Origin of the sequence: Amycolatopsis albidoflavus (assembly GCF_039525725.1) — a bacterium.
Lineage (GTDB): Bacteria > Actinomycetota > Actinomycetes > Mycobacteriales > Pseudonocardiaceae > Amycolatopsis > Amycolatopsis albidoflava.
Genome location: NZ_BAAAHV010000011.1, coordinates 715,023 through 770,484, shown reverse-complemented (window position 1 = coordinate 770,484; position 55,462 = coordinate 715,023). Strand labels below are relative to the sequence as shown.

At 70.2% G+C, this 55,462-nt stretch carries 55 protein-coding genes and 1 pseudogene (2 of these 56 only partly in view); 17 read left to right on the top strand and 39 right to left on the bottom strand.

Features of this window, described 5'->3' with window-relative positions:
- On the top strand, positions 1-838 hold the 3' portion of the coding sequence (locus ABD156_RS18050) for a GDSL-type esterase/lipase family protein (protein WP_344274251.1). It extends 239 nt beyond the left edge of the window; the window shows 838 of its 1,077 coding nt (coding positions 240-1,077); its start codon lies off the left edge, out of view; its stop codon occupies positions 836-838.
- Positions 839-1,322: 484 nt separating this feature from the next.
- Here the strand turns inward: ABD156_RS18050 and ABD156_RS18045 are convergent, their stop codons facing one another.
- The 4 genes from ABD156_RS18045 to ABD156_RS18030 form a co-directional block, all read right to left on the bottom strand.
- The gene (locus ABD156_RS18045; protein WP_344274248.1) at positions 1,323-1,622 is read right to left on the bottom strand and encodes a hypothetical protein; all 300 of its coding nucleotides are present in this window, start codon (positions 1,620-1,622) and stop codon (positions 1,323-1,325) included.
- Positions 1,609-1,836: a hypothetical protein gene (locus ABD156_RS18040; protein WP_101439894.1), complete on the bottom strand. Its 228-nt coding sequence runs from the start codon at positions 1,834-1,836 to the stop codon at positions 1,609-1,611. Before ABD156_RS18040 ends, ABD156_RS18045 begins: the two co-directional genes overlap by 14 nt.
- A gap of 37 nt (positions 1,837-1,873) precedes the next feature.
- Positions 1,874-2,326 (bottom strand): Lrp/AsnC family transcriptional regulator, encoded by a 453-nt coding sequence (locus tag ABD156_RS18035; RefSeq protein ID WP_033287500.1) that lies wholly within the window; start codon positions 2,324-2,326, stop codon positions 1,874-1,876.
- Positions 2,327-2,399: 73 nt separating this feature from the next.
- Positions 2,400-3,542, bottom strand: a complete 1,143-nt coding sequence (locus tag ABD156_RS18030; protein ID WP_344274236.1) for a M24 family metallopeptidase — start codon at positions 3,540-3,542, stop codon at positions 2,400-2,402.
- A 231-nt stretch (positions 3,543-3,773) separates the two neighbouring features.
- Here ABD156_RS18030 and ABD156_RS18025 point away from each other — a divergent pair, with 231 nt between their 5' ends.
- Complete coding sequence (locus ABD156_RS18025; protein ID WP_344274234.1) at positions 3,774-4,718, top strand: 5'-3' exonuclease; 945 nt, start codon at positions 3,774-3,776, stop codon at positions 4,716-4,718.
- Positions 4,719-4,767: 49 nt separating this feature from the next.
- Here ABD156_RS18025 and ABD156_RS18020 read toward each other — a convergent pair whose 3' ends face one another.
- The 13 genes from ABD156_RS18020 to pafA all read right to left on the bottom strand — a co-directional run bounded on the left by ABD156_RS18020 (position 4,768) and on the right by pafA (position 18,981).
- The gene (locus tag ABD156_RS18020; protein WP_344274232.1) at positions 4,768-5,985 is read right to left on the bottom strand and encodes a GNAT family N-acetyltransferase; all 1,218 of its coding nucleotides are present in this window, start codon (positions 5,983-5,985) and stop codon (positions 4,768-4,770) included.
- A 55-nt stretch (positions 5,986-6,040) separates the two neighbouring features.
- On the bottom strand, positions 6,041-6,427 hold the full coding sequence (locus ABD156_RS18015; RefSeq protein WP_344274229.1) for a DUF4333 domain-containing protein: 387 nt from the start codon (positions 6,425-6,427) through the stop codon (positions 6,041-6,043).
- A gap of 37 nt (positions 6,428-6,464) precedes the next feature.
- Entirely contained in the window at positions 6,465-7,664 is a 1,200-nt protein-coding gene (locus ABD156_RS18010; RefSeq protein ID WP_344274226.1) for a GNAT family N-acetyltransferase, read from the bottom strand.
- Positions 7,665-7,715: 51 nt separating this feature from the next.
- Positions 7,716-8,423 carry a DUF4333 domain-containing protein gene (locus ABD156_RS18005; RefSeq protein WP_344274223.1) on the bottom strand — a complete coding sequence of 236 codons (708 nt, stop codon included), beginning with the start codon at positions 8,421-8,423 and terminating at the stop codon, positions 7,716-7,718.
- Between the two features lie 127 nt (positions 8,424-8,550).
- On the bottom strand, positions 8,551-11,316 hold the full coding sequence (locus ABD156_RS18000; protein ID WP_344274220.1) for a DEAD/DEAH box helicase: 2,766 nt from the start codon (positions 11,314-11,316) through the stop codon (positions 8,551-8,553).
- A 350-nt stretch (positions 11,317-11,666) separates the two neighbouring features.
- Positions 11,667-12,548 carry a diacylglycerol/lipid kinase family protein gene (locus tag ABD156_RS17995; protein WP_344274217.1) on the bottom strand — a complete coding sequence of 294 codons (882 nt, stop codon included), beginning with the start codon at positions 12,546-12,548 and terminating at the stop codon, positions 11,667-11,669.
- 2 nt (positions 12,549-12,550) lie between these two features.
- Positions 12,551-13,528 (bottom strand): twin-arginine translocase subunit TatC, encoded by a 978-nt coding sequence (tatC, locus tag ABD156_RS17990; protein WP_344274214.1) that lies wholly within the window; start codon positions 13,526-13,528, stop codon positions 12,551-12,553.
- 88 nt (positions 13,529-13,616) lie between these two features.
- A complete protein-coding gene (gene tatA, locus ABD156_RS17985; RefSeq protein ID WP_344274211.1) occupies positions 13,617-13,934 on the bottom strand; it encodes a Sec-independent protein translocase subunit TatA in 318 nt (105 codons plus the stop codon).
- 37 nt (positions 13,935-13,971) lie between these two features.
- Complete coding sequence (locus ABD156_RS17980) at positions 13,972-14,184, bottom strand: bacteriophage holin (protein ID WP_344274208.1); 213 nt, start codon at positions 14,182-14,184, stop codon at positions 13,972-13,974.
- 9 nt (positions 14,185-14,193) lie between these two features.
- Positions 14,194-15,174, bottom strand: a complete 981-nt coding sequence (locus ABD156_RS17975; protein ID WP_344274206.1) for a helix-turn-helix transcriptional regulator — start codon at positions 15,172-15,174, stop codon at positions 14,194-14,196.
- Positions 15,171-16,163 (bottom strand): helix-turn-helix transcriptional regulator, encoded by a 993-nt coding sequence (locus ABD156_RS17970; protein WP_344274203.1) that lies wholly within the window; start codon positions 16,161-16,163, stop codon positions 15,171-15,173. Before ABD156_RS17970 ends, ABD156_RS17975 begins: the two co-directional genes overlap by 4 nt.
- A gap of 157 nt (positions 16,164-16,320) precedes the next feature.
- Positions 16,321-17,358 carry a WD40/YVTN/BNR-like repeat-containing protein gene (locus ABD156_RS17965; protein WP_344274516.1) on the bottom strand — a complete coding sequence of 346 codons (1,038 nt, stop codon included), beginning with the start codon at positions 17,356-17,358 and terminating at the stop codon, positions 16,321-16,323.
- Between the two features lie 264 nt (positions 17,359-17,622).
- On the bottom strand, positions 17,623-18,981 hold the full coding sequence (pafA, locus tag ABD156_RS17960; protein ID WP_344274200.1) for a Pup--protein ligase: 1,359 nt from the start codon (positions 18,979-18,981) through the stop codon (positions 17,623-17,625).
- Positions 18,982-19,186: 205 nt separating this feature from the next.
- On the opposite strand from pafA, the gene ABD156_RS17955 reads away from it, so the two are divergent.
- From ABD156_RS17955 to ABD156_RS17940, 4 genes are all read left to right on the top strand, one after another.
- Positions 19,187-20,626 carry a bifunctional phosphatase PAP2/diacylglycerol kinase family protein gene (locus ABD156_RS17955; RefSeq protein ID WP_377926468.1) on the top strand — a complete coding sequence of 480 codons (1,440 nt, stop codon included), beginning with the start codon at positions 19,187-19,189 and terminating at the stop codon, positions 20,624-20,626.
- 318 nt (positions 20,627-20,944) lie between these two features.
- Positions 20,945-22,180 (top strand): alpha/beta hydrolase, encoded by a 1,236-nt coding sequence (locus tag ABD156_RS17950; protein ID WP_344274194.1) that lies wholly within the window; start codon positions 20,945-20,947, stop codon positions 22,178-22,180.
- A gap of 110 nt (positions 22,181-22,290) precedes the next feature.
- On the top strand, positions 22,291-22,641 hold the full coding sequence (locus ABD156_RS17945; RefSeq protein ID WP_037806471.1) for a YciI family protein: 351 nt from the start codon (positions 22,291-22,293) through the stop codon (positions 22,639-22,641).
- Positions 22,634-23,869 (top strand): RNA polymerase sigma factor, encoded by a 1,236-nt coding sequence (locus tag ABD156_RS17940; protein ID WP_344274189.1) that lies wholly within the window; start codon positions 22,634-22,636, stop codon positions 23,867-23,869. Before ABD156_RS17945 ends, ABD156_RS17940 begins: the two co-directional genes overlap by 8 nt.
- Here the strand turns inward: ABD156_RS17940 and ABD156_RS17935 are convergent.
- The 5 genes from ABD156_RS17935 to dop form a co-directional block, all read right to left on the bottom strand.
- A complete protein-coding gene (locus tag ABD156_RS17935; protein ID WP_344274185.1) occupies positions 23,848-24,588 on the bottom strand; it encodes a transglutaminase domain-containing protein in 741 nt (246 codons plus the stop codon). The two genes, ABD156_RS17940 and ABD156_RS17935, sit on opposite strands and share 22 nt — an antisense overlap.
- 63 nt (positions 24,589-24,651) lie before the next feature.
- Positions 24,652-25,443, bottom strand: coding sequence for a proteasome subunit alpha (gene prcA / locus ABD156_RS17930; RefSeq protein ID WP_344274182.1), 792 nt, complete (start codon positions 25,441-25,443; stop codon positions 24,652-24,654).
- A 61-nt stretch (positions 25,444-25,504) separates the two neighbouring features.
- The gene (gene prcB / locus ABD156_RS17925) at positions 25,505-26,368 is read right to left on the bottom strand and encodes a proteasome subunit beta (protein ID WP_344274179.1); all 864 of its coding nucleotides are present in this window, start codon (positions 26,366-26,368) and stop codon (positions 25,505-25,507) included.
- A gap of 138 nt (positions 26,369-26,506) precedes the next feature.
- Positions 26,507-26,701, bottom strand: coding sequence for a ubiquitin-like protein Pup (locus tag ABD156_RS17920; protein ID WP_037806475.1), 195 nt, complete (start codon positions 26,699-26,701; stop codon positions 26,507-26,509).
- 89 nt (positions 26,702-26,790) lie between these two features.
- A complete protein-coding gene (gene dop / locus ABD156_RS17915) occupies positions 26,791-28,293 on the bottom strand; it encodes a depupylase/deamidase Dop (protein ID WP_344274172.1) in 1,503 nt (500 codons plus the stop codon).
- A 41-nt stretch (positions 28,294-28,334) separates the two neighbouring features.
- On the opposite strand from dop, the gene ABD156_RS17910 reads away from it, so the two are divergent.
- Positions 28,335-28,853, top strand: a complete 519-nt coding sequence (locus ABD156_RS17910; protein WP_344274169.1) for an NUDIX hydrolase — start codon at positions 28,335-28,337, stop codon at positions 28,851-28,853.
- Between the two features lie 769 nt (positions 28,854-29,622).
- Here ABD156_RS17910 and ABD156_RS17905 read toward each other — a convergent pair.
- Both ABD156_RS17905 and ABD156_RS17900 read right to left on the bottom strand, forming a co-directional pair.
- Positions 29,623-30,546, bottom strand: a complete 924-nt coding sequence (locus tag ABD156_RS17905; RefSeq protein WP_344274167.1) for an aldo/keto reductase — start codon at positions 30,544-30,546, stop codon at positions 29,623-29,625.
- Positions 30,547-30,641: 95 nt separating this feature from the next.
- On the bottom strand, positions 30,642-30,980 hold the full coding sequence (locus ABD156_RS17900) for a hypothetical protein (protein WP_101439870.1): 339 nt from the start codon (positions 30,978-30,980) through the stop codon (positions 30,642-30,644).
- 120 nt (positions 30,981-31,100) lie between these two features.
- On the opposite strand from ABD156_RS17900, the gene ABD156_RS17895 reads away from it, so the two are divergent.
- Positions 31,101-32,006, top strand: coding sequence for a DMT family transporter (locus tag ABD156_RS17895; RefSeq protein ID WP_344274160.1), 906 nt, complete (start codon positions 31,101-31,103; stop codon positions 32,004-32,006).
- 55 nt (positions 32,007-32,061) lie between these two features.
- Here ABD156_RS17895 and arc read toward each other — a convergent pair whose 3' ends face one another.
- Positions 32,062-33,864: a proteasome ATPase gene (gene arc, locus ABD156_RS17890; protein ID WP_344274157.1), complete on the bottom strand. Its 1,803-nt coding sequence runs from the start codon at positions 33,862-33,864 to the stop codon at positions 32,062-32,064.
- Between the two features lie 338 nt (positions 33,865-34,202).
- Here arc and ABD156_RS17885 point away from each other — a divergent pair, with 338 nt between their 5' ends.
- Positions 34,203-35,078 carry a hypothetical protein gene (locus tag ABD156_RS17885; RefSeq protein WP_344274153.1) on the top strand — a complete coding sequence of 292 codons (876 nt, stop codon included), beginning with the start codon at positions 34,203-34,205 and terminating at the stop codon, positions 35,076-35,078.
- Positions 35,079-35,537: a hypothetical protein gene (locus ABD156_RS17880; RefSeq protein WP_344274150.1), complete on the top strand. Its 459-nt coding sequence runs from the start codon at positions 35,079-35,081 to the stop codon at positions 35,535-35,537.
- On the opposite strand, the gene ABD156_RS17875 is transcribed toward ABD156_RS17880, so the two are convergent.
- The 5 genes and pseudogenes from ABD156_RS17875 to ABD156_RS17855 form a co-directional block, all read right to left on the bottom strand.
- Positions 35,534-36,364 carry a tRNA (adenine-N1)-methyltransferase gene (locus ABD156_RS17875; RefSeq protein ID WP_344274147.1) on the bottom strand — a complete coding sequence of 277 codons (831 nt, stop codon included), beginning with the start codon at positions 36,362-36,364 and terminating at the stop codon, positions 35,534-35,536. The genes ABD156_RS17880 and ABD156_RS17875 overlap by 4 nt on opposite strands.
- A 78-nt stretch (positions 36,365-36,442) precedes the next feature.
- Positions 36,443-37,597, bottom strand: a complete 1,155-nt coding sequence (locus ABD156_RS17870; protein WP_344274144.1) for a M50 family metallopeptidase — start codon at positions 37,595-37,597, stop codon at positions 36,443-36,445.
- 85 nt (positions 37,598-37,682) lie between these two features.
- Positions 37,683-38,816 (bottom strand): 4-hydroxybenzoate 3-monooxygenase, encoded by a 1,134-nt coding sequence (locus ABD156_RS17865; protein WP_344274141.1) that lies wholly within the window; start codon positions 38,814-38,816, stop codon positions 37,683-37,685.
- An 83-nt stretch (positions 38,817-38,899) separates the two neighbouring features.
- The gene (locus tag ABD156_RS17860; protein WP_344274513.1) at positions 38,900-39,379 is read right to left on the bottom strand and encodes a helix-turn-helix transcriptional regulator; all 480 of its coding nucleotides are present in this window, start codon (positions 39,377-39,379) and stop codon (positions 38,900-38,902) included.
- A 78-nt stretch (positions 39,380-39,457) separates the two neighbouring features.
- A pseudogene (locus ABD156_RS17855) lies at positions 39,458-39,595 on the bottom strand (AraC family ligand binding domain-containing protein); the annotation flags it as partial.
- Between the two features lie 241 nt (positions 39,596-39,836).
- Here ABD156_RS17855 and ABD156_RS17850 point away from each other — a divergent pair.
- From ABD156_RS17850 to ABD156_RS17840, 3 genes are all read left to right on the top strand, one after another.
- Positions 39,837-40,727, top strand: coding sequence for a RecB family exonuclease (locus ABD156_RS17850; protein ID WP_344274138.1), 891 nt, complete (start codon positions 39,837-39,839; stop codon positions 40,725-40,727).
- Positions 40,727-41,518 carry a thioesterase family protein gene (locus ABD156_RS17845; protein WP_344274135.1) on the top strand — a complete coding sequence of 264 codons (792 nt, stop codon included), beginning with the start codon at positions 40,727-40,729 and terminating at the stop codon, positions 41,516-41,518. The genes ABD156_RS17850 and ABD156_RS17845 overlap by 1 nt, the downstream gene beginning before the upstream one ends.
- A 62-nt stretch (positions 41,519-41,580) precedes the next feature.
- On the top strand, positions 41,581-42,516 hold the full coding sequence (locus ABD156_RS17840; RefSeq protein ID WP_344274132.1) for a ParA family protein: 936 nt from the start codon (positions 41,581-41,583) through the stop codon (positions 42,514-42,516).
- Between the two features lie 187 nt (positions 42,517-42,703).
- Here the strand turns inward: ABD156_RS17840 and hisG are convergent, their stop codons facing one another.
- From hisG to ABD156_RS17825, 3 genes are all read right to left on the bottom strand, one after another.
- Positions 42,704-43,549, bottom strand: coding sequence for an ATP phosphoribosyltransferase (gene hisG, locus ABD156_RS17835; protein WP_344274130.1), 846 nt, complete (start codon positions 43,547-43,549; stop codon positions 42,704-42,706).
- 35 nt (positions 43,550-43,584) lie between these two features.
- Positions 43,585-43,848, bottom strand: coding sequence for a phosphoribosyl-ATP diphosphatase (locus tag ABD156_RS17830; protein WP_027927607.1), 264 nt, complete (start codon positions 43,846-43,848; stop codon positions 43,585-43,587).
- Positions 43,849-43,912: 64 nt separating this feature from the next.
- A complete protein-coding gene (locus ABD156_RS17825) occupies positions 43,913-44,599 on the bottom strand; it encodes an HAD family hydrolase (RefSeq protein WP_344274123.1) in 687 nt (228 codons plus the stop codon).
- A gap of 151 nt (positions 44,600-44,750) precedes the next feature.
- Between ABD156_RS17825 and ABD156_RS17820 the strand changes: the two genes are divergently transcribed.
- Together ABD156_RS17820 and ABD156_RS17815 are read left to right on the top strand one after the other, a co-directional pair.
- On the top strand, positions 44,751-45,662 hold the full coding sequence (locus tag ABD156_RS17820; RefSeq protein WP_344274120.1) for a PAC2 family protein: 912 nt from the start codon (positions 44,751-44,753) through the stop codon (positions 45,660-45,662).
- A gap of 463 nt (positions 45,663-46,125) precedes the next feature.
- Positions 46,126-46,410 (top strand): hypothetical protein, encoded by a 285-nt coding sequence (locus tag ABD156_RS17815; RefSeq protein ID WP_344274117.1) that lies wholly within the window; start codon positions 46,126-46,128, stop codon positions 46,408-46,410.
- Positions 46,411-46,461: 51 nt separating this feature from the next.
- Here the strand turns inward: ABD156_RS17815 and ABD156_RS17810 are convergent, their stop codons facing one another.
- The 3 genes from ABD156_RS17810 to ABD156_RS17800 are packed head-to-tail and all read right to left on the bottom strand — an operon-like array spanning position 46,462 to position 49,105.
- On the bottom strand, positions 46,462-47,292 hold the full coding sequence (locus ABD156_RS17810) for a metallophosphoesterase family protein (RefSeq protein WP_344274114.1): 831 nt from the start codon (positions 47,290-47,292) through the stop codon (positions 46,462-46,464).
- Entirely contained in the window at positions 47,256-48,512 is a 1,257-nt protein-coding gene (locus ABD156_RS17805) for an MFS transporter (RefSeq protein ID WP_344274111.1), read from the bottom strand. Before ABD156_RS17805 ends, ABD156_RS17810 begins: the two co-directional genes overlap by 37 nt.
- Positions 48,509-49,105, bottom strand: coding sequence for an ArsR/SmtB family transcription factor (locus ABD156_RS17800; protein WP_344274108.1), 597 nt, complete (start codon positions 49,103-49,105; stop codon positions 48,509-48,511). Before ABD156_RS17800 ends, ABD156_RS17805 begins: the two co-directional genes overlap by 4 nt.
- Before the next feature lie 268 nt (positions 49,106-49,373).
- Between ABD156_RS17800 and ABD156_RS17795 the strand changes: the two genes are divergently transcribed.
- Positions 49,374-50,999, top strand: coding sequence for an ABC-F family ATP-binding cassette domain-containing protein (locus ABD156_RS17795; RefSeq protein ID WP_344274106.1), 1,626 nt, complete (start codon positions 49,374-49,376; stop codon positions 50,997-50,999).
- Between the two features lie 55 nt (positions 51,000-51,054).
- On the opposite strand, the gene mshC is transcribed toward ABD156_RS17795, so the two are convergent.
- Together mshC and ABD156_RS17785 are read right to left on the bottom strand one after the other, a co-directional pair.
- Positions 51,055-52,293, bottom strand: coding sequence for a cysteine--1-D-myo-inosityl 2-amino-2-deoxy-alpha-D-glucopyranoside ligase (gene mshC / locus ABD156_RS17790; protein ID WP_344274103.1), 1,239 nt, complete (start codon positions 52,291-52,293; stop codon positions 51,055-51,057).
- An 82-nt stretch (positions 52,294-52,375) separates the two neighbouring features.
- Complete coding sequence (locus tag ABD156_RS17785) at positions 52,376-53,140, bottom strand: MerR family transcriptional regulator (protein ID WP_344274100.1); 765 nt, start codon at positions 53,138-53,140, stop codon at positions 52,376-52,378.
- A 117-nt stretch (positions 53,141-53,257) separates the two neighbouring features.
- Here ABD156_RS17785 and ABD156_RS17780 point away from each other — a divergent pair, with 117 nt between their 5' ends.
- Complete coding sequence (locus ABD156_RS17780) at positions 53,258-54,571, top strand: cytochrome P450 (RefSeq protein ID WP_344274511.1); 1,314 nt, start codon at positions 53,258-53,260, stop codon at positions 54,569-54,571.
- 69 nt (positions 54,572-54,640) lie between these two features.
- On the opposite strand, the gene ABD156_RS17775 is transcribed toward ABD156_RS17780, so the two are convergent.
- Positions 54,641-55,462 carry the 3' portion of a VWA domain-containing protein gene (locus tag ABD156_RS17775; RefSeq protein WP_344274097.1) on the bottom strand. 1,137 nt of this gene lie beyond the right edge of the window, so the window shows 822 of its 1,959 coding nt (coding positions 1,138-1,959); its start codon lies beyond the right edge, outside the window; its stop codon occupies positions 54,641-54,643.

Below are 55,462 nucleotides of genomic sequence, written 5' to 3'. Positions count from 1 at the left end.
GTCCGCCGCGTTCGTGGAAAAGGTCCGCATCCCCGGCGTCTCCGCCCGGGTCAACCTGGCTTGTTCGGGCGCCCCCGCCGCCCAAGTCGCCCTGGGCGAGGCCAAACAGTGGGGCGAACGCTCCCAAGCCGCCCAACTGGCCGACGTGGTCAAGGATCACCGGGTATCGGCGGTAGTGATCGCCGTAGGCGCGAACGACGACCCGAAATTCTCCGCCCAAGTGAGCGAATGCTTCAAGGCATGGTTCTCCTCCGACGGCCCGTCCTGCAACGTCGCTTTGAAGGAAACCTGGAAGTCCAAAGTGGACGCAATGGTGCCGAAGGTGGCGAACGCGGTAGGCGATGTGAAAAAGGTACTGGCCGACGCCGGATACGTGCCCGCGGATTACCAGTTGGTATTGCAGTCCTACGCCACTCCGGTAGGCCCGAACATCCCGCCGGACCTGCAAAGCCTCAACGGCTGCCCGTTCCGCACCGACGACCTGCAATGGATTTCGACCACCGGAATCAGCACGCTTTCCGCAGGCATCAAACAAGCAGCCACCCAATCCGGCGCCCGTTTCCTGGACCTGGCCCGAGCAGGAGAAAACCACGAAGCCTGCTCCGGCGGCGCGAACCCGGCATCAGAATGGTTCACGAGGCTCACCCTGCACCTGAACGACCTGACGCAAGTGGATCGAGCGACGCACGCACTGCAGGAATCCTTCCACCCCAACGCCGCCGGACACGCCGCCATCGCCGACTGCCTCACGGATTTCCTCACGACGCAGCAAGGAAACGCCTCCTGCCTGACCGCCCCCGACGGCAAACTCCACGCCGTCCCCGAACCAGTCAGCTGACTCCCCCCGCGCCGCTTCACCCCGGCAGCAGTCCGTGAGGGGAACCCTCACGGACTCTGATTCCCTCAGGGTTCCCCCCACGCCCCTCCGCCGTCCGTGAGGGGCCCCTTCACGGATTCAGATTCCCTCAACGAGCCCTTCACGGACTTCTCCAAGCCGCCGCAACGCACCCAATGCGGCATTCGGTGCATCCCACGCACCCAATGCGGCATTCGGTGCGTCACATGCACCCAACGCCACATTGGGGCGCAAGCCCCGCCTCACTCACCAAACCGCAGCCGATGCACCCAACCGTCAAAAGCACCCACCCCACCCCCAACCCCGATACGAAGCCAAAAACACGGCGCGGAGGTGCTTGTCAAGGCATCTTTCCCGCCTTGACAAGCACCTCCGCGCCGTAGTCACAATCAAACTTCGGGGTGGTGGCCCCCCAACGCACGCAATGTCGCCGCCAGGCGACGAGCCGACCCCACAAACGCAGGATTCACAAATCCAACGCAGCCCTCAAAGCCACATCAATCTGCTCCTGAACATCCACATCAACCTCAGCGACCCGCTCCGCCAACCAAGGCCGATACAACCGCGTCAAATTCAACGTAGAAACCCAATACCGAGCATCCACCGCAACCCCGAGAATATCCTGCGGATCCCGATCCAACAGCTCAGTCCCGAGCAGCCAAGGCCGCTCAGACTCATTCACCCCATCCGACGACAGCAGAACCACAGTCCGCTGCCGCGCGGGATCAGTAGGCGGGTGGTAAGTCCAAACCTCACCCCTGCGCACGCATCTCCTTCTCCGCAGCCGCCCGCTCCGCCTCGTCCGCCTCGGCAGACGGCGTGACAGGAGCCCGCTGCGGGGTATACCCAGTCCGAACCGCCTCGCGCCGGGCCGCCTTCGACAGCCAGGACGAGACCGAAATTCCGTGCGCTTTCGCGGCCCGCTCGGCGTACTCGAGCGCACCGGTGTCGAGCGAGAGTGTCACCTTACGTGTTGCCATACCTTTTACCGTACCACTCCCACGGCACCGACGGCTCTCACAACGTCGGCGACCTGCCCTCGAACGGCGTGGACAGCACGACAGTCGTCCGCGTGGACACCTTCGCCGCCTCGCGGATCCGCCGGAGCAGGTCTTCGAGGCCGAGCGGCGACGCGACCCGCACCAGCAGGATGTAGGACTCGTCGCCGGCCACCGAGTAGCAGGACTCGATCTCGGTGATGTGCTGGATCCGCTGCGGGTAGTCGTCGGGAGCGGCCGGGTCGTTCGGGGTGAGCGAGATCAGCGCGGTGAGCGGGAGGCCGATCTGCTCGCCGTCGAGCCGGGCGGTGTAGCCGAGGATGACGCCGCGCTGTTCGAGGCGGCGCACCCGCTGGTGCACCGCCGACACCGACAGCCCGACCCGTTCGGCGAGATCGGTGAAGCTGCGCCGCCCGTCGGCGGCCAGCTCCTGCACGATCGACTGGTCGAGCGGTTCCAGCGGGCCGCTCATGCCGTCGCCTCCTCGGGGAGTTTCCCGCCGGCTGCCGGGAAGGGAACGGCGATGATCCGCGTGCGAACTGCGCTCATGCGTCCAGCACGACCAGTTCGTGCGGGCGCGTGTTCACGGACTCGACGCCCGATTCGGTGACGAGCACGATGTCCTCGATCCGCGCGCCCCAGCGGCCGGGCTGGTAGATGCCCGGCTCGACGCTGAAGGCCATGCCCGCCTCGAGCGGCAGCGCGTTGCCCGCGATGATGTAGGGCTCCTCGTGCACGTCGAGGCCGATGCCGTGGCCGGTGCGGTGGATGAAGTACTCGCCGAACCCGGCGGCGTCGATGACGTCGCGCGCGGCCTTGTCGATGCTCTCGGCGGTGGCGCCGGGGCGGACCGCGTCGACCGCGGCCTGCTGCGCGCGCTGCAGCACGGCGTAGGTTTCGGCGACGTCGGCGTCGCGGGGCTCGCCGATCGAGTAGGTGCGGGTGGAGTCGGAGTTGTAGCCCTCGGGCACCGGGCCGCCGATGTCGATCACGACGACGTCGCCGCGTTCGATGACGCGCTCGGACACGTCGTGGTGCGGGCTGGCGCCGTTGGGGCCGGAGCCGACGATGACGAAGTCGGCGTGCGTGTGGCCCTCTTCGACGATGGCGGCGGTGATGTCCGCGCCGACCTCGGCCTCGGTGCGGCCCGCGCGCAGCCACTCGCCCATCCGGGCGTGGACGCGGTCGATCGCCGCGCCCGCCTTGCGCAGGGCGTCGATCTCGGCGGCGTCCTTGCGCATCCGCAGTTCGCGCACGATCGGGCCGGCCAGGGTCTGCTCGGCGTCGCCGAACGCGGCGCGCAGGGACAGCACGTGCAGCGCCGGGGTGAAGTCGCTGACCGCGATCCGGCCGGGCTTGCCGAGCCGGTCGGCGACGAGCCGGTAGGGGTCGTCGCCGTCGACCCAGGTGAGCACCTCGACGCCGAGTTCGTCGGTGGGCACGCCCGCGTAGCCGGGGGCCTCCAGCTTCGGCACGACGAGCGCGGGGGTCCCGTCGGCGGGCACGACGAGAGTGGTCAGCCGCTCGAAGGAACCGCCGGCCTGGCCGAGCAGGTACCGCAGGTCGGACCCGGGCGCGACGAGCAGCGCGTCGGTGTCGGCGGCGGCGGCCGCTTTCGCGGCGCGGTCGAGACGGGCGCGGAGCGCGGCGGCGTCGGGAGCGGGCGTGTTGAGGGATCGGCTCGACATGACGCCGAGCCTAGTACCGGCGTCCCGGCGCAGCCCGCCCGTCCTCCCCAACCCGGCGCGCCGCCCGGGTCATCCAGCCGAAGTCCCGCGCGGACGGCCGAATCTCGGTCCGTGATGGGCTCCTTGAGGGAATCTGATTCCCTCAAGGAGCCCTTCACGGACCTTGGCCTCCGCGGACGCGCCCGGCGCCGGATTCGGGGCAACGCGGGCCGGACGTGGCAGGCTGTGCGGGTGACCGGACCACTCGCTCTCCTCGATTCCGCGAGCCTCTACTTCCGCTCGTTCTACGCGCTGCCCGATTCGATGACCGCGCCCGACGGGACGCCGGTCAACGCCGTGCGCGGGTTCACCGACACGATCGCGCGCATCCTGACCGACCGCCGTCCGTCGCGGCTGGTCGCCTGTCTCGACGCGGACTGGCGGCCGAAGTTCCGCACCGATCTGCTGCCGAGCTACAAGGCGCACCGGGTCGCCGAGGCCGGGGACGGCGGGGCGGACGTCGAAGAGGTGCCCGACACGCTGACCCCGCAGGTGCCGATCATCCTGGACGTGCTGGAGGCGTTCGGGTTCGCCGTCGCGGAGGCGGCCGGGTACGAGGCGGACGACGTGATCGGCGCGCTCGCGACCCGGGAGAAGGACGCGCCGGTGGAGGTGATCACCGGCGACCGGGACCTGTTCCAGCTGGTGCGCGAGGAGCCGACGCCGACGTCGGTCGTGTACGTCGGCAAGGGCTGGGCGAAGGCGGAAGTGCTCGGACAGCGGGAAATCGCCGAGAAGTACGGCGTTCCGGTCGACCACGCCGGGCCCGCTTACGCCGACATGGCCGCGTTGCGCGGCGACCCGTCGGACGGGCTGCCGGGTGTGGCCGGGATCGGCGAGAAGACCGCGGCGAAGCTGATCACGCAGTTCGGGTCGCTGGAGGAACTCGTCGCCGCGTCCTCGGCCGGGGATTCGCGCGTGCCGTTGAAGACCCGGCTGCGGCTCTCCGACGCCGCGGATTACCTGGCCGTCGCGCCCACGGTGGTGCGGGTCGCGGTGGACGCGCCGGTCGAGCAGTCCGGGCCGGACGCGGTGCCGGCCGCGCCCGCCGATCCGGAGCGGGTGGCGGAGCTGGCCGAGCGCTGGAACCTGGGCCGTTCGGTGGAGCGGCTTCTGGCGGCGCTGCCGGGAGCCTGACGACAGCGGAGAGGTTCCAGCGCTCGGGCGAGCGCTGGAACCCTTCCGGTCAGAAGTGCGTGCCGGTCCAGGGCTGAGTCCCGGTCTGGAACAGCGCGTCCACGCGGGCCAGGGTTTCCGCGCTCGCACCGGTGATCCGGCCCGACAACGCGAGCGGAGCGGCCTGCCAAGCGCCGAGGTACAGCATTGCCAACGTGTCGACGTCGAGCTGCAGATCCGCTTCGTCGTCAGTGCGCTCGACGCCGTTGCTGCTGACCCGGTAGCGGCCGCGGTTGTCCGGGAGCATGCGGTCGTTCACCTCCAGCACCACCGGTTCCGGCGAGCCGTACGTGCGCGCGGCGAGCGCGGCCTGCACGTCGATCAACCGCAGCCACAGTTCGTCGTCGACGCCGGTCGTGTGCGCCCGGCGCGGGTCGACGAGCAGCAGGCCCACCGGATCGTCCACCGGACGGTTGCGGGCGTGCACGACCTCGATCAGGTCGACCGACAGCAGGAACCGCCACAGCCCGGCCAGCGCTTCCGGGGTCGCCGCGTGCAGTTCGTGGACTTCGAGCGCGGCTCCGCGCTCCGGGTCGAGGTAACTGTTCTGCGGTACGACGTGGAACACGGCGAAGCCGTCGTCGCCGTTCGGTCCAGTGTGGACAGCGACGCGGTGGTTGCCGCCGTCCGGGTGGAGGTGCCAGTCGAAGGCGATCGGCCACCAGAGTTCCGGGCGGGCGATCAGGCCGGGGCGGTGGGTGTCGATCCGTTGGTACAGCGAGGGAATCGTCGCGATCGCGTCGTCGGTGGTGAGCAGCCGGACCCGGCCGGGGAGGTCGACGCTTTCGCGCAGCGGGGCCGGTTTCTTGATCTGCAGGGTGGCCATGCGGGTCGCGACGCCGTAGCCGTAGCGGCCGTAGATCAGCGCTTCGCTCGCGTGCAGCGCGGCGACGACGTGGCCGCGTCGCACGAAGTCGTGCAGTTGCCGGTCCATCATCGCGGTGAGCACGCCGCGGCGGGTCCAGTCGGCGCGGACGCCGACGCCGTCGACCGCGGCCATCGGCACCGTGGAGCCGCCGGGGACGGTGAGCGTGGTGGCGAAGGAGCTGGCGATGCCGATGGCTTCGCCGTCGTGGAACGCTCCGGTCCGGCCGTCCGCCGTCCAGGAACCGCCGACCTTCGCCCAGCGCTCGTCCGAGGGCGGGTTTCCGTGCAGGGAACGCACCAGAAGGTCGAAGGTCTCGCGGCTTTCGGCGTCGGTGATCTGGCGTACCACGTAGTCGCTCATGACCCGATTGAACCAATGCCGCCGCCGCGCGGCCATCGGTTTTACCGCGGCTGATCTACTGCGGCGGGTCGACGCGGTACTTGCCGTCCGCGCCGGTCACCGTGATGGGGACGTGTTTCGTCGCGCCCGCGATGTCCACAGTGCACTGGAACCGCGAGCCGTCGGCGACGGGCTGCCGGTCGGGGCAGGACACCGTGCCGACGTTCGCCATCTTGTAGTCGGTGGTGAGCAGCCGGGTGACGGCCGAGGCCATCACCCGGGAGTCGAACACCCGCATCGCCTCCGACGAGCTGGGCGCCGACGACGACGCGACGCCCGGCTCCGCGGGGCTGTTCGGCGTGACCGTGACGGTGTGGACCGGAGGCGGGGGCGTCCCGCTGTCGCAGCCCACGGCGGCGAGCATTCCCAAGCCGCACAACAGCAGCACCGGCACGGCGCGCATCAATCCCGCTCCTCTGCGCGAAACGTCTGGTCAACGGTCAGAAGAACGTACCGCACCACACCGATTCGCGCGTGCCGAAGAGAACGTCGGCGGCCTCGGGCGCGGCCGGGTCGAGCACCTCGATCCGGCCGGTGGCGGCGAGCGCCGACGCGCGCCACGTGCCGAAGTAGAGCATCGCGAGCGTGTCCACGGAGAGCCGCAGCGCCGGCTCCGCGTCCGTGCGCGAGGCGCCGTCAGGCCCGACGAGGTAGCGGCCGTCGTTGCCCGGCAGCGACCGGTCGACCACTTCGAGCACGACCGGTTCGGCCGGGCCGTAGGTGCGGGCGGCGAGTGCGGCTTGCACGTCGACCAGCCGGAGCCAGCATTCGTCGTCGGTGCTTTCGGTTTTCGCCATCCGGGGGTCGGCGAACAGCAGCGCGTGCGGTTCGTCGAGCGGGCGCATCGCGAGGACGATCTCGTCGACCAGGTCGACCGACAGCAGGAACCGCCACAGTCCGGCGAACGCGTCCGGGTTCGCGTAGTGGAACGCCATCACGTTCAGTTTGGCGTGGTCGTTGGAGTCTTCCTCGACGTAGTAGGTCAGGAAGCCGTCGTCTCCGTCGGGGCCGCGGTGCACGGCGGTCTGGAGCAGTTTCGCGCGGCGGCGCAGCGATGCCTCGTGCCCCGGCCAGTAGACCTCGGACCGGGTCATCGCGGCGACGCGGCCCATCGCGGTCGCGGCGTACAGCTCCGGCCACTTCGGGGCGGCCTCGTCGACGCTGAGGACCGTGACCTCTCCCCCGGCCGGCACGTCCGGGCGCAGCTGCGCGCGGTGCCGGTCGACCACGACCCGCTTGGCGAGGGTCGCGACCCCGTAGCCGTAACGGCCGTAGATCGCGCCTTCCGACGCGTACAGCAGCGCGAGCGGGACGCCTTGTTCGGCGAAGTCCGCCAGCTGCGCGGCTTTCAACGCGCTGAGCACGCCGCGCCGGGTGCGCCCAGCTCGGACTCCGACGCCGGTGACCGCGGCCAGCGGGAGCCGCGCTCCGCCGGGGACGACCATTTCCGCCGCGAAGGACCGGGCGGTGCCGACCAGGTCCGGTTCGAAGACGCCCCAGCTGCGTTCGGCCTGGTACGCCTTGGAGACGCGGTCCCATTCTTCGTCGGTGCCGGGCTGGACGTGCAGCGCGGCCCGGAACAGGTCCCAGGCCCCGCGCTGCTCGTCGGGACGGAGGATGCGGACGGTGCGGTCGCTCATGCCCCGATCATCGCCGGGGCGGCCCCGGGATCGCCACTGAATTGAATGGCGTCACTTGGCGGCGGGCGGCGAGACCTCGTAGTTGCCGTCGGTGCCCTTGACGGTGATCGGCACCTGCTGCGGTTTGCCGTTGATGGTGGCGGTGCACTCGAATTTCGCGCCGTCCTCCACCTTCTGCTCGGCCGGGCAGGTGACTCCGCTGACGCCCTGGATCTTGTAGGTGTCGGTGAGCATCTTCGCGACGTCGGTCTGCATCTGGTTGTTGTTGAAGACCTGGGTTTTGAAGAAGCCGGGCGCGACGAAGCCGAGGATCGCCACGACCGCCACCACGACGACGAGCGCGCCGATTCCGATGAACAGGCCCTTCTTCGACCCGCCCGAGGACTCCGGCGCGGCTCCGCCGGGCTGGCCGTAGTCGTACTGGCCGGGCTGCTGGCCGCCGTACTGCTGCTGCGGCTCCCCGTACTGCTGCTGGCCGTAGGGCTGTTGCGGCTGCTGCCCGTACGGCGGGGGCTGCTGGCCCCACTGGGGTTGCTGGGGCTGCTGCTGTTGGGGGTAGCCGCCGGGCTGCTGGCCGTACTGCGGGTCTTGACCGTAGGGCTGCTGCCCGTACTGCTGGGGCGGGTACGGCTGCTGCTGCGGCCCGCTCTGCGGGTACGCGCCGCCCGGCTGCTGCCCGTATTGCGGGTCCTGGCCGTAGGGCTGTTGCCCGTACTGGGGCTGCTGCCGCGGGTCGTTGCCGCCATACGGCGTGCTCATCGTTGGCCTCCGCCTTCGTCTGTCCGCACCCGCGGGCCGGGCCGGGGGTGTCGTGCGCGATCCAACCACAGGTCTGGACCTGGCACACGTGTCCGCGCGCAGTCGCTACTAAGGTGTGCCCTCGCGGTCATGCCGCGCCCGCGGCCACTACGCCGCGGCGCAGCGCCCGGACCGCTTGCGCCGCCGCGGAACCGACCGGGTCCTCCTTGCCGAGGACGTCGCGGATCTGGTCGAGCAGGTCGATGACCTGGCGGCACCAGCGGACGAAGTCGCCCGCGGACAGCTCCTGCCCGTTGGTCTCGGCCGCGGTGAGGACCTTCTCCAGCGATTCGCCGCGCGCCCAGCGGTAGACCGGCCACGCGAAGCCCGCGTCGGGTTCGCGGGTGCGGTCGAGGCGGTGGCGGCGTTCGTCCTCGGTGAGTTCGACCCACAGCCTGCTGGTTTCCTGCCACGCGCCGGGGACCGCGCCGCCGGGCAGCCGGGGTTCGCCCGCGGTGTCGCGGCGGGCTTCGAACACGAGCGTGGACACGACCGCGGCGAGTTCGGCCGGGCCGAGGCCGGTCCAGACGCCGTGCCGGATGCATTCGGCGGCGAGCAGGTCGGATTCGCTGTAGAGGCGGGTGAGGCGGCGGCCGTGTTCGGTGACGCGGTCCTCGCCGTCGCCGGGACGGACGTAGCCGCGTTCGCCGAGCAGCCGCAGGATCCGGTCGAACGCGCGGGCCAGGGAGTGCGTGGTGGCCGCGACTTTCCGTTCGAGCTGTTCGGTTTCGGCGGAGAGCCGCTGGTAGCGCTCGACCCAGCGGAGGTTGGCCTCGCGTTCGGCGAGGCCGTGGCACGGGTGGGCGCGCAGGGCGCGGCGCAGCGAGGCGAGTTCGGCGTCGTCGGCGGCCGCGGTGCGGCGGCGCTGGCGTCCGGGCAGGGCGATGCCGGCGTTGCGCAGCGACGAGGCGATGTCGCGGCGGGTTTTGGGCGAGCGCAGTTCGATGTGCTTGGGCAGTTTGATCCGGCCGAGTGCTTCGACCGGGGCCGGGAAGTCGGCGACCGACAGCGGCCCGGACCAGCGGTCCTCGGTGACGACGACCGGCCGCGGCTCGCGGATCGGGTCGAGGCCGGGGTCGACGACCACGGCGAGCCCGGCGCGGCGGCCCGCCGGGACCGGGATGACGTCGCCCTTGCGCAGTTTTTCCAGCGACTGGGCGGTTTCGGCGCGGCGGGACGAGGTGTTCTGCCGCGACAGGGTCTTCTCGCGGGCGGAGATCTGCGCGCGGAGTTCGACGTACTCGAGCATCTGCTCGAAGTCGCCGGAGATCGCGTCGGTGTAGCCCTTGAGGGCTTCCTTGTTGCGTTCGATCCGCCGCGCGGTGCCGACGACCGACCGGTCGGCCTGGAACTGCGCGAAGGACTGTTCCAGCAGGTCGCGGGCCGCGTCCGCGCCGACCTGGGCGACCAGGTTGACCGCCATGTTGTAGCCGGGGCGGAACGACGAGCGCAGCGGGTACGTGCGGGTGGAGGCGAGGCCGGCGACGGCCTTCGGGTCGACGCCGGGCTGCCAGGCGACGACGGCGTGGCCTTCGATGTCGATGCCCCGGCGGCCGGCGCGGCCGGTGAGCTGGGTGTATTCGCCCGGGGTGAGGTCGACGTGCGCCTCGCCGTTGTATTTGACGAGCCGTTCGAGCACGACGGTGCGGGCGGGCATGTTGATGCCGAGCGCGAGGGTTTCGGTCGCGAATACGACCTTGACCAGGCCGCGGACGAACAGTTCCTCGACGGTTTCCTTGAACGCGGGCAGCAGCCCGGCGTGGTGGCCGGCGAAGCCGCGTTCGAGCGCCTCGCGCCATTCCCAGTAGCCGAGGACGCCGAGGTCGCCCTCGGGCAGCTCGGCGGTGCGGGCGTCGACGATCCGGCGGATCTCCTCGACCTGTTCGGGGCCGTTGAGCCGCAGGCCGGAGCGGACGCACTGGGCGACGGCGGCGTCGCAGCCGGCGCGGGAGAAGATGAACACGATCGCGGGCAGCAGCCCGGCGTGGTCGAGCCGTTCGGTCACGTCGACCCGGGACGGGGGCCGGAACCTCGGCCCGCGCGGCGGGGCGCCGCGGCGGCCGCCGCGAGGTCCGCGGAAGTTCGGCGCGAATCGGCCCATGTCGTCGGTTTTGCGCAGCAGAGTGGGGTTGATCCGCAGCTGCTCCCCCGGGTCGGCCTCGTTCTGGCCGGCGAACAGGTCGAGCAATTGGTTGCCGACGAGCATGTGCTGCCACAGCGGGACCGGGCGGTGCTCGTCGACGACGACGGTGGTGTCGCCGCGGACCTCGACGAGCCATTCGCCGAATTCCTCGGCGTTGCTGACGGTGGCGGACAGGCCGACGACGCGGACGTGCTCGGGCAGGTGGAGGATCACTTCCTCCCAGACCGCGCCGCGGAAGCGGTCGGCGAGGTAGTGGACCTCGTCCATGACGACGTAGCCGAGTTCGGGGATCGAGGAGCTGCCCGCGTAGAGCATGTTGCGCAGCACCTCGGTGGTCATGACGACCACCTGGGCGTTGCCGTTGATCGAGGTGTCGCCGGTGAGCAGGCCGACGGCGTCGTTGCCGTAGCGCTCGACGAGGTCGGCGTACTTCTGGTTGGACAGCGCCTTGATCGGCGTGGTGTAGAAGCACTTGCGGCCCTCGGCGAGGGCGAGGTGGACGGCGAACTCGCCGACCACGGTCTTGCCGGCTCCGGTGGGGGCGCAGACCAGGACGCCGTGGCCCTCTTCGAGCGCTTCGCAGCCGCGGATCTGGAAATCGTCGAATTCGAAGGCCGATTCGGCGGAAAACCGGGTCAGCTGGGGGTGCTTGGCGCGGCGACGGGAGGCAGCGTAGGCCTCGGCCGGCGATGGTGAAGGGCTAGTGGCCACCCGGTCAGGGTTTCATATGCCACCGACATTCCGCACGCGGCGTGCGGGAACGCCCTCGTGAGCGGCGGCACTCACGACCGCCTGGGACTCAAGGGGCACGGCTGGGGCGAGGCTGCCGAGGTCGAAGGACCCCGCGAGCGCGCTGACTGGTCGCAGCCAGCCCTCCAGGCGTGATCCGTGAGGGGAACCCTGAGGGACTCTGAGTCCCTCAGGGTTCCCCTCACGGACATCAAGAACCAGCCGCATGGTGACGAGTCCGCCATTTCGCGGCGGTCGGTGCGGCCGCACCGTACCAGGGGCTGAGTACGGGGGTCGTGAGTGCCGACGCCGGTGAGAACCGGCGCCAGCGGTCACGAGACGACGGTGAGCGCGGAGGGCACGCAGACCGCTTCGACCGGCGTCTGGCCTTGGTCTTCGCCGTCGGCGTAGACGGGCCAGCCGGGTGCTTCGATGCGGAGGGTGCGGGTGCGGAAGGTTTCGACGCTGGGCTTGTGCACGTGTTCGCCGGTGCGCAGGTGCGGGAGCATCCGCAGCAGGCGGGCGCGGCCGGGGGCGCCGATGACGGTGACGTCGAAGAGCCCGTCGCCGGGGTCGGCGTCCGGGCAGATCGGGATGCCGCCGCCGTAGTACGGGGTGTTGCCGACAGCGATGAGGCTCGTGTCCCCGGAGAGGACGCCGTGGTCGGTGTGCACGACGATCGGGCTGGGCCGGAACGCGGCGAGTTCGGCGAGGATCGCCAGGTCGTAGCGGCGGGGGCCGGCGGGCCAGCGCATCGCGTTCGCGCGGGCGTTGACGGCGGCGTCGAATCCGGCGCAGAGCACGGTGGAGAACCAGGTGTCGCCGGCGCGGCCGAGGTCGACGCGGCGGCGGCGCCCGGCCTTCAGCGCTCTCGCGAGGGCGTCGGTGGCGGCGCGCGGGTCGGCGGGGATGCCGAGGGCGCGGGCGAAGTCGTTGCCGGTGCCGGAGGGGACGAGGCCGAGCGCGACGCCGTGGTCGGCGCAGAACTGGACGCCTTGGTGGGCCGCGCCGTCGCCGCCGAGGACGATGAGCACGTCGAGGCCTTCGGCGTGCGAGGAGCGCATGAGCGCGCGGGATTCCTCGACGCTGGTGGCGGTGAGGAGGTCGAGCCGGTCGACGGCGGGCCGGAGCCGCGCCCCGACGGCTTCGGCGATGCGGGCGGCCGCGCCGCGACCGGAGGCCGGGTGCACGGCCAGTGCTGCGTTCAGGCCCACGGTCAGGTGATGTCGTCGGTCGAGTTGGAGCGGCCGGTCGACGGGCTCTGCGCAGTGGGTTCTTCGCCGTCGGCGGTGCTCGGGGTGTAGTTGAACGGCGCGGCCTCGTCGTCGGCGAGCTGGTCCCAGCCCTCGTCGTGGCGGCCGCGGTCGAGCTTGCGGTCGTGGAAGCGGGCGATCTGGATCGACAGCTCGAACAGCAGGGTGAGCGCGCCGGCGAGGCCGAGCATCGAGAACGGGTCCGAGCCGGGGGTGGCGAACGCGGCGAACACGAACAGCGCGAACACGAGGCCGCGGCGCCACCGCTTGAGCTGCTGGTATTTGAGCACGCCGACGCGGTTGAGCATCACCACGAGGAGCGGGAGCTCGAAACTGACGCCGAAGATCACCAGCAGCGACAGGATGAAGGAGATGTACTTGTCCGCGGTGAGCGCGGTGACGAACTGGTCCTGGCCGAAGCCGGCGAGCAGCGCCAGCGCGTGCGGGACGAGCAGGTAGGCCAGCACCGCGCCGGCGGCGAAGAGCACCGAGGCGAAGCTGACGAAGATCATCGCGTACCGGCGCTCTTTGGCGTAGAGGCCGGGGGCGATGAACGCCCAGATCTGGTAGAGCCAGGCGGGCGAGAGCAGGACCGCGCCCGCCGCGACGCCGACCTTGAGGCGGATCATGAACGCTTCGAACGGAACGGTCTGCAGCAGGCGGCAGCCGGGCTGGTCGCCGGCGAAGCGCTGCGAGGCCGGGATGGCGCAGTACGGGTGCGTCATGATGTCGCCCAGCGACGGGATCGGGCCGAGCCGCTGCTCGAACCAGATGAACCCGAAGATCGCGCCGACGACGATGAAAACGACCGCCCAGCCGAGGCGGCGGCGGAACTCGTAGATGTGCTCGATGAGCGTCATCGTGCCGTCGGGGTTTTTCCGGCGGCTGCGCCGGGTCCGCTTGCTGGACCGGCTTCCGTTGCCGTTGGCGGCTTCCGCCACTGGTCGTTCCGTTCTCGTCAGAGCCCGCCGCGGCGCGCCGCACCGGCGCGCCGCCGTGGACCGGGGACCGGGTGGTGCGCGCGGAGGGTCAGCTCGCGTTCTTCTGCGGCTGGTCGGCCGGGGCGGCCGCCTGCTGCTTCTTCAGTTCGTCGAGCTGGCGCTGGAGGTCGGCGACCTGCTTGTCCTGCGCGGTCTGGGCGGGAGCGGGGGCGGCGATGTGCCGGGTGTCGGCGGACTCGGCCTCGGCTTCGGCCTTCTGCTCGCCGGTCAGGTCCTTGGTCTCGGCCTTGAAGATCTTCATGGACTTGCCGATGGACCGGGCCGCGTCCGGGAGCCGCTTCGCTCCGAACAGCAGAACCACCACGAGCACCAGAACGATGATGTGCCACGGCTGCAGCGCGTTCATGGTCGTCTGCCCTCCTTGTCTGGGGTCTGTGCTGATGTTACTTGTTGCCGGCCGCCGGGCGGCGTTCGGCCACGGCCACACGGAGTGCCGCGGACCGGGCCCGGATGAGTCCGGTCCGGTCGTGGGTGTCCGCACTTACCATGCTCATGGTGCGGCGGAAGCGGCGCAAGACTCCGGCGGTCCGTACCAGCAGCAGGGCCAGGACGAGCAGGCCGGCCGCGAGCAGCACATAGACGGGCAGGTACGGCACTTAACCACCTTATCGGTCGGAGATGGACGCGAGGTGACGGGCACGCGCCACGGCGTCGGCCGCTCGGCGACCGACTGCCTCGGCGAGTGTGGCGGGGCTCTCCACCTGGGCTTCCCCGCCGAGGCTGAGCACGAGCCGGACCATCCAGGGCTCGTCGCTGTAGCGCATGGCGATGCGCAGCCGTCCGCCGTCGAGTTCGTCGAGTTCCTCGCAGGGGTAGTACTCGGCGACCCAGCGGGCGTCGGGGTCCAGGACGAGATGGGCGACCCGCTGATCGGGACGGGCGGAGAAGACGCCGTCGGACAGGTCGGTGGGCCGCGCGTGGGCGGGCGGAGCTGCGGGTTCGTCCAATACGGTGAGCGCGTCCACCCGATCGAGGCGGAACAGCCGGACGCCTTCGACGCGCCGGCACCAGGCTTCGAGGTAGCCGACGCCTTGGACGATGACGAGCCGCATCGGGTCGACGGTGCGTTCGGTGATCTGGTCGCGCGAGGCGGTGTAGTACCGCATCCGCAGTGCGCGGCCTTCCTGCAGCGCGCCGGACACGGTCTCGCGGGTGCGGGCGGCGCGGGCTCCTTCGCGCACTCCTCCCCCGACGACGACTCCGGCCGGGCGGGCTTGTCCAGCGGCGTCTTCGATTTTGGCGATCGCGCGGCGGACCGCGTCGCCGTCGGCCACGCCCGGGGTCTCGGCCAGCGCGCGCAGCGCGACCAGCAACGCGGTGGCTTCGCCGCCGGTGAGGCGCAGCGGGCGGCTCATCCCGGCGTCGTGGGTGACGACGATGGTGTCGCCTTCGAAGGACAGGTCGATCAGGTCGCCGGGCCCGTAGCCGGGCAGGCCGCACATCCACAGCAGTTCGAGGTCTTTGCGCAACTGGCGCGGGGTGACGTCGAAGTCCTGGGCCGCCTCGTCGATCCGGATGCCCGGGCGGGCCAGCAGGTAGGGCACGAGCGCGAGCAGTCTCGGCATGCGTTCGCCGGAAGCGCTCATCGCACGCTCCCCTGTCCCGTGCGGGCGAGCACGGCCTCGTGCCGGTGCTGCACGGACTTGGCCAGCACGTCCGGTTCGAGCACGAGCACGTCCGGCCCCTGCGCGGCGATCCAGTCGGCGGCCGATTCCGGGAAGTACAGCCCGATCTCGATCACGTCGCCTTCCTCCCCCGCGACGATCTCGCGCCCCACCACGTCCCCGCGGCGGCGCACCCCCGCGGCCCGCCCGTCCGCGATCCACAACCGGGCGGTGGTGACGGGGGCCGGATCCTCGCTGCCGCTGGTCACTGACACCAACTGCATCAAATTGACACCCTCAGGCCGGGCGACCGCACCCGGCTTCCCGATCGCGACAACCTTCCCGGTCACCCGAGAAAGCCGAAAACAGCGAGACGCGTCGCGATCCCGGTCGTGCCCGACGACGTACCAACGAGCCCGCCAGGACACGACCCCCCACGGCTCGAGCGTGCGGATCCGCCGCTCCGGCGACCCGCTGCGCCGATACTCGAACCGAACGGCCTGCCCGGCCTGGACAGCGGCCAGCATGGGCGCGAACGCCGGCTCCGCCCGCACCCGAGGCTCGATCACCGTCGGAGCCTGGTCGTCGACCTCGACCCCAGCCGCCCGCAGCTTCACCAACGCACCCTGCGCCTGCCCGGTCAGCTCCGGCGAATCCCACAGCCGAACCGCGAGCCCCACCGCGGCCGCCTCGTCCGGCGCAAGGTCGATCTCGCCGAGCTCGTAGTCGCGCCGGGCGATCCGATACCCCTCGACCGGGTCGAAGACGGAGTTGCGCCCGGTCTCGAGCGGAATCCCCAGTTCGCGCAGCTCGGTCTTGTCCCGCTCGAACGTGCGGAAAAAGGCGTCGTCACTGGCCGCCTCGGCGTACCCCGGAACGATCCCGCGGATCCGCTCCGCGGTGAGGTACTGCCGGGTGGAGAGGAGGGCCAGCACAAGATTGACCAGCCGTTCGGCGCGTGCGGTGGACACCAGACGACTCTAGCTCTCCCCGCTCCCCGCCATCGCGAGGTCCGCCCCGCGCGCGTCGCGCCTGGTCAGCCCTTGGTTGGCGCGAACGGACCCTCCGCACCCGCCCGGTCACCCACCGCCGTTCCCCTCGCGCACTGCCCCCGGATCGGGTTCCCTCCTACGGAACCAACTTCGCCACGCGCCCCTTGACCCCGCTGGCCCAACATGCCCCGGACCACGTGCAATCAACGGTGTCAAAACTGCCCGTATCGAACGAGACCCAATGCCGCCCACCGTCACGACTCAAATCGCTCCCGCCAGGTCCCACAGCGAGCACCGTCCCACCACGCCAAGCAAGCCCGGACCGATACCCAGCAGGATGCTCCGGCGGCGTACGCCAGGTACGGCCGCGGTCGTGGCTCACCGCGACCGCCGGTCCAGGCGCAGTCGGATTGGCGTAGTCCCCACCAATCGCGACGCCCTGCCACGGCGTACGGAACGCCACCGCGAACACCCCAGCCGACGCACTGCTAGGCAACGGCGTCACAGACGCAGCCCAGTGCCGCCCACCATCACCAGAGTGCAAAACGCGCGCGTGCGCCCCACCACCAGTAGCAAGCCACGCGTCAAACGGCCCAGACGTAGTGATGCACTGCCCGCTGGCGGCAAACCCAGCTTCTCCAGGCTCCGCAGGCGGAAACGCATCGTCCGGAACCTGCCGCCAACTGCGCCCACCGTCAAAGGTGGCCTGCACGCGGAACTTCCCGTTGACCGGATCACTCATCGCAAGCCCGCGCCAAGGATCGAAGAAGGCCAAGCAGTCGTAGAACGCAGCAGAATCAGGATTGCCGAACGTCTGCCGCCAGCTCTTCCCGCCATCGTCAGTGCGATAGACCCGGGAATCCGCCCCAGGCCCGATCGACAACACCACGGCATGGTCAGCATCGAACGCCTCGATATCGCGAAACTCGAGCTTCCCAGCATCCGGCGGCCCGACCGACAGCCAACTGCTCCCACCGTCAACCGTCCGCAGCACAGTGCCTTGGGTGCCGCTGACCCACGCCACCCGCTCACTAACCGCAGACAACCCACGAAACTGCGCAGCGGTACCCGTAGGCAAAAGCCGCCACGACGGCAGCGAAGAGGCCGCCGCAACCCCGCCCAACCCCACCGACAGCACCGCTACAAGAACCAGAACCGCCCGAAACCCACGCATGCGCAGATCCTGCCGCACCACCCCGACAACTTTCGTCGGTTCTCTCCAACACAACAACGACTTCCTCGCCCCAGGCCCAGCCCTGACCGCTCACTCGCCCACCACGCGGGATCGCGCCGGCGTTTGGGGGCTCACCGGCGTGACAGGCCGAAGGCCCCTCACGCCGGTGAGCCCCCAAACGCCGGCTAAAAGCGATCCCGCCCGCGGCGGCGGAGCCGACGCCAAAAACACAGCTTGGTGAGCTAGTCACCCACCCAGCCACCCCTAAAGCGACCCAATCAACCGCTCAACCCGCTCATCAACAGACCTAAACGGGTCCTTACACAACACAGTCCGCTGCGCCTGATCATTCAACTTCAAATGCACCCAGTCCACCGTAAAGTCCCGCCCAGCCGCCTGCGCAGCCGCAATAAAGTCCCCACGCAGTTTCGCCCGAGTAGTCTGCGGCGGCGTATCCTTCGCAGCCTCAATCTCCCCGTCGTCAGTAACCCGCCGCACGAGCCCCTTCCGCTGGAGCAGGTCAAAAATCCCCCGCCCCCGCCGAATGTCGTGGTACGCCAAGTCCAACTGAGCCACCCGAGGACTGGACAAATCAAGATCATGCTTAGCCCGATACCTCTCAACGAGCCGATGCTTGATCGCCCAGTCAATCTCGGTATCGATCTTGCTGAAGTCCTGCTCCTCCACAGCCTCCAGCGCCCGCCCCCACAACTCCACAACCCGCTCATTGGCGGCCGTAGACCCGTTCTCCTTCAAATGCTGCACAGCCCGAGCGTGATACTCCCGCTGAATATCCAGCGCCGAAGCCTCCCGCCCGCCAGCCAGCCGAACCTGCCGACGACCAGTGAGATCATGACTGATCTCCCGAATAGCCCGAATAGGGTTGTCCAGCGTGAAGTCCCGGAACTGCACCCCCGCCTCGATCATCTCGAGCACCAGATGCGCCGACCCGACCTTCAGCATCGTCGTCGGCTCGGCCATGTTGGAGTCGCCGACGATGACGTGCAGGCGCCGGTAGCGCTCGGCGTCGGCGTGGGGTTCGTCGCGGGTGTTGATGATCGGCCGGGACCGGGTGGTGGCGCTGGAGACGCCTTCCCAGATGTGCTCGGCGCGCTGGGAGAGGCAGTACACGGCGCCGCGCGGGGTCTGCAGGACCTTGCCCGCGCCGCAGATGAGCTGGCGGGTGACGAGGAAGGGCAGCAGGACGTCGGCGATCCGGGAGAATTCGCCTGCCCGGGTGACCAGGTAGTTCTCGTGGCAGCCGTAGGAGTTGCCCGCGGAGTCGGTGTTGTTCTTGAACAGGAAGATGTCGCCGCCGATGCCCTCGTCGGCGAGCCTGCGCTCGGCGTCCACGAGGAGGTCCTCGAGGATCCGTTCGCCTGCTTTGTCGTGCGTGACGAGCTGGGTCAGGTCGTCGCATTCGGCTGTCGCGTATTCAGGGTGCGAGCCCACGTCGAGGTAGAGCCTGGAGCCGTTGGACAGGAACACGTTGGACGAGCGTCCCCACGAGACGACCCGCCGGAAGAGATAGCGCGCGACCTCGTCGGGCGAGAGCCTGCGCTGGCCGTGAAAGGTGCACGTGACCCCGAACTCGGTCTCGATGCCAAAGATCCGCCGCTGCATCCCACCAGAGTAGGCGCTGGACCCCCGCGGAAGGTGCGCCGTTCGGGCGGCGACACGCGGTCGGTACGTTGCAAGTGGTGACAATGCGGCGGAAACCGGTCGCCGGGGCCGGTGGCGGGCCCGGCGCGGCCAGCGGAGGTGGACGAGAGTGTTCCAGCAGGTCGGCCGGGCTTTCCGGCAGGTGGGGCAGCGGGATCGGGCGTTGATGCGGCGCAGTGCGGCGCTGCCGCGCACGCGCGCCGACGACGTGGTGACCGCGTTGTCCCGAAGTGCGGACAAATCGCGGCTCTGGTGGGGCGTGGCGGCCGTGCTGGCGGTCCGGAAGGGCCCGGCGCGCCGCGGCGCGCTGCGCGGGATCGCCGCCATCGCGGGCGCGAGCGCCGCGGCGAACCTGGTCGCGAAGCCGTTGTTCCCGCGCCGCCGTCCGGCCGAGGAAGAGGTTCCGGCGCACCGTCAGCTGCGGAAACGGCCGACGTCGTCGTCGTTCCCGTCCGGGCATTCGGCTTCGGCTGCCGCGTTCGCGACCGCGGTCGCCATGGAGTCGCCGCGCGCCGGGCTCGCGCTTTTCCCGCTCGCCGGGGCGGTCGCGTACTCGCGGATCCACACCGGGGTGCACTGGCCGAGCGACGTCGCGGCGGGGCTGGCGATCGGGACCGGGGTCGCGGTGCTGACCCGGCATTGGTGGCCGCTGCACCCGGACGCGCGCGCCCGCACCGCCCATTCGGCGCAAGCGCCGGAGATGCGCGACGGCGAGGACATGCTGGCGCTCGTGAACCCGCATTCGGGGGTCGACGGCCAGGATCCGACCGAGGACGTCCGTTACGCCTGGCCGAAGGCGTCGCTGATCTATCCGGACCCGTCGCGGGATCTGCGCGAGCAGCTCGCCGACGAGATCGAGGCGCACGGTTCGGTCCGCGCGCTCGGCGTGGCGGGCGGGGACGGCACGGTTGCCGCGGTGGCGTCGGTCGCGGCCGAACGCGGGCTGCCGCTGGCGCTGATCCCGGCCGGGACGCTCAACCACTTCGCCCGCGACGTCGGGGTCCGCTCCATGCCGGACGCGGACGAGGCGACCGAGGGCGGGCACGCGGTCGGCATCGACCTCGCCGAGGTCGAGATCGACGGCTCCGGGGAGCCCGCGCACCGCTGGTTCGTGAACACCGCCAGCCTCGGCGGATACCCGGAGATGGTGCGGCTGCGGGAAAAGCTGCAGTCCCGGTTCCCGAAGTGGCCGTCCGCCGCGATCGCGCTGGTGCGCGTGATGCGGCACGCGAAGCCGCTGCGAGTGCTGCTGAACGGGAAGCCGACGCAGGTGTGGCTGATCTTCGTCGGCAACGGCACGTACGCACCGAAGGGGTTCGCGCCGTCGCGGCGCCCGGCGCTCGACACCGGCCTGCTCGACGTCCGGTACGTGCGGGCGGACGTGCGCTGGTCGCGGCTGCGGTTCGTGGCCGCGAGCCTCACCAACAGCCTGCACGCGAGCCACGTCTACCGGCAGCGGGACCTGCCGGAGCTGCACGTCCGGCTGCTCGACGGGAACCGCCGGGTCGCCACCGACGGCGAGGTCGGGCCGCTCGGGCGGGAGTTCCGGTTCCGGTCGCGCCCGAGCGCGCTGACCGTCTACCGCAATCCGGACAGCGCTTCCTGACGTCCTTCGCGAACCGGGCAGTGACGGCCGCTCGAGTTTTGCCCTAAGGTCCCTCCGGGCGCGGTCGGCCGGGCACCGAGTTCTTCACCACTGCGCGCCCGGCACTCCCGGCTCTGACCTGCGCGCTTACCGTCCGCTCGCCGTCTCCGCAACAATTCTTGACCATTCCTTTACCTTCTCTCAACGAATCCACAGCGAGCCGTCCCTAGCGTGATGTTCGAGGTGCGGACAGTCCTGTCCGCACCAGTTCACGGCAGGGGTCTACTCAGTGCGTCTTTCCACCCGCGGTCCGAGCTGCCCGTCCGCGGCGGGCCGCGGATGACGCGGCTGTTCCCGCAGGCTGTCGACCCGGTCCTGCCCCCGTCGGTCACCTCCCAGGCGAGGGACCTCGGGCCGCTCGAATCCCCCTTGCTGTGGCTCGCGTTCGCCGGCGCCGCCGCCGCGGTCCTCGCCGTCACCGTCGCGCTCGCGCACCGCCGCCGCGTGCGCCGCTGGGGCATCAGCGGCTCGATCGCGCTGTTCCTGATCGCCGCGGTCACCGCCGTGAACAGCTACGTCGGCTACGTCCGCACGCCGAGCGACCTCGGCAGGCTGCTGCAGCGCGGCTCCGGCGCGATGAACGTCGCGGGCACCCTGCTGCGCAGCACCAGCGACGATCCGGCCGAGGACTCGGATCCCAGCACCGCGAGCAGTTCCACCGGCGGGAACAGCGGCAGCTCCCCTGCCGCCGGCCGTCCCGCGGCCCCGGCCAGCGGCAACGGCAGCACCGAGGTGCTGAACGTGCCCGACCCGGCGCACGGCGTCGCGAACGGCGAGAACTACGTGGTCCTCCCGGCCGGCTACCACGACCCGGCGAACGCGGCCAAGCGCTACCCGGTCGTCTACCTGATCCACGGCTACCCCTACGGCGGGCCGCGCGACTGGCTCACCTCCGGCTCCGCGCCGCAGACGCTGAAGAGCCTCGAGGACGCGCACGTCATCCAGCCGATGATCATCGTGAGCGTCGACCTCACCGCCAACCGGCCGAGCACCGACTGGGAATGCCTGAACGTCCCGGGCGGGCCGCAGCTGGAGACGTACCTCGCCAGCAGCATCGTGCCGTCGGTCGACCAGCATTACCGCACGTTCGCCGACCGCGGCCACCGCGCGCTCGGCGGCATGTCCGGCGGCGGCTTCGGCGCGCTGAACATCGGGCTGCACCACCTCGACGAGTTCGGCACGCTGCTGATCTCGCTGCCGTATGACGACCTGAACGACTCGGTCGGCGTCCTCGGCGGCAACCAGGCGGCGATCGCGGCGAACACCCCGCGCCGGTACATCCCGACGATGCCCTTCCCGCAGAAGCTCGCCGTGATGCTCACTGTCGGCACCGGCGCGCCGACCGACGTCGCGACCGCGCACCGCATCGCCGGGTCGCTGCAGCGGCGCGGACAGGAGGTCGTGGTGCACGCCGAACGCGGGTTCAACCACACCTGGCACACCGCCCGCGCGACGCTCCCGTACATGCTCGCCTTCGCCGATCAGAACTTCCGCAGCGCTCCTGCCGCCTCCTGAGCGGATTGTCCGGAAAAATATCTTCCGGGCCCTGTCCATCCGGGCGGGCGCCGTTCGTGGTGAGGTCAGTGCGGCGCCACGGCCGCACTGACCGACGAAGGAGCCCGACCATGAAGTACCTGCTGCTGATCCACGCTTCCGCGGCCACCGAGCAGGGCGGGGCCGCCGGCTGCGAGCCCGCCGACTGGATGGCTTACGACAAGGAAGTCCGGGACGCCGGGGTGTTCGTCAGCGGCGAGTCGCTCGCCGACCTCGTGACCGCGACGAAGGTGCAGGTCGGCGCGGACGGCGAGCGTTCGATCACCACCGACGGCCCGTTCGCCGAAACCCGGGAGCTGCTCGGCGGGTTCTACGTGCTGGACGTGCCGGACCTCGACGCGGCGCTCGACTGGGCGGCCCGCTGCCCCGGTTCCCGCGACGGTTCGGTCGTGGTCCGCCCGATCGCCGATTTCGATGCCTGACGCGCGAGCGTCCGTGGCGGCCGTGTTCCGCGAGGAGCACGGCCGCCTGCTCGGCGCCCTCGTCCGCCGCTTCGGCGATCTCGACCTCGCCGAGGAGGTGGCCGCCGAAGCGGTGGAGGCGGCGCTGGTGCGCTGGCCGGTGGACGGCGTCCCGCCCAAGCCCGGCGCGTGGCTGATGACCACCGCGCGCCGCAAGGCCGTCGACCGGCTCCGCCGGGACCAGGCGTACGCGGCGAAACTCGCCGTCCTGCAAGCGGAATCCGACCGCAGCGATCCTCCCCCGCTTCCCGGGGCCGACGGCGACCTGCCCGACGACCGGCTCCAGCTGTTCTTCACCTGCGCGCATCCCGCGCTCGCCGCCGAAGACCGGCTCGCGCTCACGCTGCGCTGCCTCGCCGGGCTCACGACGCCTGAGGTGGCGCGGGCATTCCTGGTGCCAACCGCGACCATGGCGAAGCGGATCGTGCGGGCCAAGAACCGGATCCGCGACCACCGCATCCCGTTCCGCGTCCCGGCCGGCGACGAACTGCGCGACCGGCTGCCGGGTGTGCTGCAGGTGCTGTATTCGCTGTTCACCGAGGGCTACGCGGCCAGTTCCGGGCCGGACATCCAGCGTCCGGACCTGGCCGAGGAAGCCATCCGGCTGGCGCGGATCCTGCACCGGCTGCTGCCCGGCGAACGCGAAATCACCGGTCTGCTCGCGCTTCTGCTGCTCGTCAACGCCCGCCGCGCCGCTCGTACCGGGCCGGACGGCGAGTTCGTCTTGCTGGAGGACCAAGACCGGACGTCCTGGGACGCGGCACTGATCGACGAGGGCTGCGCGCTGGTGCCGGTCGCGCTCACCGGCGGGCCGCCCGGGCCGTACGGGGTGCAGTCGGCGATCGCCGCGCTCCACGCCGAGGCAGCGGATGTCGCGAGCACCGATTGGCCGCAGATCGTTGCGCTGTACGACATCCTGCTGACGCTCACGCCGACGCCGGTCGTCGCGCTCAACCGCGCGGCCGCGGTGGCGATGCGCGACGGACCCGAAGCCGGGCTGGAACTCCTAGACGGCTTGGCCGACGAACCTCGGCTGCAGGGCTACCACCCGTACGCCGCGGCTCGCGGAGACCTGTTGCACCGCCTCGGCCGCGACGACGAAGCGGAGGCGGCGTACCGGAAAGCGTTGGAGAGCGCGGGAACCGAGCCGGAACGCGCGTACCTGCGTCAGCGGCTCGACGCTCTCTGACTTGGCGCCCACCGGCTGAGCACCGGGTCCACGAGCCTCGTCAACGGCCCGGACAGCGTCTGCCCGTGCTGCCGGAACAAGTCGTCGCGCGAATCGAACCGGCCCAGGTCGACCAGCAGCGTCGCGGACAGGTCGCACGCTCCGCCGACGTCGCAGGTGACCCCGTCCCAGTCGATCGCGGTACGGGACACCGCGTCGAAGAGCGTTTCCCCGCTGTCATTGGAGAATCCCGGACTCGCCGCCAGCTCGGCCAACGGCCCGAACAACTCCCCGACCGAAACCCACGCGTACGCGATCCGGAACTCCGGCCACGCCACCACCGCCCGCGACGGCACCAGGAACTTCAGCCGGGGAAACCTCGGATACCAGAAGCGGCCGTCCACCACGAGACCCCGCACCCGCGTCGGAATCCCTTGCGCCCGCGCGACTCCCTCCAGGATCGCCAGGCGCTGACTGCACGAACCCCGGCCGCGCCGCAGCGTCCGCGAGATCGGCTGCCGCTCCTGCACCGCGTACACCGGCCGCACCGACCCGGCGATCGTCCGGTGCGCGGCCCGCAGCCCGGCAAGCCGGTCTTCCGATGCTGTCTCCCCCATCAGGGACTGCACGAGCGGATCGCGCCAATCGAGAATCGCCGTCGGAACCACGCCGCCCTCAGCGGAACTGTCCCCGGCGGCACGACGACGCCACCACGGGGTCACCAGCGCACACGTCACCATGCCAGTATTCCGGAATACGACTGCGGGCCGCCGACATTCGCCGGCGGCCCACAGTGCGTCACGTCATTCCTTCTCGCCCGAGTCCTTCTCCGAACCCTTGTCGGCATCGCCCTCGCCGGAGTCGTCCGGCTTCTCGGCAGGCTCCTCCTTCTCCGGCAGCAACGCCTCCAGCGCCGCCCCCGACAACCGCCGGAACGCACGCCGCGGCTTCGACCGGTCCAGCACCGCGACCTCGAGCTTGATCTCCGCCGCCTCGGCCGCCGACCCGTTCCCGTTCGACGACGCCGCGGTCGCCCGCAGCCCCTCGATCGCCGTCGCCAGCGCCGTCCGCAGATCGTGCTCCGGATCCACGACGTCCTTCAGCTTCGTGCTGATCGGCTCCGTCGTCCCGCCCATCACCACGAACGGCGACTCGTCGAAAATCGACCCGTCGAACGTCAACCGGTACAGCTGGTCCTCCGCCGCGGTCGCCCCGACCTCGGCCACGCACACCTCCACCTCGAACGGCTTCAGCTGCTCGGTGAAAATACTGCCCAGCGTCGCCGCGTACGCGTTCGCCAGCGCCCGCGCGCTCACATCCCGGCGGTCGTACTGGTAGCCCTTCAGATCCGCGTGCCGGATCCCCGCCACCCGCAGGTTCTCGAACTCCGAATACCGGCCCACCGCGGCGAACCCGATCCGGTCGTAGATCTCGGACACCTTGTGCAGCGTCGCCGACGGATTCTCCGCCACGAACAGCACCCCGCCCGCGTACTTCAGCACCACCACGCTCCGGCCCCGCGCGATCCCCTTGCGCGCCAACTCGGAACGCTCCCGCATCAGCTGCTCGGGAGAGGCATACAACGGCATCGTCACGGTGTCGGCTCCACGTTCTCCGAAAACTCGGCAGTCATTGATTCAGCGGACATCGGCGGCCTCAGACCGGCCGGTGGTGATTGCGCTCCGCGCGCCCGGCCACCACCGCCTCGGCCACCGCACCCGTCCGCTCCGCGGGCAGCACCACCGCGCCGTCCTCCGCGGTGATGGTGATGACGTTCGGGAAAATCCGCCGCACCAGGTCCGGCCCGCCGCTCGCGGTGTCGTCGTCCGCCGCGTCGTACAACGCCTCCAGCGCCGTCCGCACCGCCGCGTCGGCATCCGCGTCCGGGTCGTACAGCTTCTTCAGCGACGACTTCGCGAACAGCGAACCCGAACCGACGCTCGCGTACCCGGCGTGCTCCTCGTACCGCCCGCCCGCCGCGTCGTACGACACGATCCGGCCCGCGTGCTTCGCGTCCTCGGCCTCCAGGTCGTACCCGACGAACAACGGCACGACCGCGAGGCCCGCCATCGCCATCTCCAGGTTCGCCTTCACCATCCCGGCCAGCTTGTTCGTCTTGCCGTCCAGCGAAAGCGAAACGCCCTCGATCTTCTCGTAGTGCGCCAGCTCCACCGCGTACAGCCGGACCATCTCCACGGCCAGCCCCGCGGTCCCCGCGATGCCCACCGCCGAGTACTCGTCCGTGACGTGCACCTTCTCGATGTCCCGGCTCGCGATCAGATTCCCCGACGTCGCCCGCCGGTCACCGGCGATCAGCACCCCGCCGGCGAACGCGACCGCGACGATCGTGGTGCCGTGCGGCGCGTTCAGCTCGCCCGCGCCCGCGGGCACCCGCCGCGCGGGCAGCAGCTCCGGCGCGGTCGCGCGCACGAAATCCGCGAACGACGACGTCGCCGGCGAAAAGTAGGCCGACGGCAGTCCGGGCCCGGAAAAACCCGCCCCAGAGGAGGTGTTGTCCATACGTGCTCTCGGTTCCCATCTATCCCGTGCCCGGCAACGCCACCGGCAAACCTGCCCCCGGCGCGGCCGCGCGAAACCTCCGGCCCAGCGCGCCCGCCGCACCGCCCCGCATCCGGGACGGCCGCGACGGGCGGACGGCTACTCGCCGCCCTTCTGCACGTAGGCGCGGACGAAGTCCTCGGCGTTCTCCTCCAGCACGTCGTCGATCTCGTCGAGGATCGTGTCCACGTCCTCGCCGAGCTTCTCCCGCCGTTCCTGGCCCGCCCCGCCGGCGTCGTCGAACTCCTCGTCGGAATCGCCGCCGCCGTGCTTCTCGATCTTCTCCTGCGCCATCTCGCCTCCCGGTCTGGCCGATGTTCCCTAGCCTACCCAGCGGTACCGACGAAAAGGGCCTTCCAGCGGCCCGAAACGCCGGGATCGCGCTAGTCCGAACCGGTGATCGCCTCCACCAGCTCCTCCGCCGTCGCCGCCGCGTCCAGCAGCTTCCCGACGTGCGCCTTCGTCCCCCGCAACGGCTCCAGCGTCGGGATCCGCACCAGCGACTCCCGACCCACGTCGAAAATCACCGAATCCCACGACGCCGCCGCGATCGACGACGCGTACTTCTCCAGCGCCCGGCCCCGGAAGTAGGCGCGCGTGTCCGACGGCGGAGTCGTGATCGCCGCCTGCACCTCCTCCTCGGTGACCAGCCGCTTCATCGAACCCCGCGTGACCAGCCGGTTGTACAGGCCCTTGCCCAGGCGGACATCCGAATACTGCAGATCCACCAGCCGCAGCCGCGGCGCGCCCCACGCCAGCTGGTCCCGCTCCCGGTAGCCCTCCAGCAGCCGCAGCTTCGCCGGCCAGTCCAGCCGGTCCGCGCACTCCTGCGGATCCCGCGCCAGCGCGTCCAGGATCTCGCCCCACACCCGCAGCACTTCCTTCGACGCCTCGTCCGCGCCCGTGCGCTCGAGGTTCGCCGCCGCCAGCTCGTGGTAGGCGAACTGCAGGTCCAACCCGGTGAACTTCTTCCCGTTCGCCAGCTCGACCTTCGTCTTCAGCGTCGGGTCGTGGCTGATCTTGTGCACCGCCCGCACCGGCTCGTCCAGCTTCAGGTCGTCGAACCGCACGCCGGCCTCGATCAGGTCCAGCACCAGCGCCGTCGTCCCGACCTTCAGATACGTCGAGTACTCCGACAGGTTCGCGTCCCCGATGATCACGTGCAGCCGCCGGTACTTGTCCGCGTCCGCGTGCGGCTCGTCGCGCGTGTTGATGATCCCGCGCTTGAGCGTGGTCTCCAGCCCGACCTCGACCTCGATGTAATCGGAGCGCTGCGAAAGCTGGAAACCCGCTTCTTCGCTCTGCTGCCCGATCCCGACCCGGCCGGACCCGCACATCACCTGCCGCGACGCGAAGAACGGCGTCAGCCCGCCGATCACCGCAGTGAACGGCGTCGACCGCTGCATCAGATAGTTCTCGTGCGTGCCGTAGCTCGCGCCCTTGCCGTCCACGTTGTTCTTGTACAGCTGCAACGGCGGCTGCCCCGGCACGGTGGCCGCCTTCAACGCGGCCTCCTCCATCACCCGCTCGCCCGCTTTGTCCCAGATGACGGCATCCCGCGCGTTCGTGACCTCCGGCGCGGAGTACTCCGGATGCGCGTGGTCCACGTACAGCCGCGCACCGTTGGTGAGGATGACGTTCGCCGCGCCGAGGTCCTCGACGTCCGGGTCGTGCCCCGGCCCTCCAGGACCGGTCAGGTCGAACCCGCGCGCGTCGCGCAACGGCGACTCCACCTCGTAGTCCCAGCGCGCCCGGCGCGCCCTCGGGATGTCCGCAGCCGCGGCGTAGGCCAGCACCACCTGAGTCGAGGTGAGCACCGGGTTCGCCGTGGCGTCCCCGGGCACGGCGATGCCGTACTCGACTTCGGTTCCCATGATCCGACGCATGCCCACCACCCTACGGGTTAGACGCGTGCGACGATGCCCCCATGCCAGGCAGTGACGAACTCGTTGCCCTCTATGACGACGCAGGCCACGCAGTAGGCGAGGCCCTCCGCTCCCGAGTGCGAGCCGAAGGACTCTGGCACGCCGCCGGCGTAGTCCTCGTCCGATCGGGCGACGGCCGCAACGTCTACGTGCACCTCCGCACCGCGGACAAGGACACTTTCCCTTCTACCTGGGACTGCTGGGCAGGCGGAGTAGTAGCCGCAGGCGAAACCCCCGCAGCATGCGCCCGCCGCGAACTGGCCGAAGAACTAGGCATCCACGGAGTGGACCCCACCCCGCTCTTCACCAAAATCTACGACGACGGCAACATCCGCTGCCACAACTTCGCCTACGAAGCCCGCTGGGACGGCCCCATCCACCTACAACCAGAAGAAATCGCAGAAGGCCACTGGATGCCACTCGACAAACTCCGCACCTGGGTCTTCGCCTCAGACCCCAAGCCGCCCTTCATCCCAGACGGCCGCTCAGGCGTCCAAGAATGGTTCCACCGCTACGGCTAAAGCCCACAGCCCCGCACCGGTTCCTGAGACTCGCCCACCACCGCGGGGGCGGAGCCGACGCCAAAAACACAGCTTGGCGACCTACCCCGCCAACTTAGCCACGACTTTCGGCAACAACCGCTTCGCCGCGTCTTGTGCCCGCGCTGGGGTGCTTGCCGCGACGCTTAGCGCCGACACCAGATTTCCCTGAGCCACCAACACAGCACAAGTCGAGCCCTCACACCAAGCCCGCTGCACACTCACCCCCGGCTGCGGCGGCAACGTCACCTCAACCCCCGCACAATGCGTCCCCGCCACAACATCCTCACCGGACCGGCCCGCATACACCGTGACCTCGTGCGTCAACGCCGACCCACTCGGATAAACCCAGCTGACCGACTTCCGCTCCCCAGCAGCCAACCCGCTCAAACACCCGGAAACCCGCCCGGACCCCGGCGCGACACCCTCCTCGGCAACGTCCGAATCAGACAACAACGCCGCCTGAGCCCGCCCCGGATCCGGTACCACCGCGGAAGAAACCGCCGGAGGATCAACGGCCCGCGACACCGGCGGAGCCACTGGCGCACTAGTACCCGGCGAGGGAGCCGGATCGTCGTAATAAGTCTCGAGATTGTTAGGCCGATTGCCGCACCCAGCGAGCCCGGCCAGCGCCCCCAGCCCGACCAGCACAGCGACCGCTGGCACCTGCCGACGACGCACGTTGCCCCTCCGCGCTCAATGTTGCCCGTCCGCCCCGGGCCATGCTGGGCCCCGAGGGTAATGCAATCGCTCAGCTCCACCCGAGGTGGGATCGATGCGCCCAGTACTCGCGCGCGTCCTGCGCGAGTTGTCCCAGGACAGCGCAGTCCTCGTCGCTCAACCGGACCCGCGTGGCGGCGAGGTTCGCGGTCAGCTGCGCCGGGCTCGACGGACCGATCACCGCCACCGGCGCCCACTCCTGCCCAAGCACAGCCGCCACCGCGATCGCGTCCGGGCCGACCCCATGCGCCTCAGCGATCCGCCGCAGCGGCTCCGGAGCCTCCGCAACCAGCCGCCCGTTCGCGAGAGTTTCCTTGACCAGCACCCGTTTTCCAGCCGCTTTCGCCTCGGCCAGCGCCGGGCCGACCGACGGCTCGAACACATTCCACGTCGACTGAACCGACGAAAACACCGGCCGCCCGCCCGATTCCAGCTCGAACGCCCGCCGCACCACCTCCGCCTGCGCCGGTCCGGAGGTAGAGAACCCAACCTCAACCCCGGACCCGGAAAGCCCGGCCAGCGCGTCAATCAACGCCGGATCAGTGAAAAGTGGACTGTCCACAGTGAGCGAATGAACCTGGTACAGATCCACGTGCCCCGCCAGGAACTCCCGCGTCTGCGCCCACTGCTCACGAAACCGCGGCAGCGTGTGTTCCTTGACCTCGTGAACGTCCGCGTCAAGCCGCCACTCGCCCACGTAGCGGTAGCCCCACTTGCTGGACACAGTCACATCCCGGTGCCCGCGTTCAGCCAACCAGCTGCCGAGAAACTCCTCCGAACGGCCGTAAGACCGCGCGACGTCGACCCATCGGACTCCCGCCGCATACGCCGCGTCGAGCACCTCGTGTGTCGCGGCCCGCATCGACGGAACGTCCCGCACTTCGGGCAAGTCCCGCCCCAGATTGATGTATGCCGGACGGCCGAGCGCGGCCAGCCCCACCGCGATGCGGTTCATCGGGATCTCCCTGTCTTCAGCGGTAGTCGGGAATGGTCGAGCGAGTTTAGGTGAGGCAACGTGGAGCGTTTTCTAATCGCCAGATGTATAGGTCGTTATACACTTTGTTTGTGCCGAAGGATGGCGAGCCATTGGCCGGAGTTTTGGGCTTGCCGGTGGAGCTTTTCGAGGCGGGCCGCGGGCGCCCGGACGTAGCCTTTGCCGAACACGGGGGCGATTTGGCGAAGACTGGCTCCCTCCTCCCGGGCGGCCAGCAGTGCCCAGTCGGAAGCGTCGGCGCAGGCCGCGGACGCGCGGCGCAGCTCCCCCAGCAGGTCGATCAGGTCGTTCGCGTTCAGCTCCCCCGCCTGGACGGCGGCGGCGGTCGTCTCGAGCCAGGCCAGTACGTCGGCTTCGGTGATCGGCGGGCGCGGGCGGGCGTTGTCTGTGCTCACGCGGCGCAGTATAGGGCGTTATACACCGACGGTGAACACAGTGACCGAAACCTGCTGGACTCCGGGCGTGGCGCGGACGTTGACTGGCCGCAGCAGTCATCCGGCCGTTTCGGAGGTTCAGTGAGGTTCGGCATCGCCGCCCGCTTCGTCGCGCTCGCCGTCGTGTGGGGCGCCAGTTTTCTGTTCATCAAAGTGGGCCTGGAGGGGCTGTCGCCGGCTCAGGTCGCGCTTGCCCGGGTCGCGCTAGGCGCGCTGACACTCGGGGCGTTCCTGGTGCTGCGCAGGCGATCGCTCCCCCGCGATCCCGCCTTGTGGGCGCATCTCGCGGTGGTTTCGCTGTTGTTCTGCGTCGGCCCGTTCCTGCTGTACTCGTGGGCCGAACAGTACGTGGCGTCGGGGCTCGCCAGCATCTTCAACGCCACTACTCCCCTGCTGACCATGCTGTTCGCCGCGGCCGCCCTGCCCGCCGAGCGGCTCACGCGCCCGAAAACCGCCGGGCTGCTGATCGGTTTCGCGGGCGTGCTCACACTGGTCGGCGTCTGGCGCGGGATCGACCTCAGCCACGAAGTACTGGCTCAGCTCGCTTGCCTCGGCGCGACCACCTGCTACGGCATGGCTTTCGTGTATCTGCGGAAGTTCGTGTCCCCGCGCAATCCGGACCCAGTGGTCGTCGCCTTCGGGCAAACCGGTTTCGCCACCGTCATTCTGCTCGCCGCCACGCCGGTGATCGCCGCGCAGCCGGTGCACCTGAATCTGGCCGTGGTCCTGTCCATGCTCGCGCTCGGCGTGCTGGGCACCGGCGTGGCCTACACCTGGAACACCGCCATCGCGACTGCCTGGGGCGCGGCCAACGCTTCCGCTGTGACCTACCTCACTCCAGTGGTCGGTGTTCTGCTCGGAGTGCTGGTCCTCGACGAGCCGGTGCACTGGAACGAACCCGTCGGCGCGCTGCTCGTGGTGCTCGGGATCCTGGCGTCGCACGGACGGCTTTCCCGCACGCGGCAACCGGTCCTGGAACGGGTCTGAAACGGCCTGTGGGGCCGCCGGAGACGATCCGGCGGCCCCACAGGTTCGCGGTGCGCTACAGGTACTGACCGGTGTTCGTGGCGGTGTCGATCGCCCGCCCCGATTCCTGGTTCTTGCCGGTGACGAGCGTGCGGATGTAGACGATCCGCTCGCCCTTCTTGCCGGAGATCCGGGCCCAGTCGTCCGGGTTGGTGGTGTTGGGCAGGTCCTCGTTCTCCGCGAACTCGTCGACGATCGCGTCCAGCAGGTGCTGCACGCGCAGGCCGGGCTGCTTGGTCTCCAGCACCGACTTGATCGCCGACTTCTTCGCCCGGTCCACGATGTTCTGGATCATCGCGCCCGAGTTGAAGTCGCGGAAGTACAGGACTTCCTTGTCCCCGTTGGCGTAAGTGACCTCCAGGAACCGGTTCTCGTCGCTCTCCTCGTACATCCGCTCGACGGTGTGCTGGATCATCGCGTCGAACGTCGCCTTCTGGTCCCCGCCGAACTCCGCCAGGTCGTCGGCGTGGATCGGCAGGCCCTCGGCCAGGTACTTCGAGAAGATGTCCTTCGCGCCCTCGGCGTCCGGCCGCTCGATCTTGATCTTCACGTCGAGCCGGCCCGGCCGCAGGATCGCCGGGTCGATCATGTCCTCGCGGTTGGAGGCGCCGATGACGATGACGTTCTCCAGCCCCTCGACGCCGTCGATCTCCGACAGCAGCTGGGGCACGATCGTCGTCTCCACGTCCGACGACACGCCCGAGCCGCGGGTGCGGAAGATCGAGTCCATCTCGTCGAAGAACACGATGACCGGGGTGCCCTCGGAGGCCTTTTCCCGCGCCCGCTGGAAGATCAGCCGGATCGACCGCTCGGTCTCGCCGACGAACTTGTTCAGCAGCTCCGGGCCCTTGATGTTGAGGAAGTAGGACTTGCCGTCCGCCTGGTCCCCGCGAGCCTCGGCGACCTTCTTGGCCAGCGAGTTCGCCACCGCCTTCGCGATGAGCGTCTTCCCGCATCCCGGAGGGCCGTAGAGCAGGACGCCCTTCGGCGGGCGCAGCTGGTACTGCTCGTACAGGTCCGCGTGCAGGAACGGCAGCTCCACGGCGTCGCGGATCTGCTCGATCTGCCGGGTCAGGCCGCCGATGTCCTCGTAGCGGACGTCCGGCACCTCCTCCAGCACGAGGTCCTCGACCTCGGCCTTCGGCACCCGCTCGTAGGCGTAGCCCGCTTTGGAGTCCACCAGGAGCGAATCGCCCGGTTTGAGCGGCTGCTCGGAGAGCGGACCGGAAAGCAGGACGACCCGCTCCTCGTCCGCGTGGCCGACCACGAGAGCGCGCGTGGCGCCGCCCTCGACGTCCGGTGCGAGCACTTCGCGCAGCGCGCACACCTCGCCGGTGCGCTCGAAATCGCCTCCTTCGACGACCGTGAGCGCCTCGTTGAGCCGCAACGCCTGCCCGCGCCGCAGCGACGAGACCTCCACCGCGGGCGACACCGAGACGCGCATCTTGCGCCCCGCGGTGTAGACGTCCACCGTGTTGTCCTCGTACGCCTCGACGAACACCCCGTAGCCGCTCGGCGGCTGGGCCAGGCGGTCGACCTCTTCGCGGAGGGCGAGCAGCTGGCCCCGCGCCTCGCGCAGGGTTTCGACGAGTTTCGTGTTCCGCTCGGTGAGCTGACTCACCCGTTCCGACGCCTCTGCGAGACGTTGTTCGAGAACGCGGTTCTGTCGCGGGGAATCGGTGAGCCTGCGGCGCAGCAGCGCCACTTCTTCCTCGAGAAAACGGATCTGCCGGGCTTGTTCCTCTGGTGTCTGCCCTGCTCCGCCGGTTGCTGAAGGGTCGGCCTCCTCGCGCCGACCTCCGGGAAGGTCATGATGCATCGGGCACCTCCTCGGAGTGCTTTTCATTCCACGGTACCGGCGATCACCGACAAGAAAAGGCCTTTCCGCATCACAAGACCGGCGCGTCGCGCTTTTTCTTCCGGCCAGCACGGCCGCGAGCGCAGCGCAAGCGGCCGATTCGGTGCCGCGGACGGGAATCCGCTCCGCGCGGGTTTCCGCAACGCGGAACTGAACGCACTGCGGATGCCCCGCGACGCGTCCCGCAAACCCGACTTGCGGGTTGGCTGCGCGGAAACGAGCGCGGCTGGCTAGCATCCCCGGGTGGCCGCGCTTCGCGCGTGGCCAGGACTTTCGTTCGCACGGCAGGGGGAACCGAGATGACTTATCCGCCGCAGCAGCCCGGCGGCTACGGACAGCAGCCGAACCCGTACGGGCAGCAGCCCGGCGGCCAGCAGCCGTACGGGCAGCCTCAGCAGGGCGGATGGAACCAGGGCGGGCAGCCGCCGCAAGGCCCGCAGTCCGGCGGGTTCCCCTCCGCGCCCGGTCCCGGTCAAGGCCCCTACCAGGGCGGATACCAGCAGCCCGGCGGTCCCCAGCAGTACGGCCAGCAGCCGGACCAGTTCGGGCAGTTCGGACAGCAACCCGGCCAGCCCGGGCAGCCCGGCGGTCCGTTCGGGCAGCAGCCGGGAGGCCAGTTCGGCGGGTTCGGCGAGGAGCCGCCGAAAAAGAAGAAGACCGGCCTGATCGTCGGCGTCGTGATCGCTGCCGTGGTCCTCCTCGGCGGCGGGACCGGCCTGGTCATCTGGCTCACCGGCGACAGCAAGGACAACAAGAACGCCGCCCCGCCGGCGTCGTCCTCGGCTCCGGTCGCGAGCCCGCAGTCCAGCGGCAGTTCGTCGTCGTCCCCGTCGAGCACGTCGTCGTCGGGTTCGAGCAGCGGCAACTACCCGGCCGCGTCCGGTGCGAAGCCCACCTCGGGCGAGCTGTTCGACGCCGCTTCCGCGGCGTACAACAGCTCCGACACCGACGGGCTGTACTCGCTGCTCTGCACCAGCCTCACCAAGGGCCAGAAGCCGACCGACAAGATGCCCTCGGGCATCCACTTCGAGCTGACCGGCAGCCCGCAGGAAAGCGGCGACCAGGCCACGGTGAAGTACCACGTCACCACGTCCACGAAGACCGCCGACGGCACCCTCACCGCCCTGCGCCAGGGCGGGGCCTGGTGCCTCGGGAAGGTCAGCACGGACCACTAAGTGAGACGCCGGCTCAGCACGGCACTCGTCCTGCTCGCGGTCGTTGTCGCGGGCGGTGTCCTCGGCCTGGTCCTGATCGGCCTGCCGGGGCCCGCCCGCACCACCACGGAACCGCCCGCTACCCCGCCTCCGCCGCGAAGCAGCCCGTCCCAGAGTCCCGCGCCCGCGGCGGATCAGGCCGCGGTAGCCACGCTGGCGCGCACTCTCGTGGAGGCGATTACGCGCGCCGACTCCGCCGAATTCGGCACTCTCACTTGCAAACCGCAAACTGTGGCGGCGTTGAAGGAACTCCAGGCGAAATGGGACGCCGCGGGCCCGCTTCGCGTCTCACTCGCCGGACAGCCGGCGATCGCGGGCGACGACGCGACCGTGACTGTCCGGGTCGAAGGCACCGGCGGGCACAAGGACACGCCGTTCCCGCTGCGTCGCGAGAACGGCCGTTGGTGCGTCCCTGGTTAGCCTTTGCCCTTGCTGGGCCGTCGTGAAACACGCGGCGACACTGTGCCGTCGGCCAGACGGCGTGCGGTGAGCAGGAAAGCGGTGTGCGCGACCATCCGGTGGTCCGGCCGCACCGCGAGGCCGACGACGTGCCAAGGCCGCATCAGCGTCTCCCACGACTCCGGCTCGGTCCAGCACTGCTGCTCCCGCAGCGATTCCGTGACGCGCGACAGCTGGGTGACGGTGGCGACGTAGACCGTCAGCACCCCGCCGGGCACCAGGTGCGCGGCGACGTTCGGGAGCTGGTCCCACGGCGCGAGCATGTCCAGCACGACCCGGTCGACCTCGCCGGTGTGCGTGGCCAGATCGGCGACGGTGAGCGTCCAGTTGTCCGGCTTCTCGCCGAAGAACTTCGTGACGTTGCGCTCCGCGTGCTCCGCGTGGTCGTCGCGGATCTCGTACGAGAACACCTGTCCGGCCGGACCGACCGCGCGCAGCAGCGAGCAAGTGAGCGCGCCCGAACCGGCACCGGCTTCGAGGACGCGTGCGCCCGGGAAGATGTCGCCCCACATCACGATCTGCGCGGCGTCCTTCGGGTAGATGACCTGCGCGCCGCGCGGCATCGACAGCACGTAGTCCGGGAGCAGCGGCCGCAGCGCGAGATACGTGCTGCCGCCCGCCGAAGTGACCACGCTGCCCTCGGGACGGCCGATGAGGTCGTCGTGCGCGAGGGCGCCGCGATGCGTGTGGTACTCGCCGCCGTCGGCGAGCGTGAGGGTGTAGTGCCTGCCTTTCGAGTCCGTCAGCTGAACCCGGTCACCTGCACGAAACGGTCCGCTGACCGACAACTTCTTCCTCCACTGCAAACCCGGAACGCCGACGTCGAATCCTCGCAGGTCGTCCCGCGCGCGTCGTGCGCGGGTGCCTCACTGAGCGCGACGGCCCTGCATCAGCGCGGTCCGCAGGTCCTCCCGGCGCAGCACCCCGGCGGGCCGGCCTTCGTCGTCGACCACGAGGAACTGCCAGGCAGGCGTCTCCCGCACGCGCTCGGCGATCTCCTCCCCCGGTTCCGAGGCCAGCAGCACGGTCTCCGCGCGGATCGGCTCGGCGGCCTGTTCCGCGGGCGCGTGCGGACTGATGCTCGCCAGCTGCTGCGCGGCTTGCTCGTCCAGCAATCCCGCCGCGACACCGTCCGCGCGCACCAGCACGACTCCCCGGCCTGCCGACGCGGCCAAGGCGTCGGAAACCGGGCTCTCCGCGGGCAGCTGCAGCACCGGACGCACCAAATCGGACAGTTCCAGCCCGGCCGGCCAGCCGCGGCGGGCTTCGGCGGCGAGCTCGGACCGCGCGCCGAGGATCACGAACCACGCCGTCACGACGCACACGCCGAGCCGCAACCAGCGGTCCGGGCTCTGCATCGCCAAGCCGAGCAATGCCCAGACGATCAGCCCGGTCGCGACCAGCGCCCCGCCGGCGACCGCGGCCTTCGTTCCCTTGGCCCGCAACCCGGTCATCGCCCAGACCCCGGCGCGCACAAGCCGTCCGCCGTCCAGCGGCAATCCTGGCAGAAGATTGAACAACCCGACCGCGAAGTTGGCCACCGCGCACTCGGCGACCAGCAGCCACACCGCGCCGTCCGGCGGGACCGCGAACAGCAGCAGCGAGCAGAATCCGCCCAGGACCAGCGAAACCGCCGGACCCGCCGCGGCGACCAGCCCTTCCTGCCCCGGCCGTCGCGGCGTACGGGCCACTTCGGACAGTCCGCCGAGGAGGAAGAGCCGCAGCCGCCGGACCGGAATCCCGAGCCGCAGCGCCACGAGGCAGTGGCCCAGTTCGTGCGCGAGCACGGAAAGCCCGAGCAGCACCGCGAACGCGGCGGCGAGCAGCCAGGAGGTCGGCGTCGAAACGTCCGGGAGCAGCCGCCCGACCAGCGGCGCGTAAAGCACCACGATGACGAGCGACCCGATCCACCACGACGGGGCGAGCAAAACGGGCACCCCGCCGACCCGGAACAGCAGCAGACCGCCGTCCCCGCCGGCGCGCCGAGCGGGCCCGGCGCCGTGCTGACTGGTCGCGGCCATGCCGGACAGCGTAGGGGGCCGGGTGTGGGAAGCCGGTGACCCGGTCGCCCCGGACGGGTGGTGTCGGTCTCGCCGAGCGGCAGGGTCAGGCGGGCTTCGGCTCGACGAGGTTCTCCAGATTCGCCCGCGCCACCTGTTTCCGGAACTCCCCGCGATACGAAGCGTCCCCGGAATCGTGCATCGCGTCGGTCATCCACACCGCCGACGCCTGCCGTTCCCAGACGTGGGCCAAACAGGCGTCCGAGTAGCCTTCCAGCAGACTCGGATCGCCCTTCTCCACCTCGCCGGCGATCGCCCGGGCAAGCACCTCCGCGTCATGCAGCGCGAGGCTCATTCCCTCCGCGCTCATCGGCGAAATCAGATGCGCCGCATCCCCGAGGAGACACAGCCTGCCGTAGCGCATCGGGCTGAACACCACCCCGCGCAACGGCACGACCTGCTTGGTGGCGATCGGCCCCCGCACCACTGCCGAGCCGAACCGCGCGTCGAGTTCGTCCCAAACCCGATCGTCCGGCCAGTCGCCGACTGTGTCGTCCACCGGACACTGCAGGTAGACCCGGCTCGCTTCCGGCCCACGGGTGATCCGCGCGGCGAACCCCCGCGAATGCACCGCCATCACGGCCACCGGATCAGCAGGCACCCCCGTCATCGCGGACAACCAGGCGTAACCGAACTCGTGGCTGTGGCAGGTGAGAAACCCGTCCGGAACCGCCGTCCGGCTGACGCCCTGAAACCCGTCCGCGCCCGCGACGAACTCGCAGCTGATCGCCTTGTCCCGATACCGCACCCGAGGCTGATCAGTGTCAAGCCGCTCCAGCACGACGTCCTCCGCCCCGAACCGGAGATCGCCGCCGTCCCGCAGAAAGATCCGGATGAGGTTCCGCACGAGGACCTGCTGCGGAATGAACGCACCCGCCCCGTCCTCGTCGACGTCCATCCGCCACGCCCGCCGCTCGCCATCGACGATCAGCGGCAACACCACGTCCGACGGCCCGCCCCCGTGCCCCTCGACAGCCTCTCCGACTCCCCACTCCCGCAGCATCCGCACCCCGCGCCCGTCGAGCGAACCCGCTCGCTGCCGCTGCTCGACATACTCCCGGCTGTGCTTTTCCAATACCACACAAGGGATCCCGCTGCGCAGGAGAAACGTCCCGAGCGCAAGCCCCGCGACCCCGCCGCCGACAACAACCACCGTGGTTTGCTCGTCTGTCCGACTCATGATCACCACTGTCTTCGAGCCCGCCGTCCGCGCCCACCACCAACCAGGCAGCCGATAACGAAAACCCGCCAACTTCCTCCCCGCTACTCCCCGCGCCCGCGCAACTCGGCCTGATACCGCCCCGGCGTCTGCCCCACCAGCGCCGTGAACGCCCCGATGAACGCCGACGGATTCGACCACCCGCAGCCCATCGCCGTGTCGGTCACCGACGCCCCCTCGGTCAGCCGGAACAACGCGTGATGCACCCGCAACACCGTGCGCCAACGCTGAAAACTCATCCCGAGATCGCTGTGGAACAACCGGCTCAACGTCCGCTCGCTGGCCCCCGCGACCCGCCCCAGCTCAGCCAACGTCTCGCCCCGCCCAGGCTCCTCGTGCAGCAACTCCGTGACGACCCGCAACCGATCGTCCCGAGGCTCCGGAAGACGCAACGTCTCCCCCGGCACCTCCCCCAACTCGTCGATCACCACAGCCCGAACCCGCCGAGCCGCCTCGCCAGACCGCGCCCCGTCCCCGGTCAACGCCAAAATCCCGGCCCGCAACAACGGCGAAACCACAAACACCCCAGGCCTCCGGTCCAGCGCCCCGCACTCCTCAGCGGGAACAGCCAAAATCCGGGTGTCAGTCCGCCCGTAAAACCGATGCGAGTGCACAAACCCAGGAGGAGTCCAGGCAACCCGATCCGCGGGAGCCACCCAAGTCCCAAACTCAGTCGTAGTGCTGAAGACCCCCCGAGCCGCATAAACCAACTGCCCATTCGGATGAGAATGCCTCCCCATCCGAAACCCCCGAGGCAACCACCCAGCCCCCTGCGGAGTCATCCCAGCCGGTACTGCCACCACACCCATTCCCCAACCCGACCACAACGCGAGATCGCGCTGGCGTGCTGACGGAGCTGCGTGCACGGCCCCCCGGGCCGGGCGCGCCGCTCGGTCCGCACGCCAGCTTGAGAGCGATCTCGCACGTCCCGGCGAAGCCGGGACCAAACAATTGTCGTACCCCGGCGTTACGCTCTGCCCCATGTCCGACACCGCCACGGTCACCACCCCTCCCGAGGCCGGCGCGCCCGCCAGGAGGCGGCCTGCGTTGTCGCCGTCCCGGGCGAGCGACTTCAAGCAGTGCCCGCTTCTCTATCGCTTCCGCGCGGTCGATCGGCTGCCGGAGGTGCCCACCAGGGCGCAACTGCGCGGCACGCTCGTCCACGCGGTGCTGGAGCGGCTTTTCGCCCTCCCCGCCGCCGAACGCGTCGCTCCGCGTGCGAAGGAGCTGCTCGCACCGACCTGGACGGAGCTGTCCAGCGACAGTCCGGAGTGGACAGAGCTGTTCGCGGACGGCGAACCCGGCGAGACCGACAAGTGGCTGGCTTCCGCCGAAAAACTGCTCGACTCGTACTTCGAGCTGGAAGATCCGCGCAGGCTGGAGCCGGAAGCGTGCGAGCTGCACGTCGAGATCGAGCTGGGCTCGGGCGTGCTGCTGCGCGGGTACATCGACCGGGTGGATGTCGCGCCGACCGGAGAGATCCGGGTCGTGGACTACAAAACCGGCGCCGCCCCGCGGGAAATCGGCGAGGCCAAAGCGCTCTTCCAGATGAAGTTCTACGCGTTGGTGCTGTGGCGGTTGCGCGGGGTCGTCCCGCGGCAGCTGAAGCTGATGTATCTGACCGACGGCCAGTCGCTGGCCTACACGCCGGACGAGGCCGAGCTGGTCCGGTTCGAGCGCACGCTGGAAGCGATCTGGCAGGCGATCCTGAAGGCGGGCAAGACCGGCGATTTCCGGCCGAACAAGGGCAAGCTGTGCTCGTGGTGCGACCACCAGGCGCATTGCCCGGAGTTCGGCGGCACGCCGCCGGAGTATCCGGGCTGGCCGGAGCCTGATCCGGGCGAGGAGACGGTCTTGGACCGGGCCGACTGATGGGCGACGCGTTCTTCCTCCCGCTCGGCGGCGAGCGGTACGAGGCGACTGAGCACACCACCGGCCCGTGGAATCCGGGAGCCCAGCATTTCGGCCCGCCGTCGGCGCTGCTGGTGCGCGGGCTCGAGCGGCTGGAGTCGCGGCATCCGGCGCAGCTGGCGCGGGTGACGGTCGAGATCCTCGGCCCGGCTCCGGTGGGCGAACTGGAGCAGCGGTCGTGGATCGAACGGCCGGGCCGGACGGTCGAATTGGTCCAGTCCGAGCTGTCCGCGAACGGCCGGACGGTCGCGCGGGCGTCGGGGTGGCGGATCGCGACGTCGGACACCGCCGACATCGCCACCGACGGCGGTCCGCTGCTGCCCGCGGCCGACGCGGGCAGCGAGGCGGCCTTCCCGGACGATTGGCAGGGCGGTTACCTGCACGCGATCGAATGGCGTTCGGTCCGCGGCGCGATCTCCGCTCCCGGCCCGGCCGCGGTGTGGGGGCGGCAGCGGTATCCGCTGGTCGACGGCGAGGAACCGACCGGCCTGCAACGGCTGTTCGCGATCGCCGACTCCGGCAACGGGGTGTCGCATTTCCTTCCGGCGGGCGAGTGGTGGTTCATCAACTCGGAGCTCACCGTGCACCTGCGGCGGGTCCCCGAGGGCGAGTGGATCGGCCTCGACGCGGTGACGCTGGTCGGGCCGCACGGCGTCGGCACCGCGACCAGTACGCTGCACGATCGTTCCGGTCCGGTCGGCACCGGCGCGCAGGCTTTGCTGGTGCGTCCGCGACAGGCCGGGGGCGGATGAGCGCGCCGCGGCGCACGAGTCCGATAGCCTTCGCGGAACGACCGACAAGGGAGCGCTCCGGCATGCAGATCACCTCGGTGGTCAACCAGAAGGGCGGGGTGGGCAAAACCTCGCTGAGCGTGGGCGCGGCCGCGGCCCTCGCCGAACGCGGCAGGCGGGTGCTGCTCGTCGACCTCGACCCGCAGGGGCACGCGACCACCGAGATGCTCGGCATGGACGAGGTCCCGGCGGACTCGCCGAGCCTGGCGAAGGCGCTGACGAAGCTGTGGAAGGGCCCGATCGAGCAGCTGGCCGTCCCGCATCCGCGCAGCAACCTCGGCCGCGGCGGCGCGTTCGACGTGATCCCCACGTCGCCGGGCATGTTCGACCTGATCCGCAGGCTGGACCAGTTCCGCGTGCCCGGCTGGCAGCTGGCGAGGGTGATCCAGTTCGCCCACTACGACCACGTGATCATCGACTGCCCGCCGGCCCAGGACGTCCTGACGAACAACGCGCTGGCGGCTTCGCACGGCATCCTGGTCCCGGTCCAGCCGGACAAAACGAGCATCCGAGCGCTGCGCCTGCTGTCGGAACAGGTCCGCTACGTAGAACAAACGACCGGCCGCGCCCCCATCGCCTGGTTCGGCATCGTCCCCGGCCTGTACCGCCGCCCCATCTCGCACTACGCCGCGGCAGCCCTGCAGGAGATGTACTCCTTCGGCGTCCCCATGCTCTCGCACGTCCCGCTAGGCGTAGTGATGAACGAGGCCGCCGCCCACGGCGTCCCGGTAACGACCTTCGCCCCAGAAACCATCCAAGCCGTGTCGTTCCGGGAAATCGCCGAGACCTTGGACAGCTACCTGGCGCAAAACCCCGGCCCCACCGAGGTTCCCGCCGACGACGAGTTCGTCTTCGAGGACTTCATCTCCGAGGTAGCTGTGGCGCGCAACGTCAACGACAACGGCGCCCGCAAGAAGCTGTACGACCTCATGCCCAAGCGCCCCAACCGCCCGCGCTAAGGCACCGTCCACTTCAGACCAACAGGACCACAACGCGGGATCGCGCCGGCGTTTGGGGGCTCACCGGCGTGACAGGCCGAAGGCCCCTCACGCCGGTGAGCCCCCAAACGCCGGCTAAAAGCGATCCCGCACGCGACGACGAAGTCGGCGCCAAAAACACAGCTGGTGACCGCTCCAACCGACAGGACTACAACCGACAGGACCGAATGTCCGACGCCAACACAGCCTTCGCCCCGGTCTCGGCAAGCTCGTCCATGATCCGGTTAACTTCCTTGCGCGGCACCATAGCCCGCACAGCAACCCACTTCTCATCCGCCAACGGAGCCACAGTAGGCGACTCCAACCCAGGCGTAATCGAAATAGCCCGCTCCAAAATCTCCCGAGGGCAGTCGTAATCCAGCATCATGTAGTGCTGCGCGAACACAACCCCCTGCAACCGAGCCGCCAGTTGCGACTTAGCCCGAGACCCGTCACTCCCAGCCCGCTGCAACAACACCGCTTCGGAAGCACAGATCGGCTCCCCGAACGCCACCAGATTGTGCTGCCGCAACGACCGCCCGGACTCGACCACGTCGGCAATAGCGTCCGCGACCCCAAGCTGAATCGAGATCTCCACCGCCCCGTCGAGCCGAATCACCTCAGCCTCAACCCCATGCCGAGCAAGATCGTCCCGAACCAGCCGCGGATACGACGTAGCCAGCCGCTTCCCGTGCAAATCAGCCGGTTTCCAGTCCCGCCCCGCAGGCGCGGCGTACCGGAACGTCGACGCCCCGAACCCGAGCGCGAGCACCTCGTCCACCGGCGCCCCGGAATCGAGCGCGAGATCGCGCCCGGTGATGCCGAGGTCCAGTTCGCCGGAACCGACATAAATGGCGATGTCCTTCGGCCGGAGGAAGAAGAACTCGACCTCGTTGACCGGGTCGAGGACGGTCAGGTCCTTGCCGTCATGTCGCTTGCGGTAGCCCGCCTCGGAAAGCATCTCCGCCGAAGCGGCGGCGAGGGCTCCCTTGTTCGGCACGGCAACACGCAGCATTTCGGTTTCTCCTCGGTATCCGGTGCGCGAGCGCGTCACAGGTAGCGGTACACGTCCTCGGTCGAGATTCCCCGGCCGAGCATGAGCACCTGCACCCGGTACAGCAGCTGCGAGATCTCTTCCGACAGCCGGTCGTCGGATTCGTGCTCGGCGGCGATCCACACCTCGCCCGCCTCTTCGAGCACCTTCTTGCCCTGTGCGTGCACCCCGGCGTCCAGTGCGGCGACGGTGCCGGACCCGTCGGGACGGGTACGCGCGCGCTCGGCAAGCTCCGCGAACAGCTCATCGAAGGTCTTCACGAGGCCGGATCCTTTCATCCCGCGCTCGTCCGCGCCGTTCCGGGTGACCCGGATGCCGCCGAGGTCACAGCGACGGCAGCAGCGCCGCCAGTTCGGGCACGCCGACGCCGGCCAGCGACGTGCGGAACACCCGGCGCGGGCCGTCCGGGACGGGCACGTCGTTGGGGACGACGAGCACCGTGCAGCCTGCGCTTTCGGCCGATTCCGCGCCCGGCGGCGAGTCCTCGACCGCGACGCACCGGCCCGGCGCCACGCCGAGCAGTTCGGCGGCCTTCAGGTACGGCCGCGGGAGGGGTTTGTTCTGGCCGTCGACCTCGTCGCCGCAGACCGTGACGTCGAAGAATTCCCGCCCGATCGTGTCGAGCGCGAGTTCGGTCAGCGCCCGTTCGGTGGAGGTGACCAGCGCGGACTTGAGCCCGGCCGCGCGGACCGCGGCCAGCGCCTCGCGCGCGCCCGGACGCCAGGGCAGCGCGTCGTCGAACAGCCCGGCGGTGCGGCGGCGGATCCACTCCCCGGTTTCCGCGACCGCTTCCGGGGTGACCGGACGGCCGGTCTGCTCGAGCAGCACGGTGGCGGTGGCGTCCATGTTGGACCCCACGAGCGTCATCCGGACTTCCTCCGAAAGCGTGCCGCCGAGCGCCTCGGCGGCCTCGTACAGCGCGACGTCCCACAGTTTCTCGGAATCGACGAGGGTGCCGTCCATGTCCCAGAGGACAGCCGCCAGTCCGTCCGAAGAGGACGGTGCAGTCACAGTTTCTCCTTGTCCGGTGCGCCGCTCCGGCCGGGCGCGCTCGCCTCCAGCGTCCCACGCGGGCCGCCGTGAGCGGGGCCACACCCGCTCCGTGACACGCGGGGGCGGACACGCTGCGCAGCGTAGGTGCCCGAGGCCGTAGGCTGGTCAGGTGAGTGAGCCTGTCGACGACACCCCGCGGCCCGGCGACCCGGAGCAGGACCGCGCCGATGACCAACGCCCGATCATGATTCTGGCTTTCGAGGGCTGGAATGACGCGGGCGACGCGGCGAGCCAGGCGATCGAACACCTCCAGCTCACCTGGGACGCGACCCCGCTGGCCGAACTCGAGCCGGACGACTACTACGACTTCCAGGTCAGCCGCCCCACGGTGAAGATGGTCGACGGCATCACCCGGCGGGTCGAATGGCCGACCACGCGGCTGTCGGTGTGCCGTCCCGAGGGCTTCGACCGCGACCTCGTGCTGGTGCAGGGCCCGGAGCCGAACATGCGCTGGCGGAAGTTCTGCGCGGAGATCGTGGAGCACGTCCAGGAGCTGGACGTGTCGATGGTGGTCGCACTGGGCGCCTTGCTGGCCGACACCGCGCACACCCGGCCGGTCCCGGTGACCGGGACGGCCTACGACAAGGACACCGCGAGCAAGTACCGGCTCGAGGTGAGCAACTACCAGGGCCCGACCGGGATCGTCGGGATCCTGCAGGACTACTGCGTGCAGGCCGGCATCCCGGCTGTGTCGATCTGGGCCGCGGTGCCGCACTACGTCTCGCACCCGCCGTCGCCGAAGGCCACGCTGGCGCTGCTGCACAAGCTGGAGGACGTCCTCGACGTCGAGATCCCGCTGGGCGCGCTGCCGGAGCAGGCCGAGGAATGGCAGCAGACGGTCAGCGAGATGGCCGACGAGGACGAGGAAATCAGCGAGTACGTGCGCGGCCTCGAGGAACGCGGCGACGCCGAGACCGACTTCACCATGGAGGAGGTCTCGGGCGACAAGATCGCCGCCGAGTTCGAGCGGTACCTGCGGCGGCGCCGGCCCGGGCAGGACGGCGGGTTCGGCCTCCGCTGACCGGCCTCGTGAAGTGCCCGCGCCGGGAAGACCCGCGCGCGGGCGGCTTCTCGTCCGCGACGCGCCGGAGCGGCGAGGAAGCGGGCGACGGCGGGCAGTTGGCTCCCCGTCGGCGACCATGCCCCGGCCGAGCCGGTCCGTCACGCACAGTGGCAGCGGTCGAAGATTGCCCGGAATGCCCAGGCCTCAGGGTCGACGGCGAGTCGCATTTCGCGTTCCTCAACGCCGTTTCGCGGTCGGCCAGCCCCGCGGGCAGCGGCTTGCCGGGCAGCAGTGCCCTGCGCGCCACAGCAGAGGGAACGCACAGTAGCTCCCGATCTACGAACAGTCACCTGAGCCGCCCGGCGGGATGACGGCGCCTGCGCCGAGGACTGAGCACGCCGCGCCGCTCTGGTGCCCTGCCGAGCGCGTCTCGTTGACTGGCCTGGCGCGAGCGACGTCGCGCGGACCAGGAGGTACGAGAATGTTCGGCAAGGCTCTAGCGGCGGCAGTGCTCGCGGCGGGCGCGGTCACCGCGTCGGCGGCGACCGCGTCGGCGGCGACCGCGTCGGCGGCACCGGTTTCGCCGGTGACGGCGCAGGATTTCGGCGCCTGCATGGATTACGCGGTGGGCGAGTACGACGTCGAGCCCTGGCTCGCGCACGACGCGTGCGACGCCGGCTCGTTCGAGGAGTGCTACTGGGTCCTGCGCCGCGCCTACGTTCCGGCACAGGTGGCGGCGACGGCCTGCCGGCTCTCGTTCGACTGATCCGCACTTGAGCCGAGCCGGGACGCGAGCGCGCCGATCGCGTCCCGGCGCTCAGGCGGTGAGCAGCTTCCGCACCGGAACCGCGCCCCGGGGCCGCTTCCGCCACTCCCGCGGATAGCCGAGCGACACCTCCTCGAACCGCACCCCGTCCGCGGACGTCGTGCGCGGGATGTGCAGATGCCCGTACACGGCCAGCTCGGCGCGGTAGCGCAGGTGCCAGTCCTCGGTCTGCGTGGTGCCGCACCAGAGCGCGAAATCGGGGTAGTACAACGGATTCGTCGGGTGCCGGTGCAGCGGCCAGTGCGACATCAGGATCGTGCGGCGGTCCGCCGGGATCGCGTCCAGCCGGTCGCGGCTCACCTTCAGCCGCTGCTCGCACCAGGCCGCGCGCGATTCGTACGGATCCGGGTGCAGGTAGAACTCGTCGGTGCACACGACGCCGATCTCGCGGGCGTGCGCGAGCGCCTCTTCGCGGGTCTTGCCCTCGGTCGCCGGGGTGCGCCAGCTGTAGTCGTAGAACACGAACAGCGGCGCGATGGTCAGCGGCTCCGGGCCGAAGTCCCACACCGGGAACTCGTCCTCGGGAGTGAGCACGCCGATCTCGCGGCACTGCTCCACCAGGAACTCGTACCGCGCCTGCCCGCGCAGCTGGCATTCGTCGTTCGGCGTGGTCCACAGCTCGTGGTTGCCCGGGACCCACACGACTTTCGCGAACCGATCGCGCAGCTTCGCGAGCGTCTCCCGGATGACCTTGGCGGACTCCGCGACGTCGCCGGCGACGAGCAGCCAGTCGCCGGGATCGTCGGGCACGACCTCGTCGACGATCGGGCCGTTGCCCTCGTGGGTCACGTGGAGGTCGCTGGTGGCGAAGAGAGACGGCACTTCTCCACCGTAACGACTTTCCGCGCCCGGGAACGCCGGAACCTCCCATTCCCCCACCCCAGAACGACCAGCCCGGCGCTCACGTGAAGCCCTGCCTGCACGTTCAGCAGCACTGTCGGGCCGGTCACCGCGAGGAGCGCTCCGGCCAGCAGCGAACCGGCCGCCGTGCCCGCGGCCATCAGCGCGTACACCGTGCTCAGCACCCGTCCCGCCCGGTCCGGGCCGGTCTCCGCCTGGACATGCGACAGCAGCCCGGCGCCGGCCACCACGGCGGGCGCGCCGACGGCCATGAACAGCCCGACGTACACCCCGAGCACCGTCGTCGCGCCCGGCAGGTTCCAGATCGCGACCGACATCAGCCCGGCGGCGACCAGGCCCCAGCCCTGCAGCAGCACCGGCGCGACCCGGCGCGCCAGCGTGGCCACCGCGAACCCGGCGGCCAGCCCGCCGATCGCCTGCACCCCGCGCAACAGTCCGGCGTCGGCCTCGCTGCCGCGGAGGATGTCGAGCACGAACACCACGAACAGCACCAGGAACATGCCCTGCGCGAGCGAGGTCAGCAGCGCCGACACGCTCGTCGGCCGGAGCCGCTTGCCCGCCAGATCGCGGACCCCGGCGAGCCAATCCGTCTGCTCGGGCACGGTCTTCCGGACCGTCGCCCGGCGGAACGGGAACGCGAGCAGCATCCCGGCCGCGGCGAGCGCGACGAGGTAGCCGACGATCACGCGCTCCAGCCCGCCCCATCCCAGCAGCGCTCCCCCGGCCCAGCCGCCCGCGAGCCGCGCGACGCTGCCGTTCACGCTCATCAGCCCGTTCGCCGAGGTGACGTCCTCGACTCCGACCAGTTCCGGCACCAGTGCGCTGCGCGCGGGTTCGAACACCGAGGCCAGCCCTGCCTGCGCGGCCATCACCGCGTAGACCGCCGCGACCGGCAGTTCGGTCCCGATCAGCAGCGGCAGCACCACGAGCGCCTGCCCGGCACACACCACGGCCAGGACGACGCGGCGGTCCCATCGGTCCGCGACCACCCCGGCGATCGGGCTCAGCAGCACCGCCGGCAGCAGCCCGAGCACGATGCTCAGCGCGGTCGTGACCGCCGAGCCCGTGCGCACGAACAGGTACACCGGCAACGCGACCTGCAGCATCCATTCGGCGGTCTCGCCGAAGAACGCGGAGACCCAGAGCCGGGCGAATCCCGGTGCCGCCAGCAGCCGTCTCATGCCGGTTTCCCGTCGTGCCCGATCCGGCGGAAGGCACGCATCCCGAGGAAAACCGCGCGGGCGTCGACGGGTGCGTCCTTGCGGATCGTGCTGACGTACGGCCGGATCAGGTCGTCGATCGCCTTGGTCAGCGCGTTGACTTCCTCGGGCGTCGCGTTCAGCCCGTAGGAGAAGAATCCGCCGGTCTCGCGCCAGTCCTCGTCCAGGGTCTCGACGGTGTCGAGGTACCGCTGGGTCAGCTCCTGCTCCTCGGCCAGCTCCGTGCCGGTGACCGCGAGCTGCGCCGCGGTGAGGGCCGGGTCGCCGCCCGGGCGGCCGAGCACCAGCCCGACGTGGCAGGCCCGCCACGGCCGTTCCCGCCCGTCACCACCCTCGGCCCGCTCGACCAGGCCGTGTTCCGCCAGTTTGCGCAGATGCCAGCTGCAGTTCGACGCCGTGGAGCCGACCGCGTCGGCGCATTCGCTGGCCGTCGACGGGCCGACCGCCATCAGGTGGTGCACCAGCGCCGAGCGCAGCGGGTGCGCGAGCGCGCGCAGCAGCTCGACGTCGTCGATCCGCTTGCGCGGGGGCAACTGCGGGGGCACTTCGGCCATCAGGGGTCCGTCCAAACTCTGAAGGATTTCTTTCGAAACTGTTCTTTCAGAGTTGCAGGCGGCGGTCCCGGCGTCAAGCCCGCCGATCGCTCCGGGAAAAACCATTTGCCAGCCGGGGCGCGCCCCGCGTTATGCTCCCGGCCATCATGGACAGCTGAACCGAGCCCTCCCCGCATCGAGGCCGCTCCCGGTCGAGCCCTGCTCCCGGGAAGCCGCGCGTTGCCCGTCGGGGATTTTTGCCTCCACCGCAAAGGCCCGGTGATCACTCATGTCTACTGTCCTGCACGCCTCCGATCTCGTCTTCGGCTACGGCGCGCGCACCGTCCTCAACGGCGTCTCGCTCGTCGCGTCGCCCGGCAGGCGGATCGGTCTCGTCGGCGAAAACGGGGTCGGGAAATCCACCCTGCTCCGGCTGCTGGCCGGACTCGAAGTCCCGCGCGGCGGCGACGTCGTGCGGCACGGCGATCTCGGCTTCCTGTTCCAGGAACTGCCGTTCTCCGGTACCGCAAGGGTTTCCGACGTTCTCGACGAGGCGCTCGCCGAGATCCGCACCGCGGCGGCGACGCTCGACAAGCTCGCCGCGGTACTCGCCGAGCGCCCCGAAGACCCGGAGGTGCTCAGCGAGTACGGCCACGTCCTGGAATGGGCGCAGGCGCACGACCTGTGGGACGCGGACCGGCGCGCGGACCTCGTCCTCGCTGGTCTCGGGCTCGGCGACATCAAGCACGAGCGGCGGCTGCACACGCTCTCCGGCGGACAGCGGTCGCGGCTCGGCTTGGCCGCGCTGCTGGTGCGGCGGCCGCGCATTCTGCTGCTCGACGAGCCGACCAACCACCTCGACGACAACGCCATGGAGTTCCTCGAGCACCATCTCGCGGAACTGACCGGCGTCGTCGTGCTGTCCTCGCACGATCGCGTGTTCCTCGACGCGGTCTGCACGGACATCGTGGACCTGGACCCGGTTCCGGCGGACCGCCGCGTCGGCGGCGCGACGCGCTACGGCGGCAGCTACACCGACTACCTCGGCCAGAAAAAGGCCGAACGCGCGCGGTGGGAGCAGCGGTTCACCGAAGAACAGGAGGAACTCAAGCAGCTGCGGGAATCCGTGCACGGCACCGCTCGGCGCGTCGCGCACAACCGTGCGCCGCGCGACAACGCGAAGATGCTCTACGACTTCAAGACCGGTCGCGTGCAGAAGCAGATTTCCCGGCGAGTCCGCAATGCTCAGCTCAAGCTCGACACGCTGGAGCGCGAGCAAGTCCGCAAACCGCCCGCGCCGCTGCGGTTCCGGGCCACGCTCACCTCGGACACCGGCGGCGAAGGCCCGGCGGTTTCGGTGCGCGGCATCGCCGTTCCAGGTCGCGTGCAGCTGGACGAGCTGGACGTGGACCGCTCCGCGCGGCTCCTTGTCACCGGCGGAAACGGGGCGGGGAAATCCACCCTGCTCTCCGTGCTGGCCGGTCAGCTGGCCCCGTCGGCCGGGACTGTCCACTTCGGACCCGGCGTGCGAGTGGGGTTGCTGGAGCAGGACGTCACGTTCGCTCAGCCGAAGCGGACCGCGCAGGAGGTGTACCGCGCCGCGGCCGGCGAAGCGGCGCCTTCGCTCTCCACGCTCGGGTTGCTGCCGCCGAGGGAGCACGACCGTCCGGTCGGCGAGCTTTCCGTGGGTCAGCGTCGCCGGTTGGCGCTGGCGGTGCTGCTCGCGGAGCCGCCGGACGTGCTGTTGCTGGACGAGCCGACCAACCACCTGTCGCTCAGCCTGGCCGAGGAACTGTCCGAAGCGCTCGACAGCGCGCCGGGCGCGGTCGTCCTCGCTTCGCATGATCGGTGGTTGCGCCGCCGCTGGGAAGGCGACCACCTGGCGCTGGCGGATGGCCATCGCCAGGATGTATAGGTCGTTATACATTTAGCGGGGCCGGGCCGCTTCCGGTCCGGCCCCGCTCACAAAGTCAGAGAACGATGCCCAGCAAGGCGTCCACGGCCTCCTTGATCAGGCCCGGCGCGGCCTGGTCGGTGCCGTCGCGGCGCAGCGCCGACGTGACCCACGCGTCGATCGCGGTGAGCGCCTGCGGCGTGTTCAGGTCGTCCGAGAGGTGGTCGCGCAGCCGCGCCACGGTGTCCCCCGCGTCGGGTCCGGCCGGCAGCGAGACCGCTTCGCGCCAGCGGGCCAGCCGCTCCTGCGCGTCGACCAGCAGCTGGCCGGTCCACGCCCGGTCCTCGCGGTAGTGCCCGGCGAACAGCGCCAGCCGGATCGCGGCCGGGTCGATGCCGTCGGCGCGCAGCCGCGACACGAAGACCAGGTTGCCGCGGGACTTCGACATCTTCTCGCCGTCGAGCCCGATCATCCCGGCGTGCACGTAGTGCCGGGCGAACGGGTGGTCCGCGGCGACCGCCTCGGCGTGCGCCGCGCTGTACTCGTGGTGCGGGAAGATCAGGTCGGAACCGCCGCCCTGCACGTCGAAGCCGAGCCCGAGGCGGTTCACCGCGATCGCGCTGCATTCGATGTGCCAGCCAGGCCGTCCGGCGCCCAGCTCCGACTCCCACGACGGCTCGCCCTCGCGCGCGACGCGCCACAGCAGCGCGTCCAGCGGGTGCCGCTTGCCGGGACGGTCCGGGTCGCCGCCGCGTTCGGCGAAGAACTTCGCCATGGTCTCGGCGTCGTAGTTCGACTCGTAGCCGAACCGGCCGGTCGCGTTGTGGTCGAAGTAGACGTCCGGGAACTCGGCGTCGTCCGCGCGGTAGGCGCTGCCGTCGGCGAGCAGCTTCGCGATCACCTCGACGATCTCCGGGATCGCCTCGACCGCGCCGACGAACTGGCGCGGCGGCAGCACCCGCAGCGCCTCCATGTCCTCGCGGAACAGCGCCGTCTCGCGCATGCCGAGCACGATCCAGTCGTCCGAATCGCGTGCCGCGCGCTCCAGCAGCGGCTCGTCGATGTCGGTGACGTTCTGGACGTAGTGCACCTCGTGCCCGTTGTCCCGCCACACCCGGTTGACCAGGTCGAACGCGAGGTAGGTGGCGGCGTGCCCGAGGTGGGTGGCGTCGTAGGGGGTGATGCCGCAGACGTACATCCGGGCGGCGGCCCCGGGTGCGGTCGGACGGACCTGCCCGGTCGCGGTGTCGTGGAGCCGGAGGGGGCGGGGCGTGCCGGGCAGCCGGGGCACGGCGACGGAGGACCAAGTCTGCATACCTCCGACTGTAAGCGTGACGTCCGTCCGCTTTCCCACGAGGTGGGAGAGACAGCCGCGCCGTCTCTCCCACCCCCGGGGATCAGGCCTGCTGCCGAGCGGCGTTCGCCTGGACGGCGTCGCGGACGTACGCCCCGATGCCAGGCCGCTGCTCGTCCTCCCGGACGAGGAACGCCAGCTGCGCGGGCTCGTCCGCGTACAGGGCCGCGACCCGCTGCTGCATCGCGTACCCGCACTCCCCCATCACCGCGGACAGCATCGCCCGGTGCTCCTCGGCGAGCTCGGCCGCCGCCGGGCTGTCCGCCGGCACGCCGTCGTCGATCAGCGCGACCAGGCGGCTCACCCAGTCCTTCCGCTGCCGCTCCGCCTCCGCCCACTCCTCCTTGGTCTCCGGCAGCTGCGTCTGCTTCCACTCCGCGCAGCCGCCCCAGCGCCGCACGGCTTCCTCCGAATAACCCTCCGGCACCTGGAATCCGCCGAACACTTCGAACTTCTCCTCGGGCGTCAACGTGTTGCCCATGGCTCTCGCCTCCAGCAATCGGTCGACGGCCGCGACCATGCGCTCGATCCGGTCCGCCTGCGCCACCAGCAGCTCCCGCTGCCGTTTCAGGTGGCCGTCGGCGTCGGTTCCCGGCTCCGCGAGCACGGACGCGATCGTCTCCAGGGGAAAGCCGAGCTCCCGGTAGAGCAGGATCCGCTGCAGCCGGTCGAGATCGGCGTCGTCGTAGCGCCGGTAGCCGGACGTCGTGCGCCCGCTCGGCGACAACAGCCCGATCTCGTCGTAGTGGTGCAGCGTGCGCACGGTGACGCCGGCCAGCGCCGCCGCCTCGCCCACCCGGTAGCCCATCGCTCTCCCCCTGTTTCTTCGGCCGAACGGCCCTTGCGAGAAACCACGATCGCGCCTCACGCCGCGTGAGGGTCAAGTCTGGTGGACAGCGCGGTCCGGCGCGAGTACGAACAAAGCATGGCTCTGCGCACGCCGATCCGCGCCCGTTCCGCCCTTCCTCCTGGTCCCCGGCTGCCGATGGCGGTGCAAACCGTCCTTTTCGGCGCATTCCGCAACGCCCTGCTGCCGCTGCTGCGACGACGCTACGGAAACGTCGTGCGGCTGCGGCTGTACCCGGAGCGTTCGGTGGTGCTGATCGGGGACCTCGACCTGGTCCGCGAAATCTTCTCCGGTCCGGTCGAGACGTTCCACGCCGGCGAGGGCAACATGGTGCTCAAACCCATGCTGGGCGCGCATTCGGTGCTGCTCACCGACGAGGAAGAGCACCGCCGGGCGCGGAAGCTGCTGATGCCCGCGTTCAGCGGGGCGGCGATGCGCGGGTACCGCGACATGGTCACCGAGCTGACGGTCGCGGAGCTTGAGCGGTGGCCGCAGGACCGGGCGTTCCGGGTGCACGACCGGATGCGGGCGCTGACGCTCGAAGTGATTCTGCGGGTCGTTTTCGGGGTGGCCGACGGGCCTCGGCTGGCAGAGTTGCGGGTGGCGCTGGAGCAGGTCATCGACATCAGCGCGCTGGATCTTTTCGGCTGGCACAGCCCGGCGTTGCAGAAGTTCGGGCCGTGGCGGCGGAATCTGGAGCGGCAGCAGCGGGTCGACCAGCTGCTGTACGCGGAGATCGCGGAGCGGCGGGCGGCGCCGGATCTGGCGGAGCGGACCGACGTGCTGTCCCGGTTGCTGAGCGTGCCCGGCGAGGATCAGCTCAGCGACCTCGAACTGCGCGACCAGCTGATCACGTTGCTGCTGGCCGGGCACGAGACCACGGCGACCGCGCTGGCTTGGGCGCTGCACGAGCTCGCCCGGGACCCGGCGACCGCCGCGGAGACCGCCCGCGCGGCCGACGAGGGCGACGAGAAGTACCTGGAAGCCGTTGCCAAGGAAGCGATGCGGCTGCGGCCGATCATCTCCGAGGTTTCCCGGAAGCTCACGAAGGACGTCCAGGTCGGCCCGTACACGGTTCCGGCCGGGCACATGGTGCTGCCGTCGATTTCGCTGATTCACGCGGACTCGGCGCACCATCCGTCGCCCGAGGTGTTCGACCCGACGCGGTTCCTCGGCAGCGGTCCGCCCGCCGGCAGCTGGTTCCCGTTCGGCGGCGGCGCGCGACGCTGTCTCGGGGCGGGATTCTCGTTGCTGGAGGCGACGATCGTGCTGCGGGAGCTGTTCGCGCGGTACCGGGTCAGCGCGCCCAGCCCTCGCCCGGAGCAAGTGAAGACCCGCCACATCACGCTCGTGCCCGGCGACGGCGCGCGGATCCTGGTGCACCGCCGGTAGGTCCGTGAGGGGAACCCTGAGGGAATCAGAGTCCCTAAGGGTTCCCCTCACGAACTTTTGGCCGAGTGGTCAGCGGCGGCGCGTGCGGAGGTAGTCGCCTACTACTGCCGCGCCGAGGCCGTCCAGGTCCGGGGCGATTACCCGGCCGCCGGAGCGGCGGGCGATGTTGTCCACGAACGCTTCCAGCCGCGGGTCGTCGCCCAGGCGGAAGACGGTGACCGACGCGCCCAGCTTGGCGATTCTGTCCACTTCGGACAGTGTCTTGTAGATCGTCGCCGGTTCCGGCGGGTAGGAGAACTCCGCTTCGCCGTCCGGTTCCAGATGCGCGGTGGGCTCGCCGTCGGTGACCATCAGGACCACCGGCTGGGCGTCCGGGTGACGCCGCACGTGGCGTCCGGCCAGCAGGAGTGCGTGGTGGGCGTTGGTGCCCTGTTCCCAGGTGCCTTCCAGGCCGACCAGTTCGGGCAGTTCCACCGGCATCGCGTAGCGGCCGAAGGTGATCAGCTGCAGGGCGTCGTTGCGGAACCGGGTGCTGATCAACTGGTGCAGGGCCAGCGCGGTGCGCTTCATCGGCAGCCAGCGGCCCTCTTGGATCATCGACCACGACGTGTCGACCAGCAGCGCTACCGCAGCCCGCGAGCGATGCTCGGTCTCGATGACCTCGACGTCCTCGACATCGAGACGCACGCTTCCCGCTCCGACCGCAGTGGAGCGCAGCACGGCGTTGCGCACCGTCCGCGGGACGTCCCACGGTTGCATGTCACCGAACCGCCAGGGACGGCTCGACCCGGTTGGTTCGCCTGCCGCACCCGCGGATTCGGTTTCGCGCTCCCCGGTCTTGCCGCGCAGCGAATTGACCACATCGGACAATGCGGTCTCGCCCAGTCGGCG

Excerpts from the sequence above, each read along its gene's own strand:
- arc (WP_344274157.1), bottom strand. The coding sequence starts at position 33,864 with ATGCATCATGACCTTCCCGGAGGTCGGCGCGAGGAGGCCGACCCTTCA.
- ABD156_RS17865 (WP_344274141.1), bottom strand. The coding sequence starts at position 38,816 with ATGAGTCGGACAGACGAGCAAACCACGGTGGTTGTTGTCGGCGGCGGG.
- ABD156_RS17795 (WP_344274106.1), top strand. The coding sequence starts at position 49,374 with ATGTCTACTGTCCTGCACGCCTCCGATCTCGTCTTCGGCTACGGCGCG.
- ABD156_RS17910 (WP_344274169.1), top strand. The coding sequence starts at position 28,335 with ATGCCAGGCAGTGACGAACTCGTTGCCCTCTATGACGACGCAGGCCAC.
- ABD156_RS17780 (WP_344274511.1), top strand. The coding sequence starts at position 53,258 with ATGGCTCTGCGCACGCCGATCCGCGCCCGTTCCGCCCTTCCTCCTGGT.
- ABD156_RS18020 (WP_344274232.1), bottom strand. The coding sequence starts at position 5,985 with ATGAGCGACTACGTGGTACGCCAGATCACCGACGCCGAAAGCCGCGAG.
- ABD156_RS17950 (WP_344274194.1), top strand. The coding sequence starts at position 20,945 with ATGACGCGGCTGTTCCCGCAGGCTGTCGACCCGGTCCTGCCCCCGTCG.
- ABD156_RS18005 (WP_344274223.1), bottom strand. The coding sequence starts at position 8,423 with ATGAGCACGCCGTATGGCGGCAACGACCCGCGGCAGCAGCCCCAGTAC.
- mshC (WP_344274103.1), bottom strand. The coding sequence starts at position 52,293 with ATGCAGACTTGGTCCTCCGTCGCCGTGCCCCGGCTGCCCGGCACGCCC.
- ABD156_RS17785 (WP_344274100.1), bottom strand. The coding sequence starts at position 53,140 with ATGGGCTACCGGGTGGGCGAGGCGGCGGCGCTGGCCGGCGTCACCGTG.
- ABD156_RS17965 (WP_344274516.1), bottom strand. The coding sequence starts at position 17,358 with ATGCGTGGGTTTCGGGCGGTTCTGGTTCTTGTAGCGGTGCTGTCGGTG.
- dop (WP_344274172.1), bottom strand. The coding sequence starts at position 28,293 with ATGCGTCGGATCATGGGAACCGAAGTCGAGTACGGCATCGCCGTGCCC.
- pafA (WP_344274200.1), bottom strand. The coding sequence starts at position 18,981 with ATGCAGCGGCGGATCTTTGGCATCGAGACCGAGTTCGGGGTCACGTGC.
- ABD156_RS17955 (WP_377926468.1), top strand. The coding sequence starts at position 19,187 with ATGCGGCGCAGTGCGGCGCTGCCGCGCACGCGCGCCGACGACGTGGTG.
- ABD156_RS18010 (WP_344274226.1), bottom strand. The coding sequence starts at position 7,664 with ATGAGCGACCGCACCGTCCGCATCCTCCGTCCCGACGAGCAGCGCGGG.
- ABD156_RS17815 (WP_344274117.1), top strand. The coding sequence starts at position 46,126 with ATGTTCGGCAAGGCTCTAGCGGCGGCAGTGCTCGCGGCGGGCGCGGTC.
- ABD156_RS17805 (WP_344274111.1), bottom strand. The coding sequence starts at position 48,512 with ATGAGACGGCTGCTGGCGGCACCGGGATTCGCCCGGCTCTGGGTCTCC.
- ABD156_RS18030 (WP_344274236.1), bottom strand. The coding sequence starts at position 3,542 with ATGTCGAGCCGATCCCTCAACACGCCCGCTCCCGACGCCGCCGCGCTC.
- ABD156_RS17845 (WP_344274135.1), top strand. The coding sequence starts at position 40,727 with ATGGGCGACGCGTTCTTCCTCCCGCTCGGCGGCGAGCGGTACGAGGCG.
- ABD156_RS17850 (WP_344274138.1), top strand. The coding sequence starts at position 39,837 with ATGTCCGACACCGCCACGGTCACCACCCCTCCCGAGGCCGGCGCGCCC.
- ABD156_RS18035 (WP_033287500.1), bottom strand. The coding sequence starts at position 2,326 with ATGAGCGGCCCGCTGGAACCGCTCGACCAGTCGATCGTGCAGGAGCTG.
- hisG (WP_344274130.1), bottom strand. The coding sequence starts at position 43,549 with ATGCTGCGTGTTGCCGTGCCGAACAAGGGAGCCCTCGCCGCCGCTTCG.
- ABD156_RS17920 (WP_037806475.1), bottom strand. The coding sequence starts at position 26,701 with ATGGCGCAGGAGAAGATCGAGAAGCACGGCGGCGGCGATTCCGACGAG.
- ABD156_RS17975 (WP_344274206.1), bottom strand. The coding sequence starts at position 15,174 with ATGAGCGCTTCCGGCGAACGCATGCCGAGACTGCTCGCGCTCGTGCCC.
- tatA (WP_344274211.1), bottom strand. The coding sequence starts at position 13,934 with ATGAACGCGCTGCAGCCGTGGCACATCATCGTTCTGGTGCTCGTGGTG.
- ABD156_RS17945 (WP_037806471.1), top strand. The coding sequence starts at position 22,291 with ATGAAGTACCTGCTGCTGATCCACGCTTCCGCGGCCACCGAGCAGGGC.
- prcB (WP_344274179.1), bottom strand. The coding sequence starts at position 26,368 with ATGGACAACACCTCCTCTGGGGCGGGTTTTTCCGGGCCCGGACTGCCG.
- ABD156_RS17870 (WP_344274144.1), bottom strand. The coding sequence starts at position 37,597 with ATGGCCGCGACCAGTCAGCACGGCGCCGGGCCCGCTCGGCGCGCCGGC.
- ABD156_RS17905 (WP_344274167.1), bottom strand. The coding sequence starts at position 30,546 with ATGAACCGCATCGCGGTGGGGCTGGCCGCGCTCGGCCGTCCGGCATAC.
- ABD156_RS17800 (WP_344274108.1), bottom strand. The coding sequence starts at position 49,105 with ATGGCCGAAGTGCCCCCGCAGTTGCCCCCGCGCAAGCGGATCGACGAC.
- ABD156_RS17885 (WP_344274153.1), top strand. The coding sequence starts at position 34,203 with ATGACTTATCCGCCGCAGCAGCCCGGCGGCTACGGACAGCAGCCGAAC.
- ABD156_RS18040 (WP_101439894.1), bottom strand. The coding sequence starts at position 1,836 with ATGGCAACACGTAAGGTGACACTCTCGCTCGACACCGGTGCGCTCGAG.
- ABD156_RS17940 (WP_344274189.1), top strand. The coding sequence starts at position 22,634 with ATGCCTGACGCGCGAGCGTCCGTGGCGGCCGTGTTCCGCGAGGAGCAC.
- ABD156_RS18015 (WP_344274229.1), bottom strand. The coding sequence starts at position 6,427 with ATGCGCGCCGTGCCGGTGCTGCTGTTGTGCGGCTTGGGAATGCTCGCC.
- ABD156_RS17840 (WP_344274132.1), top strand. The coding sequence starts at position 41,581 with ATGCAGATCACCTCGGTGGTCAACCAGAAGGGCGGGGTGGGCAAAACC.
- ABD156_RS17935 (WP_344274185.1), bottom strand. The coding sequence starts at position 24,588 with ATGGTGACGTGTGCGCTGGTGACCCCGTGGTGGCGTCGTCGTGCCGCC.